At 63.3% G+C, this 57,131-nt stretch carries 50 protein-coding genes and 3 pseudogenes (1 of these 53 running past the window's edge); 26 read left to right on the top strand and 27 right to left on the bottom strand.

Annotated elements, in window-relative coordinates; genetic code table 11:
* Window positions 1-2,177, top strand: partial view of a mechanosensitive ion channel family protein gene (locus X760_RS41020; RefSeq protein ID WP_245278482.1) — the 3' portion only. The gene continues 124 nt to the left of window position 1, outside the view; the window shows 2,177 of its 2,301 coding nt (coding positions 125-2,301); the start codon falls outside the window, past its left edge; it ends in the stop codon at window positions 2,175-2,177.
* 202 nt (window positions 2,178-2,379) lie between these two features.
* Here X760_RS41020 and X760_RS41015 read toward each other — a convergent pair whose 3' ends face one another.
* A complete protein-coding gene (locus tag X760_RS41015) occupies window positions 2,380-3,276 on the bottom strand; it encodes a LysR family transcriptional regulator (protein WP_023716506.1) in 897 nt (298 codons plus the stop codon).
* Between the two features lie 268 nt (window positions 3,277-3,544).
* Here X760_RS41015 and X760_RS41010 point away from each other — a divergent pair, with 268 nt between their 5' ends.
* From X760_RS41010 to X760_RS40995, 4 genes and pseudogenes are all read left to right on the top strand, one after another.
* Entirely contained in the window at window positions 3,545-4,279 is a 735-nt protein-coding gene (locus tag X760_RS41010; protein WP_023716505.1) for an SDR family oxidoreductase, read from the top strand.
* A 150-nt stretch (window positions 4,280-4,429) separates the two neighbouring features.
* Window positions 4,430-4,981: pseudogene (locus X760_RS41005) on the top strand (NAD(P)-binding domain-containing protein); the annotation flags it as partial.
* Between the two features lie 249 nt (window positions 4,982-5,230).
* Window positions 5,231-5,734, top strand: a complete 504-nt coding sequence (locus tag X760_RS41000) for an SRPBCC domain-containing protein (protein WP_023716503.1) — start codon at window positions 5,231-5,233, stop codon at window positions 5,732-5,734.
* Window positions 5,735-5,898: 164 nt separating this feature from the next.
* Window positions 5,899-6,711, top strand: a complete 813-nt coding sequence (locus X760_RS40995) for an SDR family oxidoreductase (RefSeq protein WP_023716502.1) — start codon at window positions 5,899-5,901, stop codon at window positions 6,709-6,711.
* A 106-nt stretch (window positions 6,712-6,817) separates the two neighbouring features.
* Here X760_RS40995 and X760_RS76100 read toward each other — a convergent pair.
* The 3 genes and pseudogenes from X760_RS76100 to X760_RS40975 form a co-directional block, all read right to left on the bottom strand.
* A pseudogene (locus X760_RS76100) lies at window positions 6,818-6,943 on the bottom strand (LysR family transcriptional regulator); the annotation flags it as partial.
* Between the two features lie 1,141 nt (window positions 6,944-8,084).
* On the bottom strand, window positions 8,085-8,597 hold the full coding sequence (locus X760_RS40980; protein ID WP_023716499.1) for an OmpA family protein: 513 nt from the start codon (window positions 8,595-8,597) through the stop codon (window positions 8,085-8,087).
* A gap of 10 nt (window positions 8,598-8,607) precedes the next feature.
* Window positions 8,608-9,267, bottom strand: a complete 660-nt coding sequence (locus X760_RS40975) for a L,D-transpeptidase (protein ID WP_023716498.1) — start codon at window positions 9,265-9,267, stop codon at window positions 8,608-8,610.
* Window positions 9,268-9,531: 264 nt separating this feature from the next.
* Between X760_RS40975 and X760_RS40970 the strand changes: the two genes are divergently transcribed.
* Complete coding sequence (locus tag X760_RS40970; RefSeq protein ID WP_023716497.1) at window positions 9,532-10,662, top strand: aminopeptidase; 1,131 nt, start codon at window positions 9,532-9,534, stop codon at window positions 10,660-10,662.
* 159 nt (window positions 10,663-10,821) lie between these two features.
* On the opposite strand, the gene X760_RS40965 is transcribed toward X760_RS40970, so the two are convergent.
* On the bottom strand, window positions 10,822-11,055 hold the full coding sequence (locus X760_RS40965) for a hypothetical protein (RefSeq protein ID WP_023716496.1): 234 nt from the start codon (window positions 11,053-11,055) through the stop codon (window positions 10,822-10,824).
* Window positions 11,056-11,462: 407 nt separating this feature from the next.
* Between X760_RS40965 and X760_RS40960 the strand changes: the two are divergent.
* Window positions 11,463-11,984 (top strand): annotated as a pseudogene (locus X760_RS40960) (NAD(P)-binding domain-containing protein).
* A 262-nt stretch (window positions 11,985-12,246) separates the two neighbouring features.
* On the opposite strand, the gene guaA reads toward X760_RS40960, so the two are convergent.
* The 4 genes from guaA to X760_RS40940 all read right to left on the bottom strand — a co-directional run bounded on the left by guaA (window position 12,247) and on the right by X760_RS40940 (window position 16,467).
* Window positions 12,247-13,809, bottom strand: coding sequence for a glutamine-hydrolyzing GMP synthase (guaA, locus tag X760_RS40955; protein ID WP_023716495.1), 1,563 nt, complete (start codon window positions 13,807-13,809; stop codon window positions 12,247-12,249).
* 86 nt (window positions 13,810-13,895) lie between these two features.
* Window positions 13,896-14,546: a 5'-methylthioadenosine/S-adenosylhomocysteine nucleosidase gene (locus X760_RS40950; protein WP_023716494.1), complete on the bottom strand. Its 651-nt coding sequence runs from the start codon at window positions 14,544-14,546 to the stop codon at window positions 13,896-13,898.
* Between the two features lie 27 nt (window positions 14,547-14,573).
* Window positions 14,574-15,032 (bottom strand): PaaI family thioesterase, encoded by a 459-nt coding sequence (locus tag X760_RS40945; protein ID WP_023716493.1) that lies wholly within the window; start codon window positions 15,030-15,032, stop codon window positions 14,574-14,576.
* Window positions 15,033-15,177: 145 nt separating this feature from the next.
* On the bottom strand, window positions 15,178-16,467 hold the full coding sequence (locus tag X760_RS40940; protein WP_023716492.1) for an RsmB/NOP family class I SAM-dependent RNA methyltransferase: 1,290 nt from the start codon (window positions 16,465-16,467) through the stop codon (window positions 15,178-15,180).
* Between the two features lie 348 nt (window positions 16,468-16,815).
* Here X760_RS40940 and X760_RS40935 point away from each other — a divergent pair, with 348 nt between their 5' ends.
* A complete protein-coding gene (locus tag X760_RS40935) occupies window positions 16,816-17,493 on the top strand; it encodes an MIP family channel protein (protein WP_023716491.1) in 678 nt (225 codons plus the stop codon).
* Window positions 17,494-17,570: 77 nt separating this feature from the next.
* Here X760_RS40935 and katG read toward each other — a convergent pair whose 3' ends face one another.
* Complete coding sequence (katG, locus tag X760_RS40930; RefSeq protein WP_023716490.1) at window positions 17,571-19,769, bottom strand: catalase/peroxidase HPI; 2,199 nt, start codon at window positions 19,767-19,769, stop codon at window positions 17,571-17,573.
* A gap of 148 nt (window positions 19,770-19,917) precedes the next feature.
* Here katG and X760_RS40925 point away from each other — a divergent pair, with 148 nt between their 5' ends.
* The 3 genes from X760_RS40925 to X760_RS77710 all read left to right on the top strand — a co-directional run bounded on the left by X760_RS40925 (window position 19,918) and on the right by X760_RS77710 (window position 23,170).
* Window positions 19,918-20,826 carry a hydrogen peroxide-inducible genes activator gene (locus X760_RS40925; RefSeq protein WP_023716489.1) on the top strand — a complete coding sequence of 303 codons (909 nt, stop codon included), beginning with the start codon at window positions 19,918-19,920 and terminating at the stop codon, window positions 20,824-20,826.
* Window positions 20,827-21,190: 364 nt separating this feature from the next.
* A complete protein-coding gene (locus X760_RS40920; protein ID WP_156947990.1) occupies window positions 21,191-22,438 on the top strand; it encodes a hypothetical protein in 1,248 nt (415 codons plus the stop codon).
* A 27-nt stretch (window positions 22,439-22,465) separates the two neighbouring features.
* Window positions 22,466-23,170: a hypothetical protein gene (locus tag X760_RS77710; RefSeq protein WP_084642348.1), complete on the top strand. Its 705-nt coding sequence runs from the start codon at window positions 22,466-22,468 to the stop codon at window positions 23,168-23,170.
* Between the two features lie 158 nt (window positions 23,171-23,328).
* On the opposite strand, the gene X760_RS40915 is transcribed toward X760_RS77710, so the two are convergent.
* Both X760_RS40915 and X760_RS40910 read right to left on the bottom strand, forming a co-directional pair.
* Entirely contained in the window at window positions 23,329-23,931 is a 603-nt protein-coding gene (locus X760_RS40915) for a cupin domain-containing protein (RefSeq protein ID WP_023716487.1), read from the bottom strand.
* Window positions 23,932-24,252: 321 nt separating this feature from the next.
* Entirely contained in the window at window positions 24,253-24,900 is a 648-nt protein-coding gene (locus X760_RS40910; protein ID WP_023716486.1) for a TetR/AcrR family transcriptional regulator, read from the bottom strand.
* A 114-nt stretch (window positions 24,901-25,014) separates the two neighbouring features.
* On the opposite strand from X760_RS40910, the gene X760_RS40905 reads away from it, so the two are divergent.
* Together X760_RS40905 and X760_RS40900 are read left to right on the top strand one after the other, a co-directional pair.
* A complete protein-coding gene (locus X760_RS40905) occupies window positions 25,015-25,908 on the top strand; it encodes an NAD(P)/FAD-dependent oxidoreductase (protein ID WP_023716485.1) in 894 nt (297 codons plus the stop codon).
* Window positions 25,909-25,929: 21 nt separating this feature from the next.
* Window positions 25,930-26,403 carry an isoprenylcysteine carboxylmethyltransferase family protein gene (locus X760_RS40900; RefSeq protein WP_023716484.1) on the top strand — a complete coding sequence of 158 codons (474 nt, stop codon included), beginning with the start codon at window positions 25,930-25,932 and terminating at the stop codon, window positions 26,401-26,403.
* A 475-nt stretch (window positions 26,404-26,878) separates the two neighbouring features.
* Here X760_RS40900 and X760_RS40895 read toward each other — a convergent pair whose 3' ends face one another.
* From X760_RS40895 to hisS, 5 genes are all read right to left on the bottom strand, one after another.
* A complete protein-coding gene (locus X760_RS40895) occupies window positions 26,879-27,982 on the bottom strand; it encodes a calcium:proton antiporter (protein ID WP_023716483.1) in 1,104 nt (367 codons plus the stop codon).
* Window positions 27,983-28,066: 84 nt separating this feature from the next.
* Window positions 28,067-29,833, bottom strand: a complete 1,767-nt coding sequence (locus X760_RS40890) for an AMP-binding protein (protein ID WP_023716482.1) — start codon at window positions 29,831-29,833, stop codon at window positions 28,067-28,069.
* A gap of 497 nt (window positions 29,834-30,330) precedes the next feature.
* Complete coding sequence (hisG, locus tag X760_RS40885; protein WP_023716481.1) at window positions 30,331-31,032, bottom strand: ATP phosphoribosyltransferase; 702 nt, start codon at window positions 31,030-31,032, stop codon at window positions 30,331-30,333.
* Window positions 31,029-32,144: an ATP phosphoribosyltransferase regulatory subunit gene (locus X760_RS40880; protein ID WP_023716480.1), complete on the bottom strand. Its 1,116-nt coding sequence runs from the start codon at window positions 32,142-32,144 to the stop codon at window positions 31,029-31,031. The genes hisG and X760_RS40880 overlap by 4 nt, the downstream gene beginning before the upstream one ends.
* 178 nt (window positions 32,145-32,322) lie before the next feature.
* The gene (gene hisS / locus X760_RS40875) at window positions 32,323-33,885 is read right to left on the bottom strand and encodes a histidine--tRNA ligase (RefSeq protein ID WP_023716479.1); all 1,563 of its coding nucleotides are present in this window, start codon (window positions 33,883-33,885) and stop codon (window positions 32,323-32,325) included.
* A gap of 210 nt (window positions 33,886-34,095) precedes the next feature.
* On the opposite strand from hisS, the gene X760_RS40870 reads away from it, so the two are divergent.
* Window positions 34,096-34,350 carry a hypothetical protein gene (locus X760_RS40870; RefSeq protein WP_023716478.1) on the top strand — a complete coding sequence of 85 codons (255 nt, stop codon included), beginning with the start codon at window positions 34,096-34,098 and terminating at the stop codon, window positions 34,348-34,350.
* Window positions 34,351-34,519: 169 nt separating this feature from the next.
* Here X760_RS40870 and X760_RS40865 read toward each other — a convergent pair whose 3' ends face one another.
* Window positions 34,520-35,155 (bottom strand): DNA-3-methyladenine glycosylase I, encoded by a 636-nt coding sequence (locus X760_RS40865; RefSeq protein WP_023716477.1) that lies wholly within the window; start codon window positions 35,153-35,155, stop codon window positions 34,520-34,522.
* Window positions 35,156-35,377: 222 nt separating this feature from the next.
* Between X760_RS40865 and X760_RS40860 the strand changes: the two genes are divergently transcribed.
* Together X760_RS40860 and X760_RS40855 are read left to right on the top strand one after the other, a co-directional pair.
* Window positions 35,378-36,112 (top strand): L,D-transpeptidase, encoded by a 735-nt coding sequence (locus X760_RS40860; RefSeq protein ID WP_023716476.1) that lies wholly within the window; start codon window positions 35,378-35,380, stop codon window positions 36,110-36,112.
* Window positions 36,113-36,386: 274 nt separating this feature from the next.
* A complete protein-coding gene (locus X760_RS40855; protein ID WP_023716475.1) occupies window positions 36,387-37,307 on the top strand; it encodes a bifunctional 5,10-methylenetetrahydrofolate dehydrogenase/5,10-methenyltetrahydrofolate cyclohydrolase in 921 nt (306 codons plus the stop codon).
* 12 nt (window positions 37,308-37,319) lie between these two features.
* On the opposite strand, the gene glcF is transcribed toward X760_RS40855, so the two are convergent.
* From glcF to X760_RS40830, 5 genes are all read right to left on the bottom strand, one after another.
* On the bottom strand, window positions 37,320-38,651 hold the full coding sequence (glcF, locus tag X760_RS40850; protein ID WP_023716474.1) for a glycolate oxidase subunit GlcF: 1,332 nt from the start codon (window positions 38,649-38,651) through the stop codon (window positions 37,320-37,322).
* Window positions 38,652-38,719: 68 nt separating this feature from the next.
* Complete coding sequence (locus tag X760_RS40845; RefSeq protein ID WP_023716473.1) at window positions 38,720-39,103, bottom strand: membrane protein; 384 nt, start codon at window positions 39,101-39,103, stop codon at window positions 38,720-38,722.
* The gene (locus X760_RS40840) at window positions 39,100-40,356 is read right to left on the bottom strand and encodes an FAD-binding protein (protein ID WP_023716472.1); all 1,257 of its coding nucleotides are present in this window, start codon (window positions 40,354-40,356) and stop codon (window positions 39,100-39,102) included. The genes X760_RS40845 and X760_RS40840 overlap by 4 nt, the downstream gene beginning before the upstream one ends.
* A gap of 222 nt (window positions 40,357-40,578) precedes the next feature.
* Window positions 40,579-42,075, bottom strand: a complete 1,497-nt coding sequence (locus X760_RS40835) for an FAD-linked oxidase C-terminal domain-containing protein (protein WP_023716471.1) — start codon at window positions 42,073-42,075, stop codon at window positions 40,579-40,581.
* 138 nt (window positions 42,076-42,213) lie between these two features.
* A complete protein-coding gene (locus X760_RS40830) occupies window positions 42,214-43,497 on the bottom strand; it encodes a DUF3422 family protein (RefSeq protein WP_023716470.1) in 1,284 nt (427 codons plus the stop codon).
* Between the two features lie 364 nt (window positions 43,498-43,861).
* On the opposite strand from X760_RS40830, the gene X760_RS40825 reads away from it, so the two are divergent.
* From X760_RS40825 to X760_RS40815, 3 genes are read left to right on the top strand one after another with little or no spacing between them, the layout of a single operon-like run.
* Window positions 43,862-44,665, top strand: a complete 804-nt coding sequence (locus X760_RS40825) for an FCD domain-containing protein (protein WP_023716469.1) — start codon at window positions 43,862-43,864, stop codon at window positions 44,663-44,665.
* A 55-nt stretch (window positions 44,666-44,720) separates the two neighbouring features.
* Window positions 44,721-45,857 (top strand): alpha-hydroxy acid oxidase, encoded by a 1,137-nt coding sequence (locus X760_RS40820; protein ID WP_023716468.1) that lies wholly within the window; start codon window positions 44,721-44,723, stop codon window positions 45,855-45,857.
* A gap of 38 nt (window positions 45,858-45,895) precedes the next feature.
* On the top strand, window positions 45,896-46,666 hold the full coding sequence (locus tag X760_RS40815; RefSeq protein WP_023716467.1) for a metallophosphoesterase family protein: 771 nt from the start codon (window positions 45,896-45,898) through the stop codon (window positions 46,664-46,666).
* Window positions 46,667-46,694: 28 nt separating this feature from the next.
* Here the strand turns inward: X760_RS40815 and X760_RS74160 are convergent, their stop codons facing one another.
* A complete protein-coding gene (locus tag X760_RS74160; protein WP_023716466.1) occupies window positions 46,695-46,835 on the bottom strand; it encodes a hypothetical protein in 141 nt (46 codons plus the stop codon).
* Window positions 46,836-47,126: 291 nt separating this feature from the next.
* Complete coding sequence (locus X760_RS40810) at window positions 47,127-47,825, bottom strand: type 1 glutamine amidotransferase (RefSeq protein WP_023716464.1); 699 nt, start codon at window positions 47,823-47,825, stop codon at window positions 47,127-47,129.
* A gap of 74 nt (window positions 47,826-47,899) precedes the next feature.
* On the opposite strand from X760_RS40810, the gene X760_RS40805 reads away from it, so the two are divergent.
* The 4 genes from X760_RS40805 (at window position 47,900) to X760_RS40790 (ending at window position 51,957) form a co-directional block, all read left to right on the top strand.
* The gene (locus X760_RS40805) at window positions 47,900-48,562 is read left to right on the top strand and encodes a hypothetical protein (protein WP_023716463.1); all 663 of its coding nucleotides are present in this window, start codon (window positions 47,900-47,902) and stop codon (window positions 48,560-48,562) included.
* A gap of 31 nt (window positions 48,563-48,593) precedes the next feature.
* Window positions 48,594-49,328 carry a 16S rRNA (uracil(1498)-N(3))-methyltransferase gene (locus tag X760_RS40800; protein ID WP_023716462.1) on the top strand — a complete coding sequence of 245 codons (735 nt, stop codon included), beginning with the start codon at window positions 48,594-48,596 and terminating at the stop codon, window positions 49,326-49,328.
* 204 nt (window positions 49,329-49,532) lie between these two features.
* Complete coding sequence (locus X760_RS40795; protein WP_023716461.1) at window positions 49,533-50,906, top strand: glutamate--cysteine ligase; 1,374 nt, start codon at window positions 49,533-49,535, stop codon at window positions 50,904-50,906.
* A 103-nt stretch (window positions 50,907-51,009) separates the two neighbouring features.
* A complete protein-coding gene (locus X760_RS40790; RefSeq protein WP_023716460.1) occupies window positions 51,010-51,957 on the top strand; it encodes a DUF937 domain-containing protein in 948 nt (315 codons plus the stop codon).
* 176 nt (window positions 51,958-52,133) lie between these two features.
* On the opposite strand, the gene X760_RS40785 is transcribed toward X760_RS40790, so the two are convergent.
* Complete coding sequence (locus tag X760_RS40785; RefSeq protein ID WP_023716459.1) at window positions 52,134-52,424, bottom strand: DUF1127 domain-containing protein; 291 nt, start codon at window positions 52,422-52,424, stop codon at window positions 52,134-52,136.
* A gap of 178 nt (window positions 52,425-52,602) precedes the next feature.
* On the opposite strand from X760_RS40785, the gene X760_RS40780 reads away from it, so the two are divergent.
* Window positions 52,603-53,559, top strand: coding sequence for a LysR substrate-binding domain-containing protein (locus X760_RS40780; RefSeq protein ID WP_023716458.1), 957 nt, complete (start codon window positions 52,603-52,605; stop codon window positions 53,557-53,559).
* 59 nt (window positions 53,560-53,618) lie between these two features.
* Here the strand turns inward: X760_RS40780 and X760_RS0136780 are convergent, their stop codons facing one another.
* The gene (locus tag X760_RS0136780) at window positions 53,619-55,046 is read right to left on the bottom strand and encodes an MFS transporter (protein WP_198030444.1); all 1,428 of its coding nucleotides are present in this window, start codon (window positions 55,044-55,046) and stop codon (window positions 53,619-53,621) included.
* 133 nt (window positions 55,047-55,179) lie between these two features.
* Between X760_RS0136780 and X760_RS40775 the strand changes: the two genes are divergently transcribed.
* Both X760_RS40775 and xseA read left to right on the top strand, forming a co-directional pair.
* Window positions 55,180-56,082, top strand: a complete 903-nt coding sequence (locus X760_RS40775) for a LysR substrate-binding domain-containing protein (RefSeq protein ID WP_023716457.1) — start codon at window positions 55,180-55,182, stop codon at window positions 56,080-56,082.
* Window positions 56,083-56,155: 73 nt separating this feature from the next.
* On the top strand, window positions 56,156-57,131 hold a 976-nt coding region (gene xseA, locus X760_RS40770), incomplete at its 3' end, for an exodeoxyribonuclease VII large subunit (protein WP_023716456.1).

The raw sequence follows: 57,131 nt of genomic DNA, 5'->3' as shown, positions 1-57,131 counted from the left end.
TGACAGGTCAGGCACAGGCGCAGGCGCCGGCGACCGCCCCGCCTGAAAGGGTCAAACAGCTGCTCGAGCTTCTCGACGATCCATCAGTGAAGGCCTGGGTGGCCGAACAGCGAAATCAGGACGCCGGGTCAACGGGAGCGCCTGCCGAGACAGGAGCTTCGCCGACCGACGCATCGTCCGGCGCCGTGGCCGCACCCGGCCAGATGAATACGATGGCATCCTCGACGCTTGATGGGATCAGGCATCATATCGAAAGAATCGTGCGAACTTTGCCCTTGCTGCCAGGCCAGTTCGCGCGCGTTCGGGCAGAGACGATGGAGGATATGTCCAGCAAGGGGTCAGCCGCCGTATTTGTGCTGATTGCGATGTTCATCGCTGCCGGCCTGGCACTCACTTGGGCAACGTTCAAGTTCACCCGTCCATTTCGTCTTTGGATTATCGCGCAACCGAAGGATACGCCGATTGGGCGAGCCAAGAAGATTGGTGGTCGCATGCTTTATTCCAGCATGCTGATCGTCTCTTTCGCACTGGGCAGCGCCGGCGCGTTCATGTTGTTCGACTGGCCAATGCTTATCCGCGAGATTGTACTGACATTTCTGATGGCGGCAGTCGTTACATGGGGTGTGCGCATGTACGTCATGGCCATGCTCGTCCCTTCCTTCATGAATGTCGAGAATGCCGTCGAGGTTCGTGCTTTGCCGATCACCAACGAAGCGGCTGACCATTGGTCCTATTGGCTACCCCGGATCGTCGGCGTCTTCGCCTTCTTCGGCGCCGCGTTTATCCTCTTGCCAGGTCTCGGCATCGATCAGGACGGAATGATGGTCCTGTCACTGGGCGCCGACTTCGTGCTGCTGGTGCTCCTGCTGCTCGCGGTTTGGCGTCGGCCAAGAACGCAGCGAGACGGTGCGCGCCACATCGGTCACACGGAAGCGACATGGCTATTGACTGCTTATTTCGTCGTCCTGTTCCTGCAGCGCATCGCCGGCCTTTATACATACTTCTGGTTTACCTTCGCCGCATTCTTCCTGCCTTTTGCAATCGTGATGACGCAGCGCGGGGTTAATTTCGTTCTGCGACCAGGTTCGGAAGATGTCGGCCGGCCTACGATCCCGGCGGTGACGATCGCTGTCATCGATCGCGCAATCCGAATGATTTTCATCTTGGCGGCGGCTTACTTTCTCGCACGTGTCTGGGGTCTGGACATGCAATCCATGCGGGACAGCGATACGACGACGACGTTCATATTGCGCGGCTTGGTCAATGTCGTGGTCATTGCCCTAGCAGCCGATTTCGGCTGGTCGATCATCAAAGCTTTGATCGAACGAAAGCTGGGCATCGAAACACCGCACCCTGTGATCAGCGACGAGGATGTCCCGGTCCTCGATCCGCAGCAGGCGCGGCTGCACACGCTCTTGCCGATCCTCCAGAACATTCTGCTCGCATCGATCATCGTGATGGCGGTGCTTATGATGCTCGCCTCGCTGGGTATCCAGATCGGCCCGCTGATCGCCGGCGCTGGCGTCGTCGGCGTCGCCGTGGGCTTTGGGGCACAAACCATCGTCAAGGACGTCATTTCAGGCGTGTTTTTCCTGCTCGATGATGCGTTCCGTGTCGGCGAATACATTTCATCGGGCAATTACAAGGGTACTGTGGAAAGCTTTTCGCTGCGCTCGGTGAAGCTGCGCCACCATCGTGGTCCGCTGTTCACGATACCTTTCGGTGAACTCGGGGCAGTCCAGAACCAGAGTCGTGACTGGGTTATCGACAAATTCAACATCACCGTTGGTTATGACACCGATATCGACTTCGCTCGCAAGCTGATCAAGCGGATCGGCCTCGAACTGGCGGAAGATCCCGAGTTCAAACACTGGGTGCTCGACCCGATCAAGATGCAGGGCGTACAGGAGTTCGGCGAATACGGCATCGTATTGAGGGTCAAGGCCACAACCAAACCGGGAGGCGCCTTCGGTATGAAACGCAAATTCTATGTACGCCTCCGCCAAGTCTTCAAAGAGCAGGGCATCGAACTCCCATTTCCGACCGTCCAGGTCCAGGGGCTACAGAACCCACATGGGGCAGAGAATGCGCCGTTGGAGATCACACCCGAGTTGAAAATGGCCGTTGCGCAGTCGCACACTATTCGGCGCAGAAAAAAAGCCAGCACACCGGAGTAGGAAAGCTGTGACACCTGCCGGTCACAGCGTCGCTTTCCGCGCATCGCCCGTGGCAGGGATACTCTTCTATCTTCAACCGTTAAGACGAAAAAGACGGTCACGAGGCAGTCTACAACCAGAGTCCGTCCCGAGATTTACATCGGGCTGCGTAAGTTGATACAGCGGTACGTTCGAGACAGCGCCATCGGCTACCTGCCGCGCGTCAGTCACGCGATAAGGACCGTCCCGCGAGAAGCGGCGCGTACGCGGCGAGCCTGCGGGATACGAACTCGGTGAAGAGCCGCACGCGCTTCGTCTTGCGTGTCTCCCCCTGTGTGAGAAGCCAGAGCGTTCCGTACATGTGCAGGTCGGTGCCCGGCACCCTCACCAGTAGGGGGTCGGCATCTCCGACGAAGCACGGCAGTGTCGTCATCCCGAGCCCTTGCCGTACTGCAACGATCTGCGCCTCGCCGTCCGTGGTCCTGAACGGAACCCCCGTGGTACGAACCTCACCCTCGCTGGCCCAATCCGGGATGCCATGAATGCTTATGACGATCCACCGGATGGGATCAGGCGCGCCCGCACGCCACGCGGCTAGTCGATCGCGAGACATGTAGACGCCGCCGAACAGCTCCGGTCCCTTCAGGCCGTGAAGATTGAGCGGCAGGGTTTTGCGGTCGTAGACGACGCGGATCGCGACGTCGGCCTCCCGGTTGGTCAGATTTGCCAGCTCGCCGGACGACAAGATTTCCATCTCGATGTCCGGATGCAGACGCGCGAAATCGGCGAAATCCGGCATGAGCAGGTGTGTCGCGAGGGGCGGTGCCAGCGTCACCCGCAGAAGCCCGCGCACGCTCTGGTCGCGCCCGAAGACGCGCGTCTCCAGCAGGTGCGACGACACTTCCATCTGGTCCGCGAACTCGAGGACCTCCTCGCCCGCAGCCGTCAGGCGGTAGCCCGAAGGCAGCTTTTCGAACATGTGCACCCCGAGGCGTTCCTCGAGCTGGGCGACGCGTCGCAGCACGGTCGAGTGGTTCACACCGAGGCGCTCGGCGGCAGCCCGCACGGAGCCTCCGCGCGAGACGGCAAGAAAGTAGCGAACGTCATCCCAGTCGATCATGGTGCAATCCGGCACCGCGCGGTGCGCCTTCCAAAGCCCGTATTTAACACATCGAACAGCAGTACGGGCGGTCATCATAGCCTATGTCGACGAGCGCGGCCCAATTTCGAACGGCGGACGCCGATCGTCGCGGCTGGCCTCAGTCGTCCAGCCGGATCGATTTCGCACCACCGATGTGCGCGCTTCCGCACTCAACACCTGACGCCGGCGGACCCATTTCGAGGTTCTCGGAGGCAGATGCTGTCCCGACACCACGAAAGGAGAAGTCATGGGAAAGCTTGAGGGCAAGGTTGCAGTCATCACGGGTGGATCGAGCGGCATGGCGCTGGCGAGCGCCAAGCGGTTCGTTGAAGAAGGCGCCTATGTTTTCATCACGGGCCGGAGACAGGAGGCGCTGGACGAGGCCGTCAAGCTGATCGGCCGGAACGTGACCGGCGTGCGCGGCGATGCGGCCAATCTCGATGACCTCGACCGCCTGTTCGATACAGTCAAGCGGGAAAAGGGCAAGATCGACGTCCTGTATGCGAGCGCCGGCACGGGCGAAGCCGTCCCACTGGGCGAGATTACCGAGCAGCATTTCGATGCGACCTTCGGCCTGAATACGCGCGGCACGCTGTTCACGGTGCAAAAGGCGTTGCCGCTGTTCAACGATGGCGGATCGATCTTCATGACCGGATCAGTTGCTTCGGTGAAAGGTTTTCCTGGTTACAGCGTGTATGCGGCGAGCAAGGCGGCGTTGCACGCATTCGCACGCGGGTGGCTCAACGAGCTGAAGGGAAGGAATATCCGGGTGAACGTGCTGCACCCGGGGCCGATCGCCACACCGATGCAGGACCAAGTTCTCGACGAGGAGGGGAAGCGGATGTTCGAATCCCTGATCCCGCGGGGAAAGATGGGGCGTCCTGAGGAAATTGCGACGGCCGCGCTGTTTCTTGCTTCCGACGATTCGAGCTTCGTGAATGGGGTGGAGTTGTCTGTCGATGGCGGCTTCTCGGCCATCTGAAATCGCGCCGGATCGCGGGAAGCGGCTGACCGGCGGGAACTAGCGTGTCCATGGTGGAACGACCACGCAAAGGTCGCCACACAGCGGAACGAATAACCCAGCGCCGTTGAAGGCCGGGGAATCAATACCAACACGGATCGGAGAAGCATTATGAGCTACGCAATTGTAGGATTCGGTAAGATAGGCCAGGCCCTCGCCCACGCCTTCGCCCGTAAAAACATCGACGTGACCGTCGCGAGCCGCCGGCCGCCCGAGGCGCTGGCGCCGCAGGCTCGGGCGATTGGACCCACGGTCGTCGCCAAGTCGCTGCGGGATGCACTCGAGGCCGACACAATCATCTTGGCGGTCCCGTTCGGGGAGCATCGCGAGGTTGCGAAGGTCCTGCCGAGTTGGAAAGGCAAGACGGTCATCGACGCGATGAACGCGTTTCCAGTCCCTGAAGAGCTGGACGGTCTCCCGTCCTCCGCCTTCGTCGCGAAGGCGTTCACCGGCGCCAAGCTCGTGAAAGGGTTCAATCACCTGGTCGTCGAGGGCGGCCACCGGGNCGCGTTTCCAGTCCCTGAAGAGCTGGACGGTCTCCCGTCCTCCGCCTTCGTCGCGAAGGCGTTCACCGGCGCCAAATTCGTGAAAGGGTTCAATCACCTGATTGCGGCCACCCTGGCTGCCGATCCGATCGTCGAGGGCGTGCACCGGGTCGTCTTTCTGTCGAGCGACGACGAGGACGCGACCGCTCCGGTGGCGGCCTTGGCCAAACAACTCGGGTTCGCACCCGTCAAGCTGGGAAAGCTCANCGAGGACGCGACCGCTCCGGTGGCGGCCTTGGCCAAACAACTCGGGTTCGCACCCGTCAAGCTGGGAAAGCTCAACGAGGGTGGCGCGCTGGTGCACGCACGCGGCCGCACTTGGGGCCAGCTCATCTTCCAGGATTTGTTCAAGAAGGAGCAGTAATCGATGTATGATCATGTGATTTGGCCCGAGCGATATGATCCGAAAACGTCGGCCATCTACGCACTCAACGACATTGACGTGAAGGCGCCGGCTGAAGTGGTCTGGAAGCTGCTCGTCGATGCCGAGAATTGGTCGAGCTACTTTCCCGCCGAAGATCAGGTCAAGATCTTGACCGGCAAGCCGGAACTGGCGCTTCAAACCAGATACAGCCGGGTGACGGTTGGCTTTCCGATGAGTCTGGTCGTGACGGAGTGTGAACCCTTCCGCAGGCTCGCGTGGGCGACGACGGTCGATGGCGACGAGACCGGCTCGAGCGCGTACCACGGCTGGGTCATCACTCCTACGGTCGATGGCTGCCATATGCTGACCGAAGAAACGCAGCAGGGCCCTTGGTTCCTTGAGGAACTCGGGCGCAAGCATCCCGGTGCACTCTACCGCTATCACCAGGAATGGGTCGAAAGCCTCGCCCGCGCTGCGGAGGCGGAAGTGGCAAGCAGGGCAAGTTGAATGGGCTTGTCTTGAGGCCTGGCCGGTTGCTTGGGCCGCAACGCTTTCGACCGAACAGTACTGGGCCTGCCTTCGTCCCGAATATTGTCGGTACTCAACAGACGACGGGCGCTTCCAGCCTGGATCGGCGGATGATCACCCACCTACCATTGGAGATAAATGACATGAATATTGAACTCAGGGGCCGCAAGGCGATTGTCACCGGATCCACCGCCGGAATCGGCCGCGCGACGGCGGAGGGGTTTGCCCGTGCCGGTGCATCGGTCGTCGTCAACGGCCGTGGGAATACCCGGGTCGACGAGGCGGTGAGGCAGATGCGGCAGGCCTTTCCCGGAAGCGACATCTCGGGCATCGCCGCCGATCTTGCGACAGCGGAGGGTGCCCAGGCCTTGATCGCGCAGGCGCCGGACGCCGATATCCTTGTGAACAATGTTGGTACGGCTCACATCCGGAGCTACAGTGGCGTCGAGGACATCGCGAAGATCCCCGACGAGGACTGGCTTGGCCTCTTCCAGTTGAACGTAATGAGTGGCGTGCGCGTGACCCGTCATTATCTGCCGCGGATGGTGGCGAAAGGCTGGGGCCGCGTCGTGTTTGTAAGTAGCGAGTCCGCAGTCAACATCCCTAAGGAAATGCTCGACTACGGCATGACCAAGACCGCTCAACTCGCGGTGTCGCGCGGGCTCGCCGAGGCGGTCGCGGGCACGGGTGTCACAATCAACGCCGTCCTGCCGGGACCTACCCGCTCTGAGATCCTGGGCGACTTCATGGCGAAGCAGGCTGACGCAAACGGAATCACGCAGCAGGAGGCCGAACAGGGCTTCTTGAAGGCGATGCGTCCGACCACCCTCATCCAACGCTTCGCGACCACCGATGAGGTGGCCAACATGATCATCTACGCATGCTCGGAGCAGGCTTCGGCGACAACCGGCGCGGCTTTGCGGGTGGATGGCGGCGTGGTCCGCTTCGTCGCGTAGCTGCCGAGACGGTTATGGCGCTAATGGCGCCGACCAGCGGACGGTCGACACCTGCGGCTGAGTTTCCCCTGCCCGGTGTCTTCAGGCCAAATGCTGGCCGTGACCTTCACCTGTTTCTCGACACACCCTGCAACAGGTCGAGGAAGGCGCGCACAGCGGGATTGGCGCGCCGGCTTTCCGGCCAGACCGCCGTGATATTGTGCCGCTCGACCGCATGGTTGGAAAGCACCGGCTCCGAAGCATCGACCAGGATCAGCGGCAGATTATAGTGCTGGCGAAACATCTCCACGAACTGATCGCGCGCTAACTTCTTCGAGCAGCGCGCGACCGAAGATTTGAAGGCCACAAAGTCGCGAAGGTTGAGGTAGGCCCGACGGGGTATGGGCGCCGTTCGAAGAGCGGGGAGACGCCCGACAGAGCGGCAGATCTGTCGGTCGCCTAGAATCTATCGACTGCTATCGATGGCCTAGGATTCGCTCGAGTGTCCTCTGCTATCCGATATTACTCCACAGCACTCCCCTCCGTTCGCGCAGCCAGAGTGGGCGTTTGTGTTCACTCCATCGCTTTCGTTCGCCGACATAGAGCTGCCCGCTTCCGCAGCGTCAGAGCCGATTCTCTACATGTAAAAGCTGTACCTTGGAGCGATCTCCTGCCCGTCTCCGAGGTACTTCAGCACCTGCCCCACCTGTCTTGCCGTCGCAATAGTAATCGGCATTCCGTTGTCGAACTGAGTGTTGTTCCAATTCATCTTGGTCAAAGCCAGGGTCTCGTACGCGATATGCTGCAGTGGTTGACCGAGGACCTGACATCGCAGTATCAGCGGCCGGCACATACATTCCGGGATATGTGCGGAAGAAGTCGACGCTGCCGCGCGTGTAAAGGTGTGGAAATCGACGCCTCAGTTCGACTTTCTTCTGACCGCTTACAATCTTGGTAGCGTACTCTGGCTTGACGCTCAGAACGAAGTCGTGGCGGAAAGGTCAAGGTTGTTCATTCAGTGACGATCGCAAAATTTCCCACGATCGGGCATTATCCTACGCGAAACAAATTGTGAACCGCTGATTGATCCAAATCGGCGACGGAGGTCACCGAGCGATCTGCTTCCGATATTGCGGTTCGCAAGCACGCAGGAAACGCCGAAGCAACAGGCGTCACACTCGCCTGTCTGTAACCCAAAGGCCGTAGTGTGGCAGAGCAATGGCTCTTGGGATCATCACAAAAGAAAGGACGCTTGGCTGCCGCTGTTGCAGTTGTGGGAACAACCGCTTTCAAGTCGAGGCAGAGTTTGGGTTAACGACTGAGATGAGGCGCAAAGCAGCCATGCCGCCGTCGCGTGTGAGACTCTGCTTCGGGTCACAAGCAAAACAGCAGCCCTATGGCTCGTCCCTCACATCGCGCAAATTAGACACAACCCGGCGGTTCTGCGACCTGCAGGCGTTGTCGGGGCACTCGCGGACGAGCCTGTCCTTGCCGTAGCCCTTGGCCCACATGCGGTTGCGGTCTATGCCGCCGGCGGCGAGGTAGTCCATCACCGCATCGGCGCGCTGCTGCGACAGCGCCGTTTCACTTGCGCCGGGATCGTCGGCGAAACCCTGCAGCTTGAGCAGCCAGCGCGGATGCTTTGCTAACCAGGCGATCTGGGTGTCGAGGGTGGCCTTGGCGACAGAATCGAGCGCGGCCGAACCTTGCGTGAAATAGGTGCGGCGGCCGACATTGAGGATAAAATCCTCGTCGCTGCCCGGCTGCACGTTCTGGAAGCCGGCAACCTCGGTGTTGGTGACGTCGGGCGTGGAAGGGGCCAGCGTGTTGCTGGTCGAGCAGGATGCGACCAGCACCAGCAGGCCGGCGGCGAGCAGCCGGCGCGTGTTTTCAATCGTGCGGTTCATGAGGCGCCAATCATTCGACAGTGGTGGAAGCGGGCGCCTGGTCGGCGATGTGCGGCAGGACCTGCACCGCGGTGCCGATCGGGCAGCGCTGGTAGAGGTCGATGATGTCTTCCGGGAACATACGGATGCAGCCGCTGGAAGCGTCGGTGCCGATGCTCCATGGCTCCAGCGTGCCATGCAGGCGGTAGCCGGTGTCGGCGCCGTCGCGGTGCAAATAGAGCGCGCGCGGCCCGAGCGGATTGTTGGACGCGCCGCCTGCGACCATGGGTGGTAGGTCCGGCTTGCGCTTACGCATTTCGGGGGGCGGGACCCATTGCGGCCACAGCGCGCGGCGGTCGATCTTCGCGCGGCCGTACCATTTGAAGCCGTCCTTGCCGACGCCGACGCCGTAGCGGATGGCGGTCTTGTTTTCCATGATGACGTAGAGGAAGTGGTGGCGGGTATCGACCACGACGGTGCCGACCGGCTCGCTGCTGAAATACTTGACGATCTGGCGATGCCATCTCTTGTCGATCTTGGCGAAGTTGGTCTTGCGATAGACAAAATTGTTGTCGCTGGCGGTACCGGCGAAAAAGGATTTTGCCGCCGCGGCTTGAGCAATATTGCTGGTTGCACCCACCGCGACCAGCGCCAGGCCACCGAGCACGACACCCCTGCGTGATAAAACCATCGGCAATATTCCCCCATGCCTAAAGCCTGGCGGACCATAGTTGAGAATTATTTCGCCTCAAAGTGGAAAATGCTGCGTTGCTTAAGTCGGCCGTGTCCGGACATTCGGCAATTTGGCGGCGAGTGACCGAATTGTGACTATCTTGCCGAGGACCAACGTCTAACCTAAACCCCCTCCAGGACCTTACCAAATTGGCGCGACTGTTTGGGACCGGGCGTAGTTGCGACATTTGCCCTATCCGGAAGTGTGAGCGATGCCGTGGGCATGATGCATGCTTTTCGTTCGGTTGCTGCGATGATCGTGATGTCCGGCGTGGCAGGTTGCACCAGCATTTCCTACTACGCACAATCCTTGAAGGGTCACGTGGAGATCATGGCGGCGCGCCAGGATGTCGGAGAGCTGATCGACAATCCTTCGACCCCTGGGACATTGCGCGCTCGAATGGCATCGGCGAGCGCCATCCGACAGTTTGCGATAGATGAACTAGCGCTGCCGGACAACAACAGCTACCGCAGCTATGTTGACGTTGGTCGAGACGCGGTGACATGGGCCATCTTTGCAGCGCCGGAATTCTCGCTGACGCCACGAACATGGTGCTTTCCGGTGTTCGGATGCGTACCGTACCGAGGGTACTTCTCCAAAAGGTCTGCGATTGAAACCGCTGTCGAACTTCAGAGACAGGGCCTGGACATCTATGTGACGGGCATCACTGCATATTCCACGCTCGGCTGGTCAAGTGACCCGCTGCTAAGCACCATGCTCAGCCAAGATGAAACGTATCTTGCAGGGCTGGTATTCCACGAACTCGCTCACCAGCGCGTCTACGTGCATGACGATTCCTCGTTCAACGAGGCGTTCGCTGTCGCTGTCGAAACAACCGGTGTGAGAAAATGGCTGCGCGCGACCGGCGATACTGCCGGATTGCGCCGTTACGAAGCCGACCGGAGGCGCAGAGCTGAGTTTCTTGTGCTGGTGTCGCAGACCCGGGACGAGCTAAGGCATGTCTATGACGACGATGTTACTTCTGAGCAGAAGCGGGCCGCGAAGAAGGCCGCGATCGAACGGCTGAGGACGCGATACCGACAGATGCGCGACAGGCGCTGGGGTGGATACCGTGGATATGACGCCTGGTTCGATGCTCCGATCAACAACGCAAAGCTCGCCGCGACTTCCGTCTACAGCGATCGGGTGACTGCGTTTCTCCGCTTATTCGATTTGTGTTCGGGCGACTATCCACGGTTCTTCGCGTCGGTTCGACGGATAGGAGCGTTAGACAAATCTGACCGCGCCGAAGCGCTCGAGGCGGCAGATACATGCGATTGGGCCGGTCAAATCCGAAGGCCAGAAGCGGCGAATCGGTCGCTGATGTACTCGGCAGCCAGCGCAGGTGATTGAATTGACCATTTGTCGGCCGATTTCCTAGGTACTTTGACGTCGGCGGGGCCAGAAGACGCATGTCGGCCTACAGAAGCCAAAAGCGGACTTGCCTGAACTCCCCGAGGGGTCCTGGACCACAATGATTGCCGGCGGGCTGTGGCGCCTCAGTGTGCGCCCCTACGAGGCCGAAAACCTCACGCTCACGCCGCGCTGCCGAAAATAAGCCTGCATCAGCTTGCGGCCCGAACGGTTGTTCTGTGCCAGCCTTGCCGGATCGAACACCGCCTGTTCTATCCCCTCTCGCGTCAGCGCTGCTTTGAGCGCCGCGATATGTGCGTCGATGTCGGCATTGTTCGCCCGGAGCGATGCATAGATGCTGTCGGTCGCCTCGGCCACGGTCGGCTCGCTCACGGGTGTACTCCTTTGGCTATTCGGGCGGCGGCTTAGCACAGATCAGCGGCTTCGCCGATACCGATAAGACGGCTAGATGGGCGGCAACAGTGTTCCTTGGGGTCGGTTGTGAGTCATAGGTTCCGCCTGAGTCGGAGATCGCAAGCCATGTCGACATGAACGAGTGAGGAGGATTGGACGCACACGTTCGAGTATCCGGGCTTGCCTGCCGCGCGGCTGACCGTCCGGCCGCGCGGAAGTCGTTCACGGCAGGACGTCTACGCGTCAATTCAGGAATTCGAACCGATGACGCGCATCGCTTGGGGTGGCAGTCCGAAGATCTCGCGAAGGTCGCCATGCAGCGAAACGGATAACCCAGCGCCGTTGAGGGCCGGGGAATCAAGACCAACACCGATCGGAGAAGTATTATGAGCTATGCGATTGTAGGATTCGGTGCGGTAGGCCAGGCCCTCGCCCACGCCTTCGCCCGTAAAAACATCGACGTGACCGTCGCGAGCCGCCGGCCACCCGAGGCGCTGGCGCCATAGGCTCGGGCGATTGGACCCACGGTCGTCGCCAAGTCGCTGCGGGATGCACTCGAGGCCGACACAATCATCTTGGCGGTCCCGTTCGGGGAACATCGCGAGGTTGCGAAGGTCCTGCCGAGTTGGAAAGGCAAGACGGTCATCGACGCGATGAACGCGTTTCCAGTNACCGGCGCCAAGCTCGTGAAAGGGTTCAATCACCTGGTCGTCGAGGGCGGCCACCGGGTCGTCTTTCTGTCGAGCGACGACGAGGACGCGACCGCTCCGGTGGCGGCCTTGGCCAAACAACTCGGGTTCGCACCCGTCAAGCTGGGAAAGCTCAGCGAGGGTGGCGCGCTGGTTCACGCACGCGGCCGCACGTGGGGCCAGCTCATCTTCCAGGACCTGTTCAAGAAGGAGCAGTAATCGATCTACGACCGTGTGGTCGACGCCGAGAACTGGTCGCGCGCTAACTTCTTCGAGCAGCGCGCGACCGAATATTTGAAGGCCACAAAGTCGCGAAGGTTGGGGTGGGCCCGACGGAGTATGGGCGCCGTTCGAAGAGCGGGGAGACGCCCGACACAGCGGCAGATCTGCCGGTCGCCTAGAACCTATCGGCTGCTATCGATGGCCTAGGATTCGCTCGAGTGTCCTCTGCTATCCGATACTACTCCACCGCACTCCCTCCTCACTCCCACTCGATCGTGCCTGGCGGTTTGCTCGTCACGTCGTAGACGACGCGGTTGATGCCGCGCACCTCGTTGATGATGCGGGTGGCGGCGGCGCCCAGGAATGCCATGTCGTAATGGTAGAAGTCGGCCGTCATGCCGTCGACCGAGGTGACGGCGCGCAGCGCGCAGACGAATTCGTAGGTGCGGCCGTCACCCATCACGCCGACGGTCTGCACCGGCAGCAGCACGGCGAAGGCCTGCCAGATGGCGTCGTAGAGGCCGGCCTTGCGGATCTCATCCAGATAGATGGCATCGGCCTCGCGCAGTATCTCCAGCTTTTCGCGGGTGATGCCGCCCGGGCAGCGGATGGCGAGACCGGGGCCGGGGAACGGATGCCGGCCGATGAAGCTGTCGGGCAGGCTGAGCTCCTTGCCGAGCGCCCTCACCTCGTCCTTGAACAATTCGCGCAGCGGCTCGACCAGCTGCATGTTCATGCGCGCGGGTAGGCCTCCGACATTGTGGTGCGACTTGATCGTCACCGACGGTCCGCCGGTGAAAGAGACGCTTTCGATGACGTCGGGATAGAGCGTGCCTTGCGCCAGGAAGTCGGCGCCGCCGAGCTTCTCGGCCTCCTCCTCGAACACTTCAATGAACAGCCGGCCGATGGTCTTGCGCTTCTTCTCCGGATCCGACTCGCCCTCGAGCGCGCCGATAAAACGGTCCGAAGCATCGACCAGGATCAGCGGCAGATTGTAGTGCTGGCGAAACATCTCCACCACGCCGGCCGCCTCGTCCTTGCGCATCAGCCCGTGGTCGACGAGGATGCAGGTCAGCTGATCGCCGACCGCCTCGTGGATCAGCAGGGCCGCGACCGAGGAATCGACGCCGCCCGAAAGCGCGCAGATCACCTTGCCCTTGCCGACCTGCTTGCGGATCGTCTCGACCGCGTGCTCACGGTAGGCCCGCATCGTCCAGTCGCCTTCGATGCCGGCGATGTTGTGGACGAAGTTTTGGAGCAGCCTGGCGCCGTCCGGCGTGTGCACCACTTCGGGGTGGAACATGAGGCCGTACATCTTGCGCTCGACATTGCCGAAGATGGCGAAGGGCGAGCCCTCCGATTTTCCGAGCACCTCGAATCCCTTCGGCAGGGAGATGACACGGTCGCCATGGCTCATCCACACCTGGTGGCGCTGGCCGGGCGCCCACAGGCCCTCGAACAACGGGCTGTCCTTGGCGATCTCGACGAAGGCGCGGCCGAACTCGCGATGGTCGGAGCTTTCGGCGACGCCGCCCATCTGCACGCACATCGCCATCTGGCCATAGCAGATGCCGAGCACCGGCACGCCGGCGTCGAAGACGATCTGTGGCGCGCGCGGACTGCCGATGTCGCTGGTCGAGGCCGGACCGCCGGACAGGATCACCGCCTTTGGATTGATGCGCTTGAACGCCGCCTCAGCCGACTGGAAGGGCACGATCTCGGAAAAGACGCCGGCCTCGCGAATGCGGCGGGCAATCAGCTGAGTGAACTGGCTGCCGAAATCGACAATCAGGACGGTGTCGGGATGATTGGCTGTTTTCATGGCGAGCGTTTAAAGAAAGAAACGAGTCGGCGCAATGGGTTGCGGGGCGTCTCTCTCACTCCGAATCCGCATCTTAATGGGACAGGTCAAAACTGCAGCGTGTCAGACGCGATCGCCTGTTCCAGCAGTTGCACCGCCCCGGCCAGCTTCTCGTCGATGACATGCAGGTATTCCGTCCAGTCGCCGACGTGTCTCAGATCGGCCGCCCCGTCGGAAATGCCGCGCAGGCCGATAAGCGGCACGTCGAACAGCTGACAGGCGCGCAGGCAGGCGAAGGTCTCCATGTCGACCATATCAGCGGCGACCGCGTCGTAGGCGGCGCCGGAGACGATTGCCGCGCCGGTGGACAGCGTCGCCGGCCTGATGCCCGGTATCCTGAACGGTAGCGGCACACCGACAGGCAGGTCGAGAAACGGCGTGGCGCCCTTCTCGAAACCCAAGGGCGAAGCGTCCATGTCGCGGTAGGCGACCGAAACGGCCTGGTAGATTTCCGTCTGCTCCAGCATCCGGCTGCCCGCCGAACCGAGCGACACGACCAGATCCGGCAGCGCCTTCCCGGCGTGCAGCCGGGACAGTTCGGCGCTGAGCCCGACGCCGGCCTCGACCGGCCCGACGCCGGTCATCAGCGGCGTGAACAGCCGCTGCAAGTGTGGGCCGTATTCGGCTTCGGCCGCCATGACGAAGAGAACGGACTTGCCGGAAATCAGGGTGAGCTCACCAGGTGTCTTGCCGGCCATGATCGTCTGTCCTCCCCTGCCCGTTCCTCAGCCCTCGATATCGTCGCGGCCGAGCACCGTCATCATCGTTCCGGTCATCGTGGCGATCAACTTGGCCTCGCCGTCGGTGGCGAACGCATAGGCCTGGCCATCGGCGACGATAATGGTGCGACCGGGCTTGGTCACCGAGCCGCGGAACAGGAAGCGCTCGCCCCGGCCGGGCGCCAGCAGATTGACCTTGAACTCGATGGTCAGCACGCCGGAATTTTCCGGCATCAGCGAGAATGCCGCATAGCCACAGGCCGAATCGAGAGCCGTCGAAATGACGCCGGCATGAAGAAAGCCGTGCTGCTGGGTCAGTGCCGACGAATAGGGCATTTCGATCTCGATGATACCGGGCGTCACCAGCGTCAGCTCGGCGCCAATCGTCATCATCGCGTTCTGGCGCGCGAAGGACGTCCTGACGCGGTCCTCATAATCGGGAGCAGGAACGATCTTTGCTGCCATGGCCGTCGCCCTTCGTTTCTCGACAAATCTTATTGTAGAGGCATTTATCGCAGAGGGGTGGGCGGCAGGCAATCGCAAATGCTGCACTGCAGCAATTGGCTAAACCTGCTGATAAGAAGCGAGATCGGCGACATCCGGCAACCGTTCAGCCAGCCCGCCGCAGCGCGCAGAAATAAAAGCCGTCGGTGCCGCTCAGCAACGGCGACAGCGAAATGCCGCCCGCGGCGCCAATACGCACTGCCGCTTCGTGGCCCGCAAAACGGCTGTCCCAAAGCTGGCGGTGATCGACCGGGACAAAGCCGGGATGGCGGTCCCGGAAGGCCGAAACCTGGTCGCCATTCTCCTCGTCGAACACCGAACAGGTGATGTAGACCAGCAGGCCGCCGGGTTTGACGAAGTCCTTGGCGGCATCGAGTATCGTCTCCTGCTCGCCCTTGCGGGCGTCGAGCTGCCTTTGCGTCAGCCGCCATTTGGCATCCGGCCGGCGCCGCCACGTGCCGCTGCCGGTGCAGGGCGCATCGATCAGGACGATATCCATGTGCTTGCCGAGCGGCGCAAGCTCGGCCGGCTTGGTGACGATCTGCACATTGCGGTTTTCCGAGCGGCGGATGCGGTCGAATATCGGCGCCAGCCTTGCCTTCTCGGCATCGTGGGCGAAGATCTGGCCGCGATTGTCCATTGCCGCGGACAGCGCCAGCGTCTTGCCGCCGGCGCCGGCACAAAAGTCGAGCACCTGCATGCCAGGCTCGGCGCCGGCCAGTTCGGCTGCAATCTGCGAACCTTCGTCCTGAACCTCGAACCAGCCTTTCTGGAAGGCCGGTTCGGCCTGCACGTTCGGGTGCCTGCCGTCGCCGTCGATCGGCGGGATGCGGATGCCGTGCGGCGCGATCCGCGCAGGCTTGGCGCCGGTCTCCGCCAATTCCGCCAGCACCTTGCCACGATCGGCCTTGAGCGTGTTGACCCTGAGGTCGAGCGGCGGGCGAGTGCCAAGCGCGGCACCCTCTTCCACCCAGGCCGTGCCGAACGCCCGCTCGAACAGCGGCATGCACCAGTCGGGGATGTCTGCCCTGACAGCCGGCGGCGCGTCGGTGAGCCGGCGAGCGGCGAGGGTTTTCAATTCGTCGGCGCTCAGCAGCGGCGGCGCGAACTTGTCGCCCTCGAGCGCCTCGTTCAGCGACTGCGCCGTCTGGCCCCATTCGAGCAGCAGCGCGCCGAAGCCGATGGCGCGCGGCGTCTCCTCGCCGAGCAGCCAGCCGGCGGAGCGTTTGCGGCGCAGCGCGTCGTAGACGATGTTGCCGATCGCGGCGCGGTCGCCGCCACCGGCGAAGCGGTGCGACAGGCCCCAGTCCTTCAGCGCATCGGCCACCGGCCGGTGGCGCCGGCCAATGTCGTCAAGCACTTCGATGGCTGCCGCCAGCCGCCCGCCCAGTCTCATTGTCGTCTTCCATTACTCAGCAAAATAAAATCCGGCCCTGCTCTTAGAGCTTTTCGTGTCCTGATTGAAACAGTTCTGTTTCCCCGACGGCGAGACAATCCATGCAAGGCGGGTGACGAATGTGGGTTCGTGCATCGCGAGCCGCCGCCACCAAGCGGGCGTCGGCATGCGGAACCAAATAATTCGATCAATATATTACAAGATTCTAATGTTCTTGTCTGGTGGGCGCAAGCACGCCGGCTGGTGCAACTGCTCTGCTTTGCAACTTTTGCGGTTGCGAATACTCTTTGCGCGGTGATTCGCGTCGCAGAAAAAGGCGGAGCCGCGGGTCGACACGAGGAGAGGGCAATGAAAGCTTATCTGGCGGAAGTTCTAGGCACGTTTCTATTGGTGTTCATCGGCACGGCTTCGGTGGTGACGGGCGGCTTCGGCGGCGCGCTGCCGCTTGGCCAGGAAGGTATCGGTCTGGCATTCGGCATCGGCCTGATTGCGGCGGCCTATGCGATCGGCCCGATTTCCGGCGCGCACCTCAATCCGGCGGTGACGCTCGGTGTGTTCCTCGCCGGGCGGATGCCGGCCAGGGACGTCATTCCCTACTGGATCGCGCAGGTCATCGGCGCCATCATCGCATCGCTGGCACTGTGGATCATCGTCTCCGGACAGGTCGGCGGCCACACCGGCGGCTTCGGCGCCAATGGCTGGGACGTGACGAAATGGGGCGTCAGCTCGGCCTTCCTGTGGGAGCTGATCGGAACCTTCACCTTCGTCACGGTGATCCTCGGCGTCACCAACGCCAAGCACACCACGGCCTTCGCCGGCCTCGTAATCGGCCTGACGCTGGCCGGCCTGCATTTCGCCATCATCCCGGTGACCGGCACATCGCTCAACCCGGCCCGTTCGATCGGACCGGCGCTGTTTTCGGGAACTGCGGCGATCGGCCAGCTGTGGCTGTTCATCGTCGCGCCGCTGATCGGCGGCGCCATTGCCGGCGTGGTTGCCAAGGCCGGTATCTTCGAGAAGGACTGACTTTTCGGAGGCCCAACGAAAAGGCGCGGGTCGAGGCCCGCGCCTTTTTTGTTGCGTCGAGAACTTCGTGTGCTGGATCAGGCCGCGAGGTCAAAACGGTCGGCGTTCATCACCTTGGTCCAGGCCGCGGCGAAATCCCTGACGAACTTCTGCCCGGCGTCGGCCGAGCCGTAAACCTCGGCAAGTGCACGCAACTGCGCGTGCGAGCCGAAGATCAGGTCGGCGCGGGTGCCGGTCCACTTGACCGCCTTGGTCTTGCGGTCGCGCGCTTGGTAGACTTCATCGGAGCCGGCGGCCGGATCCCAGACCGTATTCATGCTGAGCAGGTTGACGAAGAAATCATTGGTCAACGTGCCCGGCCTGTCGGTGAACACCCCGTGCTTCGACTGGCCGGTGTTGGCGCCGAGCACCCGCAGCCCGCCGACAAGCACCGTCATCTCCGGCGCCGTCAAGGTCAGCAGCTGCGCCCGGTCGACCAGCATCGCTTCGACCGACATCGGCGGCTTGCCCCTGACGTAGTTGCGGAAGCCATCGACTTTCGGCTCGAGCGCGGCGAAGGACTGGACGTCGGTCTGTTCCTGCGAGGCGTCCATGCGGCCTGGCGTGAACGGCACCTTGACGTCATGGCCGCCGTCCTTGGCCGCCTTCTCGACCGCGGCGACGCCGCCGAGAACGATGAGGTCGGCAAGCGAGACCTTCTTGTCGCCTGCCTGCGAGGCGTTGAACTCGCTCTGGATGCTTTCAAGCTTTTCGAGCACCTTGGCCAGCTGCGCCGGCTGGTTGACCTCCCAATCCTTCTGCGGCGCCAGCCGGACGCGTGCGCCGTTGGCGCCGCCGCGCTTGTCGGAGCCGCGGAAAGTCGAGGCTGAGGCCCAGGCGGTCGAGACCAGTTCGGAAACGGACAGGCCGGAGGCCAGGATCTTCGCCTTCAGCGAGGCGATATCCTGTTCGCCGACCAGTTCGTGGTCGACTGCCGGTATCGGATCCTGCCAGATCAGCTCTTCCTTCGGCACGAGCGGGCCGAGATAGCGGACGACGGGACCCATGTCGCGATGGGTCAGCTTGAACCAGGCGCGCGCGAAGGCATCGGCGAACTGATCCGGATTCTGGTGGAACCGCCGCGAGATCTTCTCGTAGGCCGGGTCGACGCGTAGCGCGAGGTCGGTGGTCAGCATCGCCGGGGCGCGGCGCTTCGAGGCATCGTGCGCATCCGGCACGGTGCCTGCACCGGCGCCGCCCTTCGGTGTCCACTGATGGGCGCCGGCCGGGCTCTTGGTCAGTTCCCATTCGTAGTTGAACAGATTGTCGAAGAAGTTGTTGCTCCATTTGGTCGGCGTCGTGGTCCACGTCACCTCGAGGCCCGAGGTGATGGCATCGCCGGCAATGCCGGTGGCATGCTTGCTCGACCACCCGAGGCCCTGCGCTTCGATGCCTGCGCCTTCCGGCTCCGCCCCGACCAGCGACGCATCGCCGGCGCCGTGGGTCTTGCCGAAGGTGTGACCGCCGGCGATGAGCGCCACGGTTTCCTCATCGTTCATGGCCATGCGGGCGAAGGTTTCGCGGATGTCGCGTGCCGAGGCCAATGGATCGGGCGTGCCGTTCGGTCCTTCCGGGTTGACGTAGATCAGCCCCATCTGCACGGCGCCGAGATGGCCCTGAAGTTCGCGGTCGCCGGAATAGCGCTCGTCGTCGAGCCACTTGGTTTCCGACCCCCAGTCGACGTCCTGCTCGGGCTCCCAGACATCGGCGCGGCCGCCGGCGAAGCCGAAGGTCTTGAAGCCCATCGATTCCAGCGCGACGTTGCCGGTGAGGATCAACAGGTCGGCCCAGGAGATTTTCCTGCCATATTTCTGCTTGATCGGCCACAGCAGCCGGCGCGCCTTGTCGAGATTGGCGTTGTCCGGCCAGCTGTTGAGCGGCGCGAAACGCTGCTGGCCGGCGCCGGCGCCGCCACGGCCATCGCCGATGCGATAGGTGCCGGCGCTGTGCCAGGCCATGCGGATGAAGAGCGGGCCGTAATGGCCAAAATCGGCCGGCCACCAATCCTGCGAATCGGTCATCACCTGGTGCAGATCCCTGATCACCGTATCGAGATCGAGGCTCTTGAATTCCTTGGCGTAGTCGAAGTCCTCGTCCATCGGGTCCGAGAGGCTGGACTGCTGGTGGAGGACGGCAAGGTCAAGCTGGTTCGGCCACCAGTCACGATTGCTCCTCCTGGCCGATCCATGTGGGACCGGGCATTTGCCGGCGCTGTTGTCGTCGGTTTTCGCGTCCATCTTTGCCTCCGATTTTGTTGATTTTCCGGGATTTTGTTGATTTTCCGGGCAGGGCCAGCAGCCGCGCCATTCTGGAATGGTTCCAGACTAGCCTGCCCAGCCGATAAAGACAAATTGCCTTTGCTGTTTATTCTGATAGGTTTTCCTTATGATTGGCTTGACCGTCCGGCAGATGCATTATTTCGAAGCGCTGGCGCAAACGCTGCATTTCGGCCGTGCGGCAAAACTCGCCGGCGTCAGCCAGCCGGCGCTTTCTTCGCAGATCGCCGAGATGGAGCTGCGGCTCAATTGCCGGTTGTTCGAGCGCGGCGGCAAGGCGGTGCGGATGACCGACGAGGCGCAGGCCCTACTGCCGCGCATCGAGCGCATTCTTGCCGACGTCCGCGACGTCGAGGCGACGGCCCGGCGCGGCCGCCCGGCGCTAGAGGGCCGCTTCCGGCTCGGCATCATCCCGACGGTGGCGCCCTATCTCTTGCCGCATGTGCTGCCGAAGCTGAAACGGCATTTCCCGGCATTGCAACTCGAATTGCGCGAGGCGGTGACCGCTTCGCTGGTCGAGGACACGGCTTCGGGAAAGCTCGACGCCTTCGTCGCGGCACTACCCCTCGATTACCCAGGCCTGGTCACCGAGGCGCTGTTCTCCGACCGGTTCTTCCTGGCCGTGCCGGCCGGCGACCCCGCCTTCGCCTCGCCGCCGGTGGCGCCGGAAAGCCCGGCACTGGAGCGGCTGATGCTGCTGGAGGAAGGCCATTGCCTGCGCGAACAGGCGCTCGCCGTCTGCGGCAGCGTGCGGCCGGTGGCGATGGCAAGCTATGGCGCGACCAGCCTGACGACGCTCTTACAGATGGTGGCGCACGGGCTCGGCGTGACGCTCATCCCGGAAATGGCGGCGGGACCGGCCAGCACTATCCCCGATCTGAAGATCGTGCCGTTCCAGGAACCAATGCCGCAACGCACGATCTGCCTCGCCTGGCGGCGCAACAAGGTCCGCCACGACGAATGCGTCGAACTGGCCAAGATCATCCGCGGGCTGGATGCGGCGGTGCTTGCGGCGTGAGCGGCGGGGGGTGTCGGTCAATGGTCTGGTTTAGGCCGAAGCGGACCGCAAGCCCCTTCTAAAGGAACGACTTCAACCTTTTTAGTCTGGTGTTGACTCGAAATCGACCTTCGCAGACCTGAATGGCTGCTTTGCGCCGCATCACAGCCGTTGGGTAGGGAAGATGGTCATCCCGAAAGCCGAAAGTTCCGTTTGTTCGAATGATGACAACTAAGGAAATAGGAAACAGCCTTTGCGCGCAATTCCGTGCTTTGGCGTTGCCGAGGGTGCTTCACTAGCATTGATCTTTTTGGTGCGGCATCCGCGGCGTGCAGTAAGTGGAGAATACAATAGCGGTGAGGGCCGCGATCGGTGAGGTTCAGTGATGAATCATGCGCAGAGTACCAGGTCAAAATGTCTCCGTTGTGACTTCACCCTTATTAAACGACGGCCCTTGATTTTACTTCACGAGATACGCGGCATGGGGTGCAACGCCATACCATCCCTCATTCCGTTATGCCTCGTTCTGCTGTTGGCATCTCCGGCAAATGGTCAGTTGGCGCCCGAAGCGTCAGCGGTTGCCACAGCTAACGACAGCTCGTCGGTCGTGGTTTCCGAACACACCAAGGTCGGCAAAGAACCGGGCAAGCCACAACCGAGCGCGCTGGGATCCCGTGTGCTCAGCGAAGCGCAGGCACTCAAAACACGGGCACTCAAGGAGGGCGCGCAAACGCCGCTCGGCGAGCATGAGGAGGCTTTACGCCGCGAATTGGCCGCAGCACGAGCGGAGCTGGACGCTATGCAGCGCGGCGCACGTGAGCTAAGCGCCCAGGCACACGTACTGGCAGACACGGTGGCTCAGCAAGCACAAGCCCTAAATGAGCAGCAGCGAACAGACGAAGCGCTCGCGCTCGATCTGGAGGCCGCGCAGCGCGTTATCGAAAGCTACAGGGCCGAAGCCAGTCTCTGGAACAGCGAGAAGGCTGCCGCGCTTGGAGCGCACCCCTCTATGGACGCATCCCAGCTTGCTGCGAAGCGAACGCTTGATGACGAGCGGCACAAGGTTGAGCTCCTGGAACAAGAACTTACCACGGCTCGCCAAACTATCGATGCTCTTAAGAAAGGCGCAAATCTGGCAGCCGTCGAGCAAGCCAACGCCATAAGGGACCGACAGGTGGCCGAGGCCGCTCTAAAGCAGGATCGAGAAACACTCGAACGGGGACGCGAACGAGCAGATTCAGCTGTACGTGACCTCGATATTGTTCGCCGGGAACGCGATGCTTTAAAGCAGAGCTCGGCAGATTTGAGTGCCGCGCTGGACCAAGAGCGTGAACGGGCTATCGGTCTAGCCCGCAGCCTCAGTGCCGCGCGTGAGGCAATTGATATTGTCAAGGGTAAGCGTCGCACTGCGGCTGTGGAGCGCGCGCCGAAAGCACGTACCCCCGCGAGTGCACTTGCAAGTAGGTTATCGCATTCGGGCGCCCAACCAGCCCGTGAACCGGACTTGCCGAAAAAACAGAAAGTGAAGGTCCAAAAGTCGCCGCAAACTGCTCTGCTGGCAACCATACCTCTTCCCGCAGCATTGCTTCCAACACGGCCATCAAAAAGCTCGAGCCGCGCCAGTGAAGACTAGGGAGCGAAAGCCGCAGGGGAGATGACAATGAACAAGTATGTCGCAGCCGCGTTGACGATCGGGATCACAATTGGGCCTGCCTCGGCTCTTGAAGCAGGTGTGGGCGGTAGGGCCGGCGGTGTCGGGGTCAGTGCTGGAGTGAGCGCCGGTTCGCAAGGCGTATCTGCGGGAGCGGGCACGAGCGTCGACGGCGTAGGCGGAGCAAATGTTGGAGCTTCGGTCGGTGCAGATGACGGATCAGTCGACGCAGGCGTTAGTGCCAGCGGCAACGTTGGTGACACAAGCACAAGTGCCAGTGTGGGCGACGATCCGTCCGCCGAAAACGAAGCGGCTACGGCACCCGACAGTTCGACTGCAGTGACGGCCCCTTCCCCTGCCAAGACCGCCAGGCAATCCATCGTCCTGCCACCCGTCCTCAGGCCTTCCAAAGCCGGTGGGAGTGACTCCACCAAGGGGTATCCCTTTGGATCTCTGGGACCACTGACAGCGAGACCCGGTACGCCGGTTGCGGTCGTGCAAGCCTGCCGCGCGGCGATCATGGCCGCTGCGACGCCGCTTGGCGCCGTCCGTGTCCACGCGGTAAGCGCAGGCGCATTGCGTCAACTTCGGGGTGCACGCACGGCGCCGATCGAGGTGCGAATAGACTACGCAAGAAAGGGTGGCATCGAAGTCCGACAGGCGCAAGTCAGTTGTCGCCTCGATGCGTCGGGCAGGGTCACTGCGATAACATAGCACCAAGCCTGATTGCCAGAGCTGCCGCACGCCGACAGCGGCACGATCCGCTTCGCCATCTACAAGGCGCCCTTCTTCGTCGGTGGCGCCGTAGGTGTTGGTCAAAGGTTCGGTTTGAGCCACGAAGCCAACCCGCAAGCCCCTTCGAAAAGAAGGCTTCAGTCCCTGTCCCAGGCTGCGAGCAACGGGCCTTTGCTTCCATAGACAGGGTCCTTGCGCGGCCGGCCAACCTTGGGGATCGTTACGACCGCCTTGGCATGGTAGGCGGCAGTCGTGCACAGGTCATAGGTGCCGGATTGAGGATAGGCGCCGACGACTAGAAAATCGTCGGATGCGGAAAGACGCTGGTGCCCGGTGCCGGCCGGAAGCACCGCGACGTCGCCGGCCTTCAGCGACAGCGTTCGTCCCATCTTGCCGCCAAAGCGAACCTTGGCCGTGCCGCGCGCGACGCCCAGCACCTCATGTATGCGCGAATGGTAGTGAACGTAGTTGTAGATGCCGTTGCGCCAGCTATCGCCCCAGCCATTGGCTTCAAAAAGCGCCTCCATGACAGCCGCCGGATCGAAGTCTTCGGGCAGCGTCACGGCGCCGCGATAGACGACCAGCGGCCAGAACGGATGGTTGGGCACCAGCCCGTCATCCCTGAACCGAAATGCATTCGCTTTGCGCGGCCTCAGGAGGTCGGCGACCTCTCGCCTGTCTGGCCTGGCGATGCCGGTGACCTGCTCGACGGCCTTCTTCGTGGTTTGCAGAATGCTCATGGGGTGGCCCTTGGGTGGTTTGGAGCTCCATGCCGGTTAATCGGCTGCGTGGCGGTTGGTTCCGCTAGGGTTAGAGTTCCGCGATCTGCACCATGGCGGCTCCGCAACAAGGTCCGGCAAATCCTGAATGGCTGCTTTGCGCCGCATTTTTGCCGTTCAGACCACCATTGCAGCTTCCCGAAAGCTGACGGTCTGCTAAGCCGGCACTAAGGCCTCGAATGGGGTGGTAGCGGTTACTCCGCCGGTCAGCCCGCTGCCCAACGATAATAGTCGCGTTGATGTCAATGCGAGCATCCCAAATATCATGCAAGTACTCCTAGGCTATCCGCCCGGGTGGTCGTTGCCACCGTGCGCGGCGATGAACATGGCGACGGCCGACCGGCAATAGGATTCGATTTCGTTGTCGTCCTCTGCTCTCGCCTCATCGAAGCGTGCGATAATCAGGAGATCGGATCCTTTGATAAGCGCGGCAAACAAGCGGGCGGACCGGAGAGGGTCGGTCACGTTCAGAACCGCCTTCGCGTGCAACTGACGCAACAGGGCCTCGATTTGGGCGATGACATGGGCGGGGCCGGCTTCGTAATGGAGCTTGCTTAACGACTTTTGATTCGTCTTGTCGGCCATGATCATGGCTTCGACACTGCGGACGTCCGGGTTCAACAGCGTGCGAAGCAGGGATGATCCCACCGCCATGAGCTGATCTTCGGCCGAACCGTCGACGCCTTCAAAAAGGGCCTGTGGTGCAAACTGATGGCAGCGGGCCGCGATGGCCGCGCTGAACAGCGCCTCCTTGTTCTCGAAGTGCCGATAGATGCTGAGCTTGGATATCTTCGCTCGCTGGGCGACCTTGTCCAATGTCGTCGCATGAAAACCCAATTCCTCAAAGAGTTCGCACGCGGCGTCGACTATCGTTTGGCCAAGCGCCTCATTGGCGGGCCGGCCGCGCCGGCCCTGGCTGTTTTCGGTCACGACAATTCCAGTCCTTGACAGTATCATAATTCTTGAATTACGATACCACGCAGTGTCAAAAATGTGCAAGCCAGGCCCAAACCAACCCCTCATCCACATACGGAGCCCATCACCATGGATGACGTCATCATCATCGGCGGCAGCTTTGCCGGTCTCGCCGCCGCCCTGCAGCTCGGCCGTGCCCGCCGCAAGGTCACCGTTCTCGATACCGGCCTGCCGCGCAACCGCTTCGCCGGCCACTCGCATGGTCTGCTCGGCCACGATCACAAGCCACCGCTGGACATCCTGGCCGAAGCGCGGCAGCAGCTGGCGCGCTATCCCACGATCAGGCTGGTCAATGCCCGGGCCGACAGGGTCTCCGGCGCCATCGACGATTTCTCTGTCCTCACTGGCGCTGGCGAAAGCCTTGGGGCGCTGCGACTGATCCTGAGCTATGGCGTTGCCGACCAGATGCCTGATGTTCCGGGCTTTGCCGAAGGCTGGGGCACGTCCATCGTACCCTGCCCCTATTGCGATGGCTTTGAAGTCGCCGGCCAGCATTGGGGCCTCGTCTGGTCCGGCCCGCCGTCGCACAATTATGTCAGGCTGTACCACGACTGGACCGACACGTTGACGGTCTTCGCCGATGGTCACGACATTGCACCCGATATCCGGGCCGATCTGGCGCGCCGCAACATACCTGTCGTTGATGGCCGGATCACCGAAATCGCCCGCCACAGGGGCCACAATGCCACCGTCAAGCTCGATACCGCCCCCGATGTCGCAGTCGATATCTTGTTCGCGCATCCGCGCAACAAGCCGTCCGCAAGCCTGCATGAATCACTGGGACTCGCCACGGTCAATACGCCCCTCGGCATCGCCCTGAAGGCCGACGAGCGCCGCGAAACCAGCATACCCGGCATGTACGCCGCCGGCGATCTTGCAAACCCAGCCATGGCTTCGGTCACCACAGCAATATCGCAGGGCGCGACGGCGGGTATCTCAGCCCAGCAGTCGATGCTTGTTTGAGAGCACAGATTGGAGATGAGCATGGCCGTCGAACCGGACAGCGCGGGTGTGCGCTTCCCTCCGCCCTTCGTCTATCTAGGAGCGCTGCTGTTGGGGCTGGCGGCGGAGCGGTTCGTCACCCTGCGCTCTTTCGGCATCGACTGGCGGTTGCTGGTCGCGACGGGCGCGCTGCTGTTCGTTGCCGGCGCGGCGATGATGCTTGCGGCGGCGGGGCTGTTCCGGCGGCTGGGCACCAACGTTCCGCCGTCGCAGCCAACGACCCTCATCGCAACGACCGGTCCTTATCGGTGGACCCGCAATCCCATGTATCTCGGCATGGCGCTTATCTATTCCGGCCTTGCGATCGGCTTCGACGGGCCGATCGCCTTCGCCTTGCTCCCGTTGGTGCTGATCGCGATCCAGACGCAGGTGATCGCCCGCGAGGAGCGCTATCTCGAAGCGAAGTTCGGCGACGACTACCGCCGCTACAAGGCCGAGGTTCGCCGCTGGCTCTGACTATTCCGCCGCTGCCGCCTGCGGGGCCTTCTGATAAACCAGCACCGGCTTCCTTGCCGCGAGCTATCATATTCTGAAGGTTGCGGGCCGGTGTCACGGAAACCGACTGCCGGCTGACGCAGTACACCCGGCGCCTGAGGAGACGCACATGTCCAAAACCAGAGACACCGAGGCCAGCATCAGGATCGCTCGTCCGACCGCTCTTGGAGAAGCCTGACACACATGGAGTTCGAACACGTCACCTTCGACCTGCCACACTGCACCTTTCACGCGCTGCAGGGTGGTGATCCCGATGGTCAACCGACGCTCGTCTTGCACGGCTTGCCGCCACAAATGAGCCGTCGACGCACCGCACACCGATGTCTGCTTTCGAGAAGCGGTGACCAAGAGCGGACAGACCGCCACCGGCCCATATTGAGACGTTCAAGCAGTTTTCCTAACCTATCCGCCTCTGACCGCCCACCTCCCCCCACCCTCACGGCACAAATATCAAAAACACATACGTGCAAAACACCACCAGATGCACCAGCCCGGTCAGGAACGTCGTCCTCTCGGTGCTAAAGCTCACATTGCAGATGAAGAGCGCCAGGACCAAAAGCACCACGTCGGTCGCCGGCAGGCCCAGGGTCAGGCCTCTTCCGGTCAGCAGGCTGGCGGCGGCGATGCCCGGTATTGTCAGGCCGATTGTGGCGCAGGCCGAACCCATGGCGACGTTCAGGCCGCGCTGCAGCTCGTTGTTGAGGGCGGCGCGAACCGCCGAGATCGCCTCCGGCATCAAGACCAGCCCGGCGATCATCGCGCCGACAATGGCGTCGGCCTGGGGCACCTGATAGGCGACGAGCGCATCCTCGACGCTGGCGGCGACCTGCTCGGCCAGCATGACGATGCCGATCAGCCCGATCAGCAGGAGCAGAGCACTAGCGGCAATGCTTTCGTGGGCGTCGGCTGGCACTGCGGCGCCATGCGCTTGTCCGTCGATGAAATCATCCCGGTGGCGGACAGTCTGCGCGAACAGAAAACCCGCATAGAGCAGCACTGAAAGCACGCTGACGAAGCCGAGTTGGGCGGCCGAGAAGGTGCCGGGATCGGTGGTTCGCGTGTAGGTCGGCAGAATGAGCGTCGTGACGCTCAGTGCGACCAGCACCGCCAGATAGGCGCTGGTCCCTTGGCGGACGATTGCCTGCTTGCGATGACGCCAGCCGCCAAATGTCAGACACATGCCGACAACGCCGGTCGACGTGATCATCACCGTCGAGAAGACGGATTCGCGTGCAAGCGTCGGGTTGTTGGCTCCGTGCAGCATGATGGAAACGATGATCGACACTTCGATTGCCGTCACGGCGATGGTCAGCACCAACGTGCCGTACGGCTCGCCTACCCGCCGGGCCACCGCCTCGGCGTGGTCGAGCACGACGAAAATGGTGGTGAACATGATCGCGCTCGAAAGCGCGCCGATAAATATCCTGGTGCCAAGCGACCCTTCGTCCACCGACACCCCGCTGGCCCTGACCGCGACAGCCATCGCCAGGGCGGCCAACGGCATGCCGTAGGAAACCGCCGATCTTGCGAAACCACTCATTCCAAGCCCCTTCCGCAAGCCGTGTTGCAGGTCCCTTCTGGGCAAGCCCCTTCTGCGAACCCTGCGAAAGCCTGAAGCGCGCGCTCAAGCCGTCTTCTGCGTCACCAATCCCAGTTCGTCGATCATCGCCTGGCGCATCAGGTATTTCTGCGGCTTGCCGGTCACCGTCATCGGCAATTCGGTGCGGAAGCGGATGTAGCGCGGGATCTTGAAATGGGCGATCTGCCCGGCGCAGAAGGCCTTGATCTCCTGCTCCGTTGTGATCTGGCCGGGCTTCAGCACGATCCAGGCGCACAGCTCCTCGCCATATTTCGGGTCGGGAATGCCGAATACCTGCACCTCCTTGATCTTGGGGTGGCGATAGAGGAATTCCTCGACCTCGCGCGGATAGACGTTCTCGCCGCCGCGGATGACCATGTCCTTGACCCGGCCGACGATGTTGCAATAGCCCTCGGCATCGATTGTGGCGAGGTCGCCGGTGTGCATCCAGCCGTCGGCGTCGACCGCCTCGCGGGTCTTCTGCTCGTCGTCCCAATAGCCCTTCATCACGGAATAGCCGCGCGTGCAGAGCTCGCCCGGCGCGCCGACCACGACGGTGGCGCCTTCGGCGTCGATGGCCTTGACCTCGACATGCGGATGGACGCGGCCGACGGTCGAGACGCGCTTTTCCAGGGGGTCGTCGACGCTGCTCTGGAACGACACCGGGCTGGTCTCGGTCATGCCGTAGGCGATGGTCACCTCGGCCATGTGCATCAGCGACACCACCTTCTTCATCACCTCGATCGGGCATGGCGAGCCGGCCATGATGCCGGTGCGCAGGCTGGTGAGATCGAAGGAGGCGAACTCCGGATGGTCGAGCAGACCGACGAACATGGTCGGCACGCCGTAGAGCGCGGTGCAGCGTTCCGTTGCCACCGCCTTCAGCGTGGCGCCGGCATCGAACCCCTCGCTCGGGAAAACCATGGTCGCGCCCTTGGTGACGCAGCCAATCGTGCCCATCGACATGCCGAAGCAGTGATAGAGCGGCACCGGGATGCACAGCAGGTCGTCGACCGTAAGCCTGATCGCCGCGGTGACGAAATTGCCGTTGTTGACGATGTTGTTGTGGGTCAGCGTCGCGCCCTTGGGCGCACCGGTCGTGCCGCTGGTGAACTGGATGTTGATGGCGTCGTCCGGCTTCAGCCCGTCGGAGATGCGGTCGAGCTTATCATGTTCGTCGCGCCCGGCCATCGCCAGCACGTCGGCGAAATTGAACATGCCCGGCGAATTCTCCTCGTCCATGCGGATGACGATCTTCAGCGCCGGCAGTCTGTTGGCGTCGAGCTTGCCCGGCGCTGCCTTGGCGATCTCCGGCGCCAGCGTCTCGATCATGCCGAGATAGTCGGAGCTCTTGAACTTGGCGGCGGTGACCAGCGCTCGGCAACCGACCTTGTTCAAGGCATATTCCAGCTCGACCAGCCGGTAGGCCGGGTTGATGTTGACCAGGATCAGGCCGATGCGGGCGGTGGCGAATTGCGTCACCAGCCATTCCCAGCGGTTCGGCGACCAGATGCCGACGCGGTCGCCTTTCTCGAGGCCGAGCACCAGGAAGCCGGCGGCGAGCGCATCGACGGTGTCCGACAGTTCCTCCCAGGTAAAGCGCTTGTCCTGCTCGACGAAGACGGCGGCATCGAGCGTGCCGTATCTGCCGACCGTATCGGCAAACAGCGCCGGGATCGTCAGGTTGAGCAGCGGCACGCTGCGCTCGCCCGAGACATGCGCCGTGCCGTCGACCGGCGCAATGAACGAACCGCCATCGCGCTTGCCGCGCAGGCTGGTGGCATTCTTCAGCTCGTCGAGATTGATCGGCATCGCCGTGTCCTCCGCAGACAGGCCGAGCCTATCAGCCCGGCGGGGTGGTGGAAATCCCGTCGATGATAGGGCTGGGGTTGGAACTCGCCCTGTCAGGGCCGAAAACAAAAAAACCGCCTCGACGGGCGGGTGTTCGGGGCCAATTGGCACCATAGCGAGATTAGTAGCATAGCTGCCGGCACAAAGCAAGAACAAAATTGCTGTACATCAGGAAAATCGCTTCGGGTCGGTGCCACGGCTAGACCGCTGGATCCAACGTTAGTGGTTGGCAAAGGCCGAGGCGATATCCGATCTCCCCCCTTGCGGGTGAGATGCCCGGCAGGGCAGAGGGGGGGCGAAGGATCGCCAAGTTCGACTTCAGCACCCCCAACCGGGAACGGATGAGGCTCCGATTGGCTGACAGGTCGGCGGGACAGCACCCCCCTCTGGCCTGCCGGCCATCTCCCCCGCAAGGAGGGAGATTGGCAGCTTGGCCGACGGCGCCTGCTCCGCAATCGTCAACTCGAGTTCACCGACGCCATCCTGGCCGCAATATCGCGCAAGATCGCCTCGTCGGCCGGAGCGCGCATCTTCCGCGACGCCACGAGACAGGCCTGCGAGCGCAGGATCACGCCGTCGGCGAGCACCTTGAGATGGTTGGCGCGCAGCGTCGCGCCTGACGTGGTGATGTCGACGACGATGTCGGCCAATCCGGCCGCCGGCGCGCCTTCGGTGGCGCCGAGGCTTTCGACGATGCGGTAGACCTGGATGCCGTGCTTTTGCGAAAAGAATTGCTGGGTCAGGCGCCAGTATTTGGTGGCGATCCTGAGCCGCCGGCCATGGCGCTGGCGAAAATCGGCGGCGACGTCGTCGAGGTCGGCCATGGTGTCGACGTCGAGCCAGATGTCGGGCACGGCGACGACGACGTCGGCATTGCCGAAACCGAGGCGGGCGATGATTTCGGCGCGTGCCTCGCAGTCGGCGAGGTTTTCGCGCAGCAGGTCCTCGCCGGTGATGCCGAGATCGACCGAGCCCTGGCCGATTTCGCCTGCGATCTCGGAAGCCGACAGGAAGGCTATCTCGACGCTGTCCAGGCCATCGATGCGGGCGCGGTATTTGCGCTCGTCGCCGGGCAGGCTGACGGCAAGCCCGGCCTTGGCCAGCACCTCCAGCGCCTGCTCCTTGAGCCGGCCCTTCGATGGGATCGCCAGCGTGATCATGGCGCTGTCTCCCGCAGCGCCTCGATGCGGTCGAGCCAGACAGAAAAACCGACGCCGGGGATCGGCGTCTTGGCGCCGAGCAGCGTCAGCAGCCGGTCGTAGCGGCCACCACCGGCCAGCGGCCGGTCGCCGCCTTGCGCCGCGACCTCGAAGACGAGGCCAGTGTAATAATCGAGCGGGCGGCCGAAGGCGGCATCGTAGCTGATTTCAGACATCGGCAGACCGAGGCTTTCGATGGCCGCGGCGCGGGCGGCAAAATTCTCCAGCGCAGTTCCCAGCGAAAGCCCGGCATCGGCGGCAAAACTTGCGAGCGCCCCGGCGGCGCTATCTAGCGGCACGTCGATCGCCAGGAAACCCTTCAAAGCCGCAAATGCCTCGTTCGACAGCCGGACGCTGCGCAGTTCGGCTTTCTCGATCAGCCGCCGCGCAATCTCGGACGGCGAACGCCCGGCCGTTGCCGACAGGCCGGCCTCTTCCATGCCGCCGGCGATATGCGCCGAAAGAGCCTCCAGATCGCCGTCGAGGACAAGCGCTGCCACCGCGCCGGCGATCTGGCTGTTGCGCGGCGGATTGGCGAGGTCGGCAAGCGCCGCTTCCAGCATTGGCGCCGAGCCGAAGGCGCGGGCCAGCCGCATGCGCCAGCCGCGCGGCAGGCCAAGCGCTGCCAGCACCGCCTCGAAGATGGTCTGGTCGCCAAGCGTCACCGCCAGCTCCCGTCCGGGCAGCACCAGCGAAAGCAGCGCATGCGCATCGGCCAGCGAACGCGCATCGGCGGCGGCCGTGTCGCGGTCGCCGAGGTCCTCGATGCCGGCCTGGAAGAATTCGTTGCCGCCCTCGCGGCGCTGGCGAAACACCTCGCCGAGATAGGAATAGCGGCGCGGCGTGCCGGCCTGGCTGGCAATGTGGTCGAGGCAGACCGGAATCGTGAATTCCGGCCGCAGGCAAAGCGTCTGCCCGGTCTCGCTTTCGGTGAGGAAAATCCGCCGGCGCAAATCCTCGCCCGCCATGTCGAGGAACGGATCGGCCGGCTGCAGCACGGCGACCTCGACCGCATGGGTGTTGCGCGCGGCGAAGAGCGTCGCGATGTCGGATGCGATGGCGGGGGAGGTCATGGGGATGTGGGGCGCGAGGCACCCCCCTCTGGCCTGCCGGCCATCTCCCCCGCAAGGGGGGAGATTGGATATCGCGCCTGCTTTCGCCAATCTCCAGCGTTGGAAAGAAGACGGTGAGGCTGAAGCTGCCAATCTCCCCCCTTGAGGGGGAGATGGCCGGCAGGCCAGAGGGGGGTGCTCACGCGCCACCTTTCGCCCGGTCGGCCGCCTGCGCCGCCAGTATCTTCTTCACCTCGGCGACCAGATCGCCTTCCGCCACGGTCACCTGCGCCGGCCGTGCGGCGCGCCATTCGGCGTTGTCGGCGATCTCGGCCGACATCTTCGCGCCTTCGATCAGGTCCTTGATCTGCAGCTCGCCCTTGGCGCGCTCGTCGCCGCCCTGGATGACGGCGACCGGGCTGCCGCGGCGGTCGGCATATTTGAGCTGCGCCTTCATGCCGGCGCCGCCGAGATACATTTCCGAGCGGATGCCGGCGGCGCGCAGCTCGGCGACCATCTTCTGGTAGCGGCCGAGGCTTTCCGTATCCTTGTCCATGGTCAGCACCACGACCGGCGCGATGACATCCGAGGTATCGAGCTTGCCGAGGTTCTTCAGCGCCGTCATCAAGCGGGAGACGCCGATGGAAAAACCGGTCGCCGGCACCGGCTCGCCGCGGAAGCGCGAGACGAGGCCGTCATAACGGCCGCCGCCGCCGACCGAGCCGAAGCGCACGATCTGGCCGTCCTCATTGGGGATCTCGGCCAGCAGCTCGGCCTCGTAGACCGGGCCGGTGTAATATTCGAGGCCACGCACGACGGAGGGGTCGATGCGGATGCGGTCTTCACCGTAGCCGCTTTGTGCGACCATGGTTCTTATCTGCTCCAGCTCTGCAAGGCCCTCGACAAACGGCGCATTCGTTATGCCCAGATGTTCGAGTTTCCTTTCCTCGACAAGATTGCTGACACCGGGGTTGATGGATCCCAGTGTCTGGACAATTTTTTCGGGATCGTGCTGCGCCATGACTGTGAAATAGCTGATCACAACGTCGATTTGTGCGTTATCCAGCCCGGCACCTTTGGTGAAATCACCGCTCTCGTCCTTGCGCCCTGCACCCAAAAGCAGGCGCACGCCCTCGACGCCCAACTTGTCCAGCTTGTCGATCGCGCGCAGCACCTGCAGCCGGCGGCCGGCATTCTCCTCGCCGCCAAGGCCGATCGCCTCCAGCACGCCGTCGAGCACCTTGCGATTGTTGACGCGGATGACGTAGTCGCCGCGCTTGATGCCGAGCGCCTCCATCACATCGGCCATCATCATCGCCATCTCGGCGTCGGCGGCGACGCCCGGCGTGCCAACCGTGTCGGCATCGAACTGCATGAACTGGCGGAATCGGCCGGGACCGGGCTTCTCGTTGCGGAACACCCAGCCGGAGCGATAGCTGCGATAGGGCTTCGGCAGGCGCTCGAAATTTTCGGCGACAAAGCGCGCCATTGGCGCGGTCAGGTCGTAGCGCAGCGACAGCCACTGGTCGTCGTCGTCCTGGAACGAGAACACGCCCTCGTTCGGCCGGTCCTGGTCGGGCAGGAATTTGCCGAGCGCATCGGTGTATTCGATCAGCGGCTGGTCGACCGGCTCGAAACCGTAAAGCTCAAAGACCGAGCGGATCGTCGCCATCATCTTCTCGACGGCGCGCAGATCGTCGGCGCCGCGGTCGACAAAGCCGCGCGGCAGCCGCGCTTTCATCTTTTCGGATTTGTCGGCCATGGGATGGGTACTTTGCTAAGCAATTGGTGACTTATTTCGGGTCGGCGTGTCCTACCGATGCAGCCCGGAGAAGGCAAGGGTTTGCGCTTCTCCTTGCTCCCCCTGCGCGAGAAGGCAAGAAAAAGAAGCTGAAACAATTGCGCCATGCGCGCGGCATCGTGCCGACACAATCCGGGCCGATAAGCGCGCCGAAACAAGGGGTTCGGGGCCATGGCCACGCTACAGAAGTTCGACATCATCGATAGCGGCGCAGGCGACGCCCCGGTCCGGCTGCGGCCGGCCGACAACCATGCGCCAAAAACGACGAAGCAAATCGCGGGACCGTTCGAGATCGCGGCGCAACAGCGCAGCGGGCCGACCATGCGCGACGTGCTGATGACCGGCCTGCTGGTGATCTATCCGGTGTTCGCCGCGCTGGCGGCCATCCTGGCCGGGTTTTTCCTCGCCGGCGCCGGCGGCGCCTGAGCGGCTCTTCCTTCTCCCCCTGTGGGAGAAGGTGGCCGAGCGAAGCTCGATCGGATGAGGGGTGTTCCAGGGAACGCGACGCCTCATTTCTTCCAACACCCCTCAACCGTCTCGGCGCTGCGCGCCGATCCACCTTCTCCCACAACAAGGGGAGAAGGCAAAAGGTCGCTCACTTCGGCCGTTTGAACGCTTTCCGCTCCGCCTCGACCGGTTCCCGGCAGACGCAGCCCTCGAGATGGTCGTTGACCAGCCCCATCGCCTGCATGAAAGCGTAGACGGTGGTCGGGCCGACAAAGCTCCAGCCGCGCTTCTTCAGCTCCTTCGAAATGCGAACCGAAACTGCCGTCGTCGGATTGGCGCGCAGATGGGCGAGGTCGACGATCTCGGGGCGCTCGTCCGGGCCGGGCTCGAACTTCCAGAACCAGGCGGCCAGCGAGCCGGCCTCGTCGATGAGTTCGCGGGCGCGTTTGGCGTTGTTGATGGTCGAAACGATCTTGCCGCGGTGACGGATGATGCCGGCATTGCCGAGCAGGCGCTCGACATCGGCGTCGGTGAAGGCGGCGATCTTGTCGACATCGAAGCCGGCGAAGGCCTCGCGGAAATTGTCGCGCTTGCGCAATATGGTCAGCCAGGACAGGCCCGACTGAAAGCCTTCGAGGCAGATCTTTTCGAACAGCCGGCGATCGTCGGCGACCGGCCGGCCCCATTCGTGGTCGTGGTAGTGCAGATAATCCGGCAGGTTGCCGTGCCAGAAGCAGCGGGCGATGCCGTCGGGACCAGCAATCAGACCTGTCTTTTCGTCCATGGCGGAATTCCGTTCGTGTCTTGGCGTTAACGCGTTTTGAAGCGGCCTTTACCGCGGCTTTACCAGATTCCTGAACCGGGCGGTAACCACACCAAAAGGTTTACTGACAGACAGGCATTTTACGCATTCCGATTCATGTTTCGGTTGCCGCTTCGCGCCCAATGTCGCGGAAATCGGGGAGGCTTTGCGCCCCGGCATGTTCGACGATCAAGGTGCGATCCGATGAAGATATTCTTGTTCCCACTGTTCGGCGCCGCGGCCGTGCTTGCCGTCGGCGCCGCCAATGCCAACGACCGCTATGCCGAGAGGCCGCCGGTGGTAGTCAGCCCCGACCTTTCGGCGCCCTGGGTGCTGCAGCTCGGCCATGCGCCGGGCATCGTGCGGCAGAGCCGGCAGGAAGCGCAGTCGCTACGGCGCTACCGGCGGCAAGCTGAACCCGATCAGTTGCGCACCGCAGCGGTGCAGGCGCCGGCCAAACGCATGGTGATGCGGCCGCAGATCGATCCCGTCTATTTGCCGCAGGAAGTCGCCTATGACGGCCCGCAGAAGCCGGGCACGATCGTCATCGATACGAGAGAGAATTTCCTCTATCTGGTCGAGAAGAACGGCAAGGCGCGGCGCTACGGCGTCGGCACCGGCAAGCCGGGCTTCGAATGGTCCGGCACTCACAAGATCACCAACAAGCGGGTCTGGCCGGACTGGCGGCCGCCGGCGGTGATGATCGCCCGCGAAGCCGCAAAGGGCCGTTATCTGCCAACCTATCTCGCCGGCGGCATGGAAAACCCGCTCGGCGCACGCGCGCTCTATCTCGGCTCGACCGAATACCGCATCCACGGCACCAACCAGCCCTGGACCATCGGCGGCGCGGTGTCGTCGGGCTGCATCCGCATGCGCAACGAGGATGTGGTCGATCTTTACGAACGCGTGAATATCGGAACAACGGTGGTGGTGATATAGTTGCCGCGACGAATCATCTGGTCTAGAAAGACATTAGCTTTGGCTTTCTGAGGCCAGATGAATAAACAACGGGGGACGGGCCGTGTGGGGATGCGGCCAGTCACGAAAGGGCAGCGCGGCAAGCCGTGCTGCCCTTTTTGTTTCCGCCAGCGAGAATTGACGAAGATTTCGCCGGCACGTCGCTCGACAGGCATAGCGGTTCGCTTTTCGCGCTGCCTTTTCGCCGTCCCTTTGCTATGTGGCAGCCAAAATTCCAGACAAAGGCCCTATCTCGATGTCCCTCTCCGATGACAGCCGCTATCTCAAGGGCGGCCCGGTTGCCCAACGCATCATCGCCAGCGTGCGCGAGGACGCGGCGATCGCCACCGCCGAAGGCTTTCCGCCCAAGCTGGTGTCGATCACCGTCGGCGACACAGCGGCGGTCGACATCTATGTCCGCAACCAGCGCGCCAAGGCGGGGCTGGCCGGAATCGGCTTCGAGGAGAGGCGCTTTCGCGCCGACATCACTGCCGGCGAACTCGAAGCTGCGATCCACGGCCTCAACGCCGACCCGCGCGTCACCGGCATCATCATCCAGCGACCGGTGCCGGTGCATATCCCGATCAAGACGCTGCAGGCGGCGGTGCATCCACTCAAGGACGTCGAGGGCATGCATCCGGCGTCGATCGGCAACATCGTCTACAACCAGCTCGACCTGGCGCCCTGCACTGCCGCTGCCTCGGTCGAACTGCTCAGGGAAACCGGCCTCGACCTCAAGGGGCTCGAAGTGGTGGTCGTCGGCCACTCCGAGATTGTCGGCAAGCCGATCGCCTTCCTTTTGATGAGCGAAGGCGCGACGGTAACCGTCTGCCATCACATGACACGCTCGGTGGCGGCACACGCACGCCGCGCCGACGCGCTGTTCGTGGCCGTCGGCAAGCCGCGGCTGATCAAGGCCGACATGGTCAAGCCGGGCGCCGCCGTGATTGATATCGGCATCAATTCGGAAATCGGACCGGACGGCGAAAGCCGCATCGTCGGCGACGTCGATGCCGAGAGCGTCAGGCACGTCGCGTCGTGGATCACGCCGGTGCCGGGCGGCGTCGGCCCGATCACCGTGGCGATCCTGCTGCGCAACACCATGGTGGCGCTCAGCCGCCAGCGCGCCCGCTACCAGGCAACCTACGGCACGGCGGACAGACTGGCGGCGGAGTAAACCACCGCTGCATCACTCGGCCGCGATGACCGCCCTCTCTTCGCGAACGCCTTCGGGCTTCGGCCCGCCATAGGCCCAGTCGAGCAGCTTTATCGTGTGCACCACCGGCAGCTTGGCGGCGGAGGCGATCTGGGTGATGCAGCCGATATTGCCGGTGGCGACGATTTCAGCGCCGGTCGCCTCGATATTCCTGACCTTGCGGTCGCGCAGCGTCGCCGAAATGCCGGGCTGCAGGATATTGTAGGTGCCGGCCGAACCGCAGCAGAGATGCCCTTCGCGCGGCTCGCGCACGACGAAGCCGGCACGGACCAGAAGCTCCTTCGGCTGGCGGGTGATCTTCTGGCCGTGCTGCATCGAGCAGGCCGAGTGATAGGCGACGATGATGCCCGGTCTACGCACCGGCTGAGGCAGGTCGAGGCTTGCCAGATATTCGGTGATGTCCCTGGCCAGCGCCGAGACGCGCGCGGCCTTGTCGGCGTAGGCAGGATCGAGGCGCAGCATGAAGCCATAATCCTTGATGGTGGTGCCGCAGCCGGATGCGGTGATGATGATGGCGTCGAGTCCGCCTTGCTCGATGGCGCGCGTCCAGGCGTCGACATTCCGTTGGGCCGACGCCAGGGCAGCGTCCTCGCGTCCCATATGATGCACCAATGCGCCGCAGCAGCCCTCGCCCTGCGGGACGACGACCTCGACACCAAGCCGGGTCAGCAGCGAAATCGCCGAGTCGTTGATGCCGGGATCGAGCACCGATTGCGCGCAGCCGGCGAGGATGGCGACGCGGCCATTTTTCTTTGCGCCCTGCCCCGCATGGATGCCCGGCGAAGCCATCGGCGATGCAGCGGGGATGTGCGTTGGAGCGAGCTTCAGCATCGCCGCCAGCGGCTTCAATGCCGAGATTTTCTCGAACAGGCCGGCGAATGGCTGGCCGAGCTTCGCCAGCTTGAGCGCCGCGCGAAAGCGCGAGGGATAAGGCAGCACGAACGCCAGCATGGCGCGCGTCAGGCGATCGGCCAGCGGCCGCCTGTAGGTCTCCTCGATATGGGCGCGGGCGTGGTCGACCAGATGCATGTAGTTGACGCCCGACGGGCAGGTGGTCATGCAGGCGAGGCAGGACAGGCAGCGGTCGATATGGGTGACGATCTCCTTGTCGGCCGGCCGTCCGTTCTCCAGCATGTCCTTGATCAGGTAGATCCGGCCGCGCGGCGAATCCAGCTCGTTGCCGAGCGTCACATAGGTCGGGCAGGTGGCCGTGCAGAAGCCGCAATGCACGCATTTGCGCAGGATCTTCTCCGATTCCGCGACATGCGGATCGGCAAGCTGGGCAAGCGAGAAGGAAGTCTGCACGCAAAAGAATCCTTACCGTTTGAACATGATCTTTTCCCAAAACCGGTACCCACTTTTGGGGATCATGCTCATAATCCCAGGAACCAGCTTTCCGGGTTCTTGACCGCCTCGCCGCGCTGCAGCGCCTGCAGGCCGAGAATGCAGCGGGCGATGAACCAGACCGCGACGGCGACCATCAGCACGACGCCGACGACCACGACCATCAGCAGCGCCGAGATCAGTGCATAGAGCAGGCCGATCCAGAAGGTGCGGATCAGGAATGCGTAATGGCTTTCAACGAAGCCGCCGGCCTTGCCGCGGTTGATATAGGCCAGGACGATGCCGACAATGCCGCTGACGCCGATAACGAGGCCGGCGAGATAGAGGATATAGATGACCAGCGCGTTGGTCGGACCGGGCTCCAGCCAGCGGTCGGTCTGGCGTGACGTACCGTTTTGGCCTGCATCGCTCATTGCGCTCCTCCCTCGGTTGCTGGGGCGAGAGTAGCAGAGCCTGCGCCCGGCGCCATACGCCCGGGATTGAGGATATTCTTCGGGTCGAATTCGGCCTTCAGCCGCGCCGACAGTGCTGCAAGAGGCGGCGCTTGCGGTTCGAACACGGGTATCGCCGCGCGATGCGCAGGGGTTGCGCGAGCCAGCGTGGCATGGCCGCCGCCATGCTTTCTGATCAGCCCGCGCAACAGGCCGGCCTCTGGATCGTCCTGCTGCATGCGCAGCCAGATCAGCCCGCCCTGCCAATCGTAGAAGGCATCGACCGCGGCCTGCATGCGCAGCGCCAGCACCATAAGGTGGCCCTGCGACGGCGCCATCGAGACGCGCCACACCGGCCTTTCGCTGCCATCGGCGAACGGCGCGCAATCGCGGATGTCACGCCAGACAGAATACGAGACCGAACCGGAAATCTCCTGCAGCGGACCGGCGTTTTTCAGCAGGTCTTTCAGCGCCGCGATGCGGTAGGCGACCGACGGGCCGAAACCCTCGATGCGCAGCAGCGTCGCCGCATCGCTGCCGAGACTGCCGCCGGCGACCCGCGCGGCGACCCGTTCAGGAAGATGGGCCGCACTCGACACCTCCGCGCTGGAACCCAGTGCCAGCGCCATGGCGGCGGTGGCATGATCGTCGAGCAGGCCACGGATGGCGAGCGTGACTTCGGTCTCGGCAGCGGGAAGCACCTTGAAGGTGACGTCGGTGAACACCGCCAGCGTGCCCCAGCTGTTGGCCATCAGCTTGGACAGATCATAGCCGGTGACATTCTTGACCACACGGCCGCCCGACTTGAAGGCCTCGCCACGGCCGGAAACGGCCGCGATGCCAAGGATGTGATCGCGCGCAGCCCCGGCCTTCAGCCGCCGCGGGCCGGAAAGGTTCGCGGCCAGCACGCCGCCGATCGTGCCTCGTCCTGGTTCACCGCCGAGCAGCGGGCCGTAGTCCATCGGCTCGAAGGCCAGTTGCTGGCCGTTTTCGGCAAGCAGGCTTTCGATCGCGGCCAGCGGCGTGCCGGCTTTCGCCGACAGCACCAGTTCGGCCGGCTCATAGAGCGTGACGCCGGACAGGTTCGACAGGTCGAGCGTATGCTCGCTCTGCTGCGGCCGGCCGATGCCGCGCTTGGAACCATGGCCGAGGATCTCGAGCGGCGAGTCTTCCGCTGCGGCCCAGGCGATGGTGGAGAGGGTTTCCGCTGATGTGGTCGGGGTGAAGGTGGTCATGCGGCAGAACCACCAGTCGTAAATGACGAGAAGCCGCGATCCTTCCCACCCCCCTCTGTCCTGCCGGACATCTCCCCCGCAAGGGGGGAGATCGGATGTCGCTTAGGCTTTCGCCAACCATCAACGCTTGAAGGCGAGCAGGACGTTGAAGCAGCCAATCTCCCCCCTCGCGGGGGAGATGTCCGGCAGGACAGAGGGGGGTGTCCAAGCGCCAACATACCCTCAAAACCTCGGAATGTCCGGAAATGCCAGCTGCCCGCGATGCACGTGCATCCGCCCGAGCTCCGCGCATCGCCTCAGCTGCGGAAATACCTTGCCCGGGTTGAGCAGGTGATTGGGGTCGAAGGCGCATTTGACGCGCATCTGCTGGTCGAGATCGATCTGGTTGAACATTTCCGGCATCAGGTCGCGCTTCTCGACGCCGACCCCGTGCTCACCGGTCAGCACGCCGCCGACCTTGACGCAGAGCCGCAATATGTCGGCGCCGAAACTCTCCGCCTTGTCGAGCTCGCCCGGCACGTTGGCGTCGTAGAGGATCAGCGGATGCAGATTGCCGTCGCCGGCGTGGAAGACATTTGCGACGCCGAGCCCGTATTTCTCCGACAGTTCGCGCATGCCGGCGAGGACGCGCGGCAATTCCTTGCGCGGGATGGTGCCGTCCATGCAGTAATAGTCGGGCGAGATGCGGCCGACCGCCGGGAAGGCTGCCTTGCGGCCGGCCCAGAAACTCAGCCGCTCCTGCTCCGATTGCGAAATGGGGCATGTGGTCGAGCCGTTCCTATAGGCAATGGCTTCGACCAGGCCGATCAGATGGTCGACCTCGACACCCGGCCCGTCCAGCTCGACGATCAGCAGCGCCTCGACATCCAGGGGATAGCCGGCCTGGACGAAATCCTCGGCGGCGTGGATGGCCGGGCGGTCCATCATCTCCATGCCGCCCGGGATGATGCCGGCGCCGATGATGTCGGCGACACATTGGCCGGCTTGCTCGCTGGTCGGGAAGCCGATCAGCAGGGCACGCGCCGTCTCGGGCTTCTTCAAAATGCGGACGGTGACCTCGGTGACGACACCGAGCAATCCTTCGGAGCCGGTCATCACGCCGAGCAGGTCGTAGCCTTCCGCGTCGAGATGGCTGCCGCCGAGGCGCACCACCTCGCCATTCATCAGCACCATCTCGATACCAAGCACATTATTGGCGGTGAGACCGTATTTTAGGCAGTGCACGCCGCCGGAATTTTCCGCGACATTGCCGCCGATCGAGCAGGCGATCTGGGAGGATGGATCGGGGGCGTAATAGAAGCCCTCCTGCTCGACGGCGGTGGTGATGCCGAGATTGGTGACGCCGGGCTGAGCGACGACGATGCGGTTCTGGAAATCGATCTCGAGGATGCGGTTGAAGCGGCTCATCACCAGCAGCACCGCGTCTTCCAGCGGCAGCGCGCCGCCGGAGAGCGAGGTGCCGGAGCCGCGCGGCACGACGCGGATATTGCGGTCACTGCAATATTTCAGCACGCGCGAGACCTGCGCCACGGTTTGCGGCAGCACCACGACCAGCGGCAATTGCCGGTAGGCGGTGAGCCCATCGCTCTCGAAGGCGCGCATCGCATTGGCTGCGTCGACGACGCCCTCGCCCGGCACGATGATGCGCATATCGGCGACGATCTCATCGCGCCGGCGCAGCGTGGCGTCGTCTGGTTTCGGCATCGCAAGACCGGACATCGACAGCCTCCTTCGACCGACTGGTAAAAATCTTTTACCAGCGACGGCTATCGGTTGCAAATGCCGCTTTGGCCGGGATCGCGGGCCTATGGCCGGGACAGCCTTTCGCAGCGGCAATCTGCCGCTGCGCGCCCCACACTACTCGCCCGGCTGCTTGCCCGGTTCGGAGTGCATGCGGCGGACACGGCGCACGCCCCACCAGACGAGCAGGACGGCGAGCGGCACCGAGGCGGCGGTGACCATTTCCGGCGCAAAGGCATGGCCGAAGATCGAGGCGCCCTTGGCGACGTAGCCGATGAGGCCGACGACATAGTAGGAAACGGCGGCGACCGACAGCCCTTCCACCGTCTGCTGCAGGCGCAATTGCAGGCGGGCGCGATTGTTCATCGATGCCAAGAGATCGCGGTTCTGCTTCTCGACCTCGACGTCGACCCAGGTGCGCAGCAGCGTGGTGGCACGGGTCAGCTTGCGCGACAGATTGGCCTGGCGCTCCTCGACCGAACGGCAGGTGCGCATGGCCGGCGCGACGCGCCGCTGCAGGAACCCGCCCCAGGTGTCGTAGCCGGGCACGGCTTCTTCCTCGAGCGCCTCCAGCCGCTCGCCGACGATGCCGTCATAGGCACGGCTGGCGCCGAACCGGTAGAGGCTGGAGGCGGCATCCGCCTCCAGTTCGGCGGCAAGTTCGGTCAGGTCGGCCAGCAAGGTCTGGCTGTCGCGGGTTTCGGCGACCTTCATTTCCAGCGTGGTCTGGGCCAGCCTGTCCTCGATGCGGCGGGCACGCCCCGAAAGCATCAGCGCCAGCGGCAGCCCAAGCATGGCCAGCGTGCGGTAGGTCTCGATATCGATCAGCCGCTGCGACAGCGCCCCGGTGCGCGCCGGTGTCAGCCCGCGATCGAGCACCAGCATGCGGGTCAAGCCGTCGCCATCCTGGCGGAAATCGGTGACGATGGCCGCGTTGCCGCGCTCGACCAGCGAATAGCACAGGCTGGTCGGGTCGAAGCCGGCGATCAGCCGCTCGTTCGCCGGTGTCCATTTGCGGATTTCGAGCCTGATGCCGGAAATCACCGTGCCCGGCGGCGAAAACCCGTTGCCGAAGGGGGTATCTTCTTGCCCCCTGCCGTTTTCGGCGAGCGGCCCTTCCCAGAGATAGGTCGAGAACTCCGTGTGCCGTTCCCAGCGCAGCGAGCCCTTGCCCCACTTCATCGCGTGATGGCGGGCATGGCGGTCGGGCGCGGCAATACCAAGGCGCTGCGACAGTTCCGAAAGCACTGCCAGATCGACGCTCGAGCCGCCTTCGGTCATGAAGGAAAGCTGCACCAGCACGCGCGGCTTTTCGACCAGCGGATGCGGTCGGGCGTGGACCTCGCCGAGCGCGCCGGGCCGACCTTCATGCGCCGGAAAGCCCATGACGCTGCCGCCCATGGCTTTGGCGCGCAGCTGGAATTCGAGATTGGACGGGTCGGCGTCTGGCACGGCTGGTCCCCCGGGCTTCTCTGAGCCCTTTGGCAATGATGTCCCTCTAGAGCGGTTTTGTCGTTTCACGGAAACGCCGAACCGCTCTATCCCTTTGATTCTGCGCAATTCCGGACGGAAAACCGTTTCACACTTTTCCTGGAATTGCTCTAGAGGCAATCGCCAGGGGACGCAAACAGCCAGTTTAGCAGAAGGTGATATGAAGCCGCGGCTGTGAAACCGACCCGGCCGGGCGAATTGGATAAATAATTTGACCAGTTGGCGACGCTGGCTTTATCTTGCGCGACATCGGTTCAACCCCCAGGCACCCCGTTTGAGCGACATTTTCTCCCGGATCGAGCATTCGCGCACTGCCGACGAGGTGGTGCAGCAGATCGAGAGCCTGATCCTCGAAGGCGTGCTGCGCACCAGCGACCGGCTGCCGGGCGAGCGCGAGCTGGCGCGCCAGTTCGAGGTGTCGCGGCCGATCCTGCGCGATGCCTTGAAAGCCTTGGAAGGGCGCGGGCTATTGACGACACGGCCAGGCGGCGGCACCCATGTCGCCGACGTCATCGGCCAGCTGTTCACGAAGCCGGTGGCCGACCTGATCTCGATGCATCGCAAGGCGGTGACCGACTATCTGGAGTACCGCCGCGAGATCGAGGCGGTGGCGGCGGAATATGCGGCGCGGCGCGCCACATCGGACGATCTGGCGCTGCTCGACCGCATCATGGCACGGATGGACGAGGCGCACCGGACCGGCAATTTCGACGACGAGGCGGAAATCGACGTTGAGTTCCATCACGCGATCTGCGAATGCGCGCACAACATCATCCTGCTGCACACGCTGCGCGCCTGTTACCGGCTGCTGTCGGAAGGCGTGTTCCAGAACCGGCGGCTGGTGTTCAGCGTGCCGGGTGCGCGCGAGGCGCTGCTTTCGCAGCACCGGGCAATCTACACCGCGGTCAAGGCCGGCGATCCGGCCGCGGCGCGGCAGGCGGCGATGGACCACATCTCCTATGTCGAACGGTCGATGGCCGAGGCCGAGCGCAGCGGCGACTGGCAGCGCGTGTCGCGGCTGAGGCTCAGGCAGCGCTCCGAGCCCGGTGATGGCGAGCCGGCAAGAAAACAGCCGTAGGCCGCGGCCAGAAAATTCAACGACGAACCAGCGAAGAACCAGCGGAAAAAGATCCATGAGCAGCATCCTCACCATCGCCGACCTCAAGGACCTGGCGCGCCGCCGTGTGCCGAAGATGTTCTTCGACTACGCCGATTCCGGCGCCTGGACCGAAAGCACCTACCGAGCCAACGAAGAGGATTTCCAAAAGATCAAGTTCCGCCAGCGCGTGCTGGTCGACATGGACAACCGCTCGCTGGAATCGACCATGATCGGCGAGAAGGTGGCGATGCCGGTGGCGCTGGCGCCGACCGGCATGACCGGCATGCAGCATCCGGACGGCGAGATGCTGGCGGCGCAGGCGGCGGAAGAATTCGGCGTGCCGTTCACGCTGTCGACGATGAGCATCTGCTCGATCGAGGATGTCGCGTCGGTGACCAGGAAGCCGTTCTGGTTCCAGCTCTATGTGCTGCGCGACAAGGATTTCGTCTTCGATTTGATCGACCGGGCAAAGGCGGCGAAATGTTCGGCGCTGGTGCTGACGCTCGACCTGCAGATCCTGGGCCAGCGCCACAAGGATATCCGCAACGGGCTTTCGGCGCCGCCGCGGATGACGCCGAAGCACCTCTGGCAGATGGCGACAAGGCCGCGCTGGTGCGTCGGCATGGCCGGGACCAAGCGCCGGAGCTTCCGCAACATCGTCGGCCATGCCAAGGGCGTCGGCGACCTCGCCTCGCTTTCGTCGTGGACGAAGGAGCAGTTCGATCCGCATCTGTCGTGGAAGGACGTCGCCTGGATCAAGGAGCGCTGGGGCGGCAAGCTGATCCTGAAAGGCATTCTCGACAAGGAAGATGCGATGATGGCGGCCAGGTCGGGTGCCGATGCGATCATCGTTTCCAACCATGGCGGCCGCCAGCTCGACGGCGCCTCGTCATCGATCATGGCGCTCGAAGAGATCGCCGATGCCGTCGGCGACACGATCGAGGTGCATATGGACGGCGGCATCCGTTCCGGCCAGGACGTGCTCAAAGCACTGTGCCTCGGCGCCAAGGGCACCTATATCGGCCGGCCTTTCTTGTACGGCCTCGGCGCACTCGGCAAGGAAGGGGTTACCAAGGCGCTGGAAATCATCCGCAAGGAGATGGACATAACGCTAGCACTGTGCGGAAAGCGTCTGGTCACCGACATGGGCAAGGATCAGCTTCGGCGCTAAAGTCCCGTGACAGCATGATCACGGAGGCGACGCAGGCATTGACGGAGCCCGGCATCAATTTTTACGAGGCGCGCGGACCGCAAGGCATGCGCCTTTATGCGATCGGCGATGTGCACGGCCGGCTCGACCTGCTGGCCGCCATGCACCGGCGGATCGAGGCGGAGCTCGGTCAAAGGCCGTCGGCCGATTGGCGCGTGATCCATCTCGGCGACTATGTCGACCGCGGCCCGGACTCCAAAGGCGTCATCGATTTCCTGATCGACGCGCAAAAACGCGATCCGCGTCACCTGATGCTGGCCGGGAATCATGATCTCGGCTTTCTCGATTTTCTCGATGTCCCCGATCAGGACGGGCTGTTCATGCGCTATGGCGGCATCCAGACGGCGCTGTCGTATGGTGTGTCACTCGGTGGGAGCAGCGCCTGGTTTGGCCGCGCCGATGCGGCATTGCGGCAAGGGCACGCCGCACTGGTCGAGGCGGTGCCGCAGAACCATGTCGAATTCCTGCGCTCGCTGCCCTTTTCAGTGACGTTCGGCGATTTCTTCTTCTGCCATGCCGGCATCCGGCCCGGCATTGCGCTGGAAAGCCAGAGCCCGCAGGACCTGATCTGGATCCGCGAGGTCTTCCACGATCACACCGGTCTTCATCCCAAGATCGTGGTGCACGGCCATACGCCGGTGCCCAAGCCCGAGATCACAGGCAACCGCGTCAATGTCGACACCCTCGCCTGGCAGTCGGGAAACCTCACCGCGCTCGTCGTGGACGGCGCGGACAAGCATATCCTGACAGTCACGGGTGAGCGGGCTTAGGGAAGGCGTGGGGTTATGAGCAGAGGGTCTAGCGAAGCGCGGCGGTGACGCCGTAGCCGTCGACGGCATTGTGGTTGTTGGCTGCGTCGGCGGAATAAATGCCGAGGCCGCACAAGACAATGGCCGACAACATGGCAAAGGACAAAAAGGCTGCTTTCACGGACGTCATCTCTTGTTGAGCTTCCTGCATCTATGCACGAGCGGGTTACCAATGCGTTGAAACGCAAAATTCGTCGCAAATGTCTGACGGTTTCGCGCTTCTAGGCATGTTCTGTATCGGCGGTGTGTCGCGCGGGTCACAGGATAGGTTCATCGCGGTTGCACGGAAGATGCAGAGCGGCGCCTTTTAGGCTAGCGGATTGACACAGGCCAAGGATGAAACGCGTTATCCCCGGCGGATTTGGCGCCGCGTGCCAAATATGCAACGTCGCCAAATAGGCAACGTTGGCTGTATGAGTCGTCAGATCGTCGCCACCCAGGCGCGGGCGATGGCCAGGCCGGCGGCATCGGCTTGCGGTCCGTTGCGGGCCATTTCATCGTCGAGCCGACCTGCCCATTCAGGATGCCGCTCGGCAATCAGCGGTGCGAAGGAGGTGCTCCAGTCGCGAACCATCGGCCGGTCGGCCTCGAAATGGAACTGGAAGCCATAGACGGCGCGGCCGATGCGGAACGCCTGGTTCTCGGCGACGGCGTTGCCGGCCAGCCGCACGGCCCTCTCAGGCAAGACAAAGGTGTCGTCGTGCCATTCGAAGATCGGGAATTTTTCGGGCAAGGCGGCGAGCACCGGATCGGCGTTCGCGGCCGCGGTGAGCGCTACCTCGTGCCAGCCGAACTCCGAGGCACCGCCGATCTGGTTCTCGCCGCCAAAGGCGCGCGCGACCAACTGGCCGCCAAGGCAGATGCCGAGCACCGCGCGATCCCTCTCGGCAAAATCGCGCGTCAGGTCGAGCAGGCCCGGAAAATAAGGACAGAGCTCGTCGTCCAGTGCATTCTGGGCGCCGCCGAGCACCACCATGGCGTCATGCCCGCCGCTATCTTGCGGCAGCGCGTCGCCGCGATAGGGCCGGCGCAGATCGATATCGGCGCCGGCCTCGACAAGCGCCGCGCCGATCTGGCCAAGGCCCTCATTGTCGAAGTTCTGGACGACCAAGACCCGCATCGAAACCTGCTGACATGAAATTGATGCGGCGAGGGATATCATGGCGCCAGCATTGCAGCCAACAGGGAACGCCTATGCCACTGCAAAACCGGGTCGATCCGTTCGGCGCCATCCATGCCGTGCCGGAGCGCGGCCTGTTCATGGGCAATCGCGGCATCATTCACGACGCCGAGACGAGAACGCTGTTGAAGAAGCGCTGGGCGCTGCAAGCCTGGATCATCTGCGTCTGCGAATTCCGCAATGTGCGGCGCGAGCCGATGGGTCGCAACCGGCAAAGCGACGACCAATTGGGCGGCAAGGCCGGCTGGACCGAACTGTTTTTCCTCGACGAGGTGACGGCGCTGGCGGCCGGGCACCGGCCGTGCTTTTTCTGCCGGCGCGAGCGAGCCAGGGATTTTGTCCAGCGCTTCGGCGACGCCTTCGGCATTGCCGAGCCGCGCGCGCCGCAACTCGACAAGCGCCTGCACAAGGAGCGCCTGGCATCGGGCGGACCGGCGCCGAGACTGGAACCGGAGGCGCTTGCGGACTTGCCGGACGGCACGATGATCTCGTCAGGAAACAGGGCGTACGCCCTGTTTGACGGCGCCGCGCTGCCCTGGAGTTTCGGCGGCTATCGCGAACCGGTGGGGTTCGGCGGTTTTTCCGACGGTCCAATCCGCATGCTCACGCCGGCGACAACTGTTTCGGTGCTGCAGCAAGGCTACGAGCCTGTCTGGCATCCTTCCGCCGAGGCTTGACGCCGAGGGTGACGTTGCGCATTCCTCGGCGATGCGCGCCAATTACAAGATGCAGCGGCTGTTCGTGCCGGACGAGCTTGGACCGGATACCGAGTTCGACGTCGGCCCGCAGCAGAGCCATTATCTCTCGCGTGTGCTGCGGCTCGGCGAAGGCGCCGAGGTTCTGGTGTTCAACGGCCGCGACGGCGAATGGTCGGCGGCGATCGCCGCGAAATCGAAGAAGGCGTTGCGCCTGAAGGTGATGGCGCTGCAGCGGCCGCAGCCGCCACTGCCCGATCTCGTCTATTGCTTCGCGCCGCTGAAGCAAGGACGGCTCGATTATCTGGTGCAGAAGGCGGTGGAGATGGGCGCTGGCACCCTGCAGCCGGTCATCACCCAGCATACGCAAGTGGCAAAACCCGGCATCGAGCGCCTCCGCGCCAATGTCGTCGAGGCGGCCGAACAATGCGGCATATTGGCGGTACCTGATGTGCGCGAAGCGGAGAAATTCGAGCGTCTGCTGGCAGGCTGGGACAAGGAGCGGCGGCTGATCTTCTGCGACGAGGATGCCGCCACCAACAATCCCCTGCCGGCATTGCAGGCGGTGCGGGAGAACAAGCTCGCGCTGCTGGTCGGGCCGGAGGGCGGCTTTTCCGACGAGGAACGCGGGATGCTGAGAGCGCTGCCCTTCGTTACCGCCATTCCGCTCGGGCCGCGCATCCTGCGAGCGGATACGGCGGCGGTGGCGGCACTGGCGCTGATCCAGGCGACAATCGGCGATTGGTGATCAATTCCCGTTACCCTCTGGCTCAGGATTTTTCGCTTGATCGGCTACTGACATTTCGTCCATCTAGCGCCGGCGGTCGTCCGGCCGCTCTGCAGCGCAGCGCGTCCTTTCGGGCGCGCAAAGGACGCTGTAGCATATTGATTGGGCACATGATCCTTTCCGAAAATCGAAGCCGATTTTCGGGGTCATGTGCGGAGGGCTGTTATGGCGCGCGATACTACCGATTTCCGGCCGATAGAAAGCGTCGACGAACTCGTCGAGCATCTGGCCGAAGGCAACAAGCCGCGCGACAAATGGCGGATCGGCACCGAGCACGAGAAATTCCCGTTCTATATCGACGGCAATGCGCCGGTGCCCTATGGCGGCGAGCGCGGTATCCGCGCCATCCTCGAAGGCATGCAGGACAAACTCGGCTGGGACCCGATCATGGATGCCGGCCGCATCATCGGCCTGGTCGAGCCGACCGGCCAGGGCGCGATCTCGCTGGAACCCGGCGGCCAGTTCGAACTTTCCGGCGCGCCGCTGGAGACGATCCACCAGACCTGCCGGGAAGGCAATGCGCATCTGGCGCAGGTACGCGAGATCGCCGAACCCATGGGCATTCGTTTTCTCGGCCTTGGCGGCAGCCCGAAATGGTCGCTGGCCGAGACGCCGAAAATGCCGAAGTCGCGCTACGAGATCATGACCCGCTACATGCCCAAGGTCGGCACCAAGGGTCTCGACATGATGTATCGGACCTGCACCATCCAGGTGAACCTCGACTTCGAGAGCGAAGCCGACATGCGCCGCAAGATGCAGGTGTCGCTGAAGCTGCAGCCACTGTCGACGGCGCTGTTTGCCAACTCGCCCTTCACCGAAAGCCGGCCGAACGGCTTGCAGAGCTGGCGCGGTGAGATCTGGCGAGACACCGACAACCAGCGCTCCGGCCTGCTCGAATTCTGTTTCTCTCCCGATTTCGGCTTTGCCGATTACGTCGAATGGGCGCTCGACGTGCCGATGTATTTCGTCATCCGCGACGGCCAGTACCATGACATGACGCACATCACCTTCCGCCAGTTCATGGCAGGTGCTGCCCGTAACGAACTGCCGGACGGGCTGCCGACGATGGGCGACTGGGCGAACCATCTGTCGACGCTGTTCCCCGACGTGCGGCTGAAGCGCTTTCTTGAAATGCGCGGCGCCGATGGCGGGCCGTGGCGGCGCATCTGCGCGCTGCCGGCCTTCTGGGTCGGGCTGCTCTACGATGCGGCTGCGCTCGACGCGGCCGAGGCGCTGACCTCGAGCTGGAGCTATGACGAAGTGCTGGCAATGCGCAACGCAGTGCCGGAACAGGGCATTTCGGCGCCCTTCCGTAACACGACGTTGCGCGAGATCGCCCGCGACGTGCTCGTCATCTCGCGCATGGGACTGAAGAACCGCGACCGCAAGAACCGCGACGGCTATGACGAGACCTCGTTCCTCAACACGCTGGACGAGGTCGTCGCGCGCGGCACGACCAGCGCCGAAGAGATGCTGTCGGCCTACCACACACGCTGGGGCGGCTCGATCGAGCCGGTGTTCATGGAATACGCGTATTAACGCTTCGCTATCCGCATGAGCCACGGTCCGGCAAATTCGCTTCAATCAGTGATGGAAACGAACTAGGCTTCTCCAAACGAGGATTTTCCCGGAGGAGAAAACAATGCCTTCCTTGTTCGATATTCTGGCACAGGCCCAGAACGGCAACGGCATGCAGGCGCTGGCCCAGCAGTTCGGGCTTTCGCAGCAGCAGACGCAGGCGGCGGTCGCGGCGCTGCTGCCGGCCTTTTCGCAGGGGCTGAAGCGCAACACAGCGGACCCTTACGGGCTCGGCTCCTTCATGACGGCGATGGCCAGCGGCCAGCACGCCAAATATTTCGAGGATGCAAGCCGGGCCTTCTCACCGCAGGGTCTCGATGAAGGCAACGGAATTCTGGGGCATTTGTTCGGCTCGAAGGATCTGTCACGCGCCGTCGCCAGCCAGGCCGCGCAAGCGAGCGGTGTCAGCCAGCAGGTCCTGCAGCAGATGCTGCCGGCAATCGCCTCGATGATGATGGGCGGGCTGTTCAAGCAGACCACCAACCAGCTAGGCGGACAGATGCATGCGGCAGGGGGTGGGCCCGGCGGCGGCAATCCGCTCGGCGAACTCATCGAGCAGATGATGCGGCAAGCGGGCGGCGGCAGCCAGGCGCCGGCCCCTCAGCCTGCAGGCCCAGCGGACAATCCGCTCGGCAAGGTGCTGCAGGATATGTTCGGCGGCGCACAGCAGCCGCAACAGACGCAGAGCCCTTACGGCGACAACCCGCTCGGCAAGGTATTGCAGGACATGTTCGGCGGCGGGCAGCAGCCGCAAAGCCAGCCGCAGCAGACACAGAACCCTTATGGTGACAATCCGCTCGGCAAGGTGCTGCAGGACATGTTCGGCGGTGGTGCGCAACAACCGCAGCCCCAGGCGCCGCAGCCGCAGGCCAATCCGAGCGGCAGGCCGAGAAATCCGTTCGACGACCTGTTCGGCAAGATGTTCGAGACGGGTGCCCAGCAGCGCGACGACTACCAGAAAGGCATGGAGTCGATCTTCGACCAGTTCAAGCAGGGTATGGGCCGGCGGTAGACTAGACACCGGCATCCAATCATCAGTGCCGCCCAAAAAAGAAAGCCCGGTCCTGGGAGGACCGGGCAGCGCGCAGGCTGGCCGGGGGGATCCGGCAGGGAGTGGGGAGCCTGCGTAACTTGGTGGCTTCGTGCCTCAAAAAGGTTCAATGCGACCAAAATCGCGAATTTGTGCGATCAGGCCACCTTGCGGGCAATATCCTCGATCGTTTCGGCGCGCTCGACCGCGATGACGCGAAGCCTCTCGGTCGGATCGCGGCCAAAGGGCACACCGACAGCGACGTGCAGGTCGGCGCGGGTCAGACCGATGTCGGCGAGCTCGGCATCCGACATCTCGCCGAGGCGATAAAAGGCGCGACGGTTTTTCCAGGCGCGGTAAACATTGGCAGCGGCATTGGCCACGCGCGTCGCAACGGCCGGACGCGAGGTGATGCGCGAGGTCTCGGTAGCGAAATCAAACGTAGCCATGTCGGTCTCCTTCACATTCGAACGAGCGAAACCAGTCGATCGGGCGCTGGCGACAGCGGCCGTTCCGGCTTCGATTCACATGCCTTCATGTGGACAGTCGGAATTTGCCACGGCGCGATTGATTAATCCAACGAATGTTTCTAATCTTTAGCATCAACATCAATGATGGATTAGACCGATGAAAGCGCCGCTCGATCTCGATCAGTTGCAGACCTTCATCTCGATTGTCGACACCGGCAGCTTTACCCGCGCGGCGGAAGCCGTGCATCGCACCCAGTCTGCGGTGTCGATGCAGATGCGGCGGCTCGAAGAGCGGATCGGCAAGCCGCTGTTCGAAAAAGACGGCCGCACCAACCGGCTGACCGAGGAAGGCGACAGACTGCTCTCCTACGCAAGGCGGCTGCTCTATCTCAACAAGGAAACACTGGCCGCCTTCGACGACCGCCGGCTCGAAGGCACCATCCGCATCGGCACGCCGGACGACTATGCCGATCGCTTCCTGCCCGAGATCATGGCGCGGTTTGCCCGTTCCAACCCGCATGTCGAACTGACCGTTATCTGCGAACCGACGCCGGGACTGGTCGAACACATCAAGCGCGGCAATCTCGACCTGGCGCTGGTGACGCACAATGACGCGCGCGGCCAATCGGAAGTGGTGCGGCGCGAACCGCTGCTGTGGGTTACCTCGGCCAATCATGCGACGCATGAGCAGCCGATCCTGCCGATGGCCTTCGGCCGGCCGAACTGCATCTGGCGGCGGGCCGCCGCCGACGTGCTCGACCAGCAGAACCGCGACTACCGCATCCTGTTCACCAGCTTCTCGGCCACCGTTATCGCCGCGGCGGTGCTTTCCGGCCTGGCGATCTCGGTGCTGCCGGAATGCGCGCTGCGGCCCGGCATGCGGGTGCTGGGCGAGGCCGACGGTTTCGGCGCCCTGCCCGATTGCCGCATCGGCATCATGCGCGGCCAGACCTCGCGGCCGGAGATCGTCGACGCGCTCGCCCGCCATATTTCGGAAAGCCTCGACAATATTTCCGTGCCGCTCGGCGAGGAGACCGGCACGTTCGATTTCGCCGCCCTCGCCTTCGCGAAGATGAAGCGGACCAAGCCGAACCAGATCCTGCCGGGCTGGTAGGGCTTCGTGTCTCATAGCGCCATGGGGCCTGCCACCGCGGAGCCGATGCAAGTTAGGGCTCAATGACGACGGAAATTCAGTGCGACGAGGATCATCGCCGCGGTACCGGCAGCGGCGAGATAGACGGCCATCCGCACACCCTCAGCGGTAGCGACGCGCAGCGCTTCTCCTGTCAAACCGCCGGTGCCGGCGTTTGCAACGGCTACCAGGACAGCCAGCCCCACCGCGCTACCGACCTGCTGACCCGTGGATGCAATGCCTGAGGCGATGCCTTGCTCATGCGCGGCAACGCCCTTGGCTGCGGCTGCGAACATTGTTGGAAAGGTGATGCCGCCGCCGAGGCTGAAGACAATCAGTCCGGGGACCAGGTCGGCATAAGTGCTGTCCGCCGACATGGCCATGCCCAGGCCCGCCGTACCAATCGCGCCGATCGCAAGGCTGACGACGAGTGTGTTTCGTGTACCCAGACGGGTCGCCATCCGACCGCTCAGCGCATTGCCCGACAAGACGGCCAACATCGGGACCATGAAGGCGAAACCAGTCTGCAGAACGCCGAAGCCCTGCACTGTCTGGAAGTAGAAAGACAGGAAATAGAGCAAAGAACCGAACGTGGCGGTGAACAGGAATGTGGTGACGACGCCGGTGCTGAGGTTGCGGTTGGCCAGCAGCCGCAGCGGCAGCAACGGGTCGCGGCTATGCGCCTCTATGGCCACGAAGAGCGCCAGCAACAGGATCCCAACGGCAGCGCTGACCAGAATACCCTGTGAGGCCCAGCCGTACTCTGGACCCTGGACGAGCGTGAAAACGAGCAGGGTGGTACCGACCGTCGCCGTCAATGCGCCCGGCAGATCGAACTTGCCGCCTGACTGGTACCCGCTGTCTCCTAGAATCACCGGAAAGGCCGCCACGATCGCGATGCCGGCCAAAGGCACGTTGACGAAGAACACCGCCTCCCAGCCGAATGCCTGGGTCAGCACGCCGCCAAGCAACGAGCCCAGAACCATGCCCCCGGCACCAGAGCCGGCCCATACGGACAAAGCGATATTGCGTTCGCGACCTTCGCTGAAGGTGGTGTTGACCAGCGACAGGGTGGCCGGGAAAAGAAAAGCGCCGCCCAAGCCCTGCACGGCGCGCGCGGCAATCAGGATCTGAGGCGTCGTGGCGAAACCGCCGACCAGCGAAGACACTGCGTAGAGGACAAGCCCGAAAACGAACATTCGCCGACGCCCAAGCAGGTCGGATGCCCTGCCTCCAAGCAAGAGGAAACCGCCAAACGCAACGGCATACGCACTCACGACCCATTGCAGGGTCTGCGCCGAGAAGCCGAGGCCCAGGCCGATCTCGGGCAAAGCGACAAAAACGATATTGTAGTCGATCGAAATAATAAGCTGGGCAAAAGCCAGCAATGTCAAAACCAGACCAAACCGTGGTCGGGCCGATACGTCAGCCACGCTCGAGTGGTGGCTCATATTCAACTGGTCGGTCATGCCTATTCCTTTTTCCAAATGGAGCCCAGCACCCGCTGATCAGCGCGGCAATTGGCAAGGTAATATCTGGACGAAACAGCCAAAATGGCATAGAACTGGAAGCATCGTCCTCTATTGGCAACGATGTGCGACTGTGCTGGATCTGAACGATCTTTATTATTTTGCGAAGGTGGTCGAGAAACAGAGCTTCACTGCCGCAAGCCACGCGCTTGGACGATCAAAGTCCAACATCAGCCGGCGCATCATCGAGCTCGAGAAACAGCTGGGCGTCTGTCTTATCCAGCGAACCTCCCGCAGCTTCGCCGTCACTGATATCGGCCAGGAGGTCTATCAGTTTGCTGTGGGAATGCTGGTCGAGGCGGAATCGGCCGAAGGCGCCGCGGCGCGACGACTGGCCGAGCCCAGCGGTACGGTCCGCTTCACCTGCTCGATCGGCATGGCGCAGTCGTTCCTGGCGGAATTGCTACCCCGGTTCCTTTTAACGTTTCCCAAGGTAAACATCATCCAGCACGCGACCAACAGGTATGTGGATCTTGTCGACGAGGGGTTTGACCTTGCGCTTCGCGGCCATGTCGAGCCGCTGCCCGATTCCAGCCTGATCCAGCGTCGGTTCGCGCCGACGCCCTGGCATCTTTTCGCCGCACCCATCTATCTTGCCGGCGCAGGCACACCGACAAGCCCACAGGACCTTGCCGACCATGGCGGCCTCGCACTGAACGGGCTGACCGGCGGGGCGGTCTGGAATCTGCGCAATATCGGCGGCGAGACTGTCCTGATGCCGCTCACGGCGCGCTTGCGCAGCGACGATCTGGGAACACTGAAACAGGCTGCCATTGCGGGCCTGGGGATCGTGGCGCTGCCGGCCTATTTCTGCCAGGCCGAAACAGGCAATGGCATATTGCAACGCATCCTGCCGCAATGGACGGCGGGAGAAGCTGGGATCACTTTGCTGTCGCCTTCGGGGCGCAGCCTGTTGCCGGCAGTTCGAGCGTTCAGCGATTATCTGGCTGCCGAATTTTTGGCCGTAGCGAGATGATGGGATCGCGTTATGACACGCGGCCGGATACAGGCGCCTTGACGGCGGCCAACAACCGTCCCCCAATCGGCCGATGAGCGACACAGCATCCGAATCACGCACCAACGCCACCGAGTATACGGTGAGCGAGATTTCCGGCGCGCTGAAGCGCACGGTCGAGGACGTCTTCGGCAATGTACGGGTGCGCGGCGAGATTTCCGGCTATCGCGGGCCGCATTCCTCCGGCCATGCCTATTTCTGCCTGAAGGACGATCGCGCGCGGCTCGACGCCGTGGTGTGGAAGACCACGATGAGCCGGCTGAAATTCCGTCCAGAGGAAGGCATGGAGGTGATCGCCACCGGCAGGCTGACCACCTATCCCGGAAAGTCCAACTACCAGATCGTCATCGACAATCTTGAGCCGGCCGGTGCCGGCGCGCTGATGGCGCTGCTGGAAGAGCGCAAGCGCCGGCTGCAGGCCGAAGGCCTGTTCGACGCCGGCCGCAAGCGCCTGCTGCCCTTCATGCCGCGCGTCATCGGCGTCGTCACCTCGCCGACAGGCGCCGTCATCCGCGACATCATCCACCGCATCAAGGACCGCTTTCCGCTGCATGTGCTCGTCTGGCCGGTGCGGGTGCAGGGCGAAATGGCAGGAGCGGAGGTGACCGCTGCCGTCAACGGCTTCAACGCACTGCCATGGGACGGCGCCATCCCGCGGCCCGACCTGTTGATCGTGGCACGCGGCGGCGGCAGCCTGGAGGATCTGTGGGGCTTCAACGACGAAGCGCTCGCCCGGGCCGTCGCCGCTTCGGCCATTCCGTTGATTTCCGCCGTCGGCCACGAGACCGACTGGACGCTGGTCGATCTGGCGGCGGATGTGCGGGCGCCGACGCCGACGGGCGCCGCCGAAATCGCCGTGCCGGTCAAGGTCGACCTCGAAGCGACGCTTGCCGGTCTCAGCGCACGGTTGAAGACCGCGGTGTCGCGCAATTTCGAACGCAAGCGGCAAGCGGCGCGCGCGGCCGCCCGTGCGCTGCCCTCGCCCGACCAGTTGCTGGCGCTGCCGCGGC

It is taken from the genome of Mesorhizobium sp. LSHC420B00 (assembly GCF_000503055.1).
Classification (GTDB): Bacteria; Pseudomonadota; Alphaproteobacteria; order Rhizobiales; family Rhizobiaceae; genus Mesorhizobium.
Note: the sequence above shows the minus strand (reverse complement) of the source record. Positions and strands in the feature narration are given on the sequence as shown.

Excerpts from the sequence above, each read along its gene's own strand:
- X760_RS40895 (WP_023716483.1), bottom strand. The coding sequence starts at position 27,982 with ATGAGTGGTTTCGCAAGATCGGCGGTTTCCTACGGCATGCCGTTGGCC.
- X760_RS40800 (WP_023716462.1), top strand. The coding sequence starts at position 48,594 with ATGCGCGCCAATTACAAGATGCAGCGGCTGTTCGTGCCGGACGAGCTT.
- X760_RS40855 (WP_023716475.1), top strand. The coding sequence starts at position 36,387 with ATGTCCCTCTCCGATGACAGCCGCTATCTCAAGGGCGGCCCGGTTGCC.
- X760_RS40795 (WP_023716461.1), top strand. The coding sequence starts at position 49,533 with ATGGCGCGCGATACTACCGATTTCCGGCCGATAGAAAGCGTCGACGAA.
- X760_RS40805 (WP_023716463.1), top strand. The coding sequence starts at position 47,900 with ATGCCACTGCAAAACCGGGTCGATCCGTTCGGCGCCATCCATGCCGTG.
- guaA (WP_023716495.1), bottom strand. The coding sequence starts at position 13,809 with ATGAAAACAGCCAATCATCCCGACACCGTCCTGATTGTCGATTTCGGC.
- X760_RS40915 (WP_023716487.1), bottom strand. The coding sequence starts at position 23,931 with ATGAGCATTCTGCAAACCACGAAGAAGGCCGTCGAGCAGGTCACCGGC.
- X760_RS40890 (WP_023716482.1), bottom strand. The coding sequence starts at position 29,833 with ATGCCGATCAATCTCGACGAGCTGAAGAATGCCACCAGCCTGCGCGGC.
- X760_RS41015 (WP_023716506.1), bottom strand. The coding sequence starts at position 3,276 with ATGATCGACTGGGATGACGTTCGCTACTTTCTTGCCGTCTCGCGCGGA.
- X760_RS40905 (WP_023716485.1), top strand. The coding sequence starts at position 25,015 with ATGGATGACGTCATCATCATCGGCGGCAGCTTTGCCGGTCTCGCCGCC.
- X760_RS40835 (WP_023716471.1), bottom strand. The coding sequence starts at position 42,075 with ATGTCCGGTCTTGCGATGCCGAAACCAGACGACGCCACGCTGCGCCGG.
- X760_RS40980 (WP_023716499.1), bottom strand. The coding sequence starts at position 8,597 with ATGAACCGCACGATTGAAAACACGCGCCGGCTGCTCGCCGCCGGCCTG.
- X760_RS40975 (WP_023716498.1), bottom strand. The coding sequence starts at position 9,267 with ATGGTTTTATCACGCAGGGGTGTCGTGCTCGGTGGCCTGGCGCTGGTC.
- X760_RS40970 (WP_023716497.1), top strand. The coding sequence starts at position 9,532 with ATGATGCATGCTTTTCGTTCGGTTGCTGCGATGATCGTGATGTCCGGC.
- X760_RS40845 (WP_023716473.1), bottom strand. The coding sequence starts at position 39,103 with ATGAGCGATGCAGGCCAAAACGGTACGTCACGCCAGACCGACCGCTGG.
- X760_RS0136780 (WP_198030444.1), bottom strand. The coding sequence starts at position 55,046 with ATGACCGACCAGTTGAATATGAGCCACCACTCGAGCGTGGCTGACGTA.
- X760_RS77710 (WP_084642348.1), top strand. The coding sequence starts at position 22,466 with ATGAACAAGTATGTCGCAGCCGCGTTGACGATCGGGATCACAATTGGG.
- X760_RS40945 (WP_023716493.1), bottom strand. The coding sequence starts at position 15,032 with ATGGCAGCAAAGATCGTTCCTGCTCCCGATTATGAGGACCGCGTCAGG.
- X760_RS41010 (WP_023716505.1), top strand. The coding sequence starts at position 3,545 with ATGGGAAAGCTTGAGGGCAAGGTTGCAGTCATCACGGGTGGATCGAGC.
- X760_RS40925 (WP_023716489.1), top strand. The coding sequence starts at position 19,918 with ATGATTGGCTTGACCGTCCGGCAGATGCATTATTTCGAAGCGCTGGCG.
- X760_RS40785 (WP_023716459.1), bottom strand. The coding sequence starts at position 52,424 with ATGGCTACGTTTGATTTCGCTACCGAGACCTCGCGCATCACCTCGCGT.
- X760_RS40995 (WP_023716502.1), top strand. The coding sequence starts at position 5,899 with ATGAATATTGAACTCAGGGGCCGCAAGGCGATTGTCACCGGATCCACC.
- X760_RS40940 (WP_023716492.1), bottom strand. The coding sequence starts at position 16,467 with ATGAGACTGGGCGGGCGGCTGGCGGCAGCCATCGAAGTGCTTGACGAC.
- X760_RS41000 (WP_023716503.1), top strand. The coding sequence starts at position 5,231 with ATGTATGATCATGTGATTTGGCCCGAGCGATATGATCCGAAAACGTCG.
- katG (WP_023716490.1), bottom strand. The coding sequence starts at position 19,769 with ATGGACGCGAAAACCGACGACAACAGCGCCGGCAAATGCCCGGTCCCA.
- X760_RS40860 (WP_023716476.1), top strand. The coding sequence starts at position 35,378 with ATGAAGATATTCTTGTTCCCACTGTTCGGCGCCGCGGCCGTGCTTGCC.
- hisG (WP_023716481.1), bottom strand. The coding sequence starts at position 31,032 with ATGATCACGCTGGCGATCCCATCGAAGGGCCGGCTCAAGGAGCAGGCG.
- X760_RS40935 (WP_023716491.1), top strand. The coding sequence starts at position 16,816 with ATGAAAGCTTATCTGGCGGAAGTTCTAGGCACGTTTCTATTGGTGTTC.
- X760_RS40880 (WP_023716480.1), bottom strand. The coding sequence starts at position 32,144 with ATGACCTCCCCCGCCATCGCATCCGACATCGCGACGCTCTTCGCCGCG.
- X760_RS40820 (WP_023716468.1), top strand. The coding sequence starts at position 44,721 with ATGAGCAGCATCCTCACCATCGCCGACCTCAAGGACCTGGCGCGCCGC.
- X760_RS74160 (WP_023716466.1), bottom strand. The coding sequence starts at position 46,835 with ATGACGTCCGTGAAAGCAGCCTTTTTGTCCTTTGCCATGTTGTCGGCC.
- X760_RS40830 (WP_023716470.1), bottom strand. The coding sequence starts at position 43,497 with ATGGGCGGCAGCGTCATGGGCTTTCCGGCGCATGAAGGTCGGCCCGGC.
- hisS (WP_023716479.1), bottom strand. The coding sequence starts at position 33,885 with ATGGCCGACAAATCCGAAAAGATGAAAGCGCGGCTGCCGCGCGGCTTT.
- X760_RS40840 (WP_023716472.1), bottom strand. The coding sequence starts at position 40,356 with ATGACCACCTTCACCCCGACCACATCAGCGGAAACCCTCTCCACCATC.
- X760_RS40900 (WP_023716484.1), top strand. The coding sequence starts at position 25,930 with ATGGCCGTCGAACCGGACAGCGCGGGTGTGCGCTTCCCTCCGCCCTTC.
- X760_RS40810 (WP_023716464.1), bottom strand. The coding sequence starts at position 47,825 with ATGCGGGTCTTGGTCGTCCAGAACTTCGACAATGAGGGCCTTGGCCAG.
- X760_RS40780 (WP_023716458.1), top strand. The coding sequence starts at position 52,603 with ATGAAAGCGCCGCTCGATCTCGATCAGTTGCAGACCTTCATCTCGATT.
- X760_RS40865 (WP_023716477.1), bottom strand. The coding sequence starts at position 35,155 with ATGGACGAAAAGACAGGTCTGATTGCTGGTCCCGACGGCATCGCCCGC.
- X760_RS40920 (WP_156947990.1), top strand. The coding sequence starts at position 21,191 with ATGAATCATGCGCAGAGTACCAGGTCAAAATGTCTCCGTTGTGACTTC.
- X760_RS40790 (WP_023716460.1), top strand. The coding sequence starts at position 51,010 with ATGCCTTCCTTGTTCGATATTCTGGCACAGGCCCAGAACGGCAACGGC.
- X760_RS40870 (WP_023716478.1), top strand. The coding sequence starts at position 34,096 with ATGGCCACGCTACAGAAGTTCGACATCATCGATAGCGGCGCAGGCGAC.
- X760_RS40950 (WP_023716494.1), bottom strand. The coding sequence starts at position 14,546 with ATGGCCGGCAAGACACCTGGTGAGCTCACCCTGATTTCCGGCAAGTCC.